At 41.6% G+C, this 57,250-nt stretch carries 58 protein-coding genes (1 of these 58 cut by a window edge); 21 read left to right on the forward strand and 37 right to left on the reverse strand.

The genetic code is table 11. The annotated features are described in order from the left end of the window. Positions 1-148: 148 nt before the first annotated feature. Positions 149-928, reverse strand: a complete 780-nt coding sequence (locus J4E06_RS17340; protein ID WP_349525265.1) for a zinc ribbon domain-containing protein — start codon at positions 926-928, stop codon at positions 149-151. Positions 929-933: 5 nt separating this feature from the next. Beyond that, entirely contained in the window at positions 934-2,028 is a 1,095-nt protein-coding gene (locus J4E06_RS17345; protein ID WP_349525266.1) for a Nif3-like dinuclear metal center hexameric protein, read from the reverse strand. Between the two features lie 48 nt (positions 2,029-2,076). On the opposite strand from J4E06_RS17345, the gene lpxK reads away from it, so the two are divergent. Further along, entirely contained in the window at positions 2,077-3,075 is a 999-nt protein-coding gene (gene lpxK / locus J4E06_RS17350) for a tetraacyldisaccharide 4'-kinase (protein ID WP_349525267.1), read from the forward strand. On the opposite strand, the gene J4E06_RS17355 is transcribed toward lpxK, so the two are convergent. From J4E06_RS17355 to J4E06_RS17395, 9 genes are all read right to left on the reverse strand, one after another. Next, positions 3,072-5,252 (reverse strand): response regulator, encoded by a 2,181-nt coding sequence (locus J4E06_RS17355; RefSeq protein ID WP_502877361.1) that lies wholly within the window; start codon positions 5,250-5,252, stop codon positions 3,072-3,074. The genes lpxK and J4E06_RS17355 overlap by 4 nt on opposite strands. Positions 5,253-5,290: 38 nt before the next feature. After that, complete coding sequence (gene gap, locus J4E06_RS17360) at positions 5,291-6,301, reverse strand: type I glyceraldehyde-3-phosphate dehydrogenase (protein ID WP_349525269.1); 1,011 nt, start codon at positions 6,299-6,301, stop codon at positions 5,291-5,293. Between the two features lie 22 nt (positions 6,302-6,323). Next, positions 6,324-7,199 carry a lipoyl synthase gene (gene lipA / locus J4E06_RS17365; protein ID WP_349525270.1) on the reverse strand — a complete coding sequence of 292 codons (876 nt, stop codon included), beginning with the start codon at positions 7,197-7,199 and terminating at the stop codon, positions 6,324-6,326. Between the two features lie 62 nt (positions 7,200-7,261). Then, the gene (locus J4E06_RS17370) at positions 7,262-7,822 is read right to left on the reverse strand and encodes an RNA polymerase sigma factor (protein WP_349525271.1); all 561 of its coding nucleotides are present in this window, start codon (positions 7,820-7,822) and stop codon (positions 7,262-7,264) included. Positions 7,823-7,853: 31 nt separating this feature from the next. Beyond that, on the reverse strand, positions 7,854-8,063 hold the full coding sequence (locus tag J4E06_RS17375; protein ID WP_349525272.1) for a membrane or secreted protein: 210 nt from the start codon (positions 8,061-8,063) through the stop codon (positions 7,854-7,856). A 76-nt stretch (positions 8,064-8,139) separates the two neighbouring features. Then, the gene (locus tag J4E06_RS17380; protein ID WP_349525273.1) at positions 8,140-8,898 is read right to left on the reverse strand and encodes an anti-sigma factor domain-containing protein; all 759 of its coding nucleotides are present in this window, start codon (positions 8,896-8,898) and stop codon (positions 8,140-8,142) included. After that, the gene (locus J4E06_RS17385) at positions 8,895-9,461 is read right to left on the reverse strand and encodes an RNA polymerase sigma factor (protein WP_349525274.1); all 567 of its coding nucleotides are present in this window, start codon (positions 9,459-9,461) and stop codon (positions 8,895-8,897) included. The genes J4E06_RS17380 and J4E06_RS17385 overlap by 4 nt, the downstream gene beginning before the upstream one ends. 203 nt (positions 9,462-9,664) lie before the next feature. Further along, complete coding sequence (gene murB, locus J4E06_RS17390; RefSeq protein ID WP_349525275.1) at positions 9,665-10,681, reverse strand: UDP-N-acetylmuramate dehydrogenase; 1,017 nt, start codon at positions 10,679-10,681, stop codon at positions 9,665-9,667. Next, positions 10,678-11,871 carry a pyridoxal phosphate-dependent aminotransferase gene (locus J4E06_RS17395; RefSeq protein WP_349525276.1) on the reverse strand — a complete coding sequence of 398 codons (1,194 nt, stop codon included), beginning with the start codon at positions 11,869-11,871 and terminating at the stop codon, positions 10,678-10,680. Before J4E06_RS17395 ends, murB begins: the two co-directional genes overlap by 4 nt. A gap of 147 nt (positions 11,872-12,018) precedes the next feature. Between J4E06_RS17395 and J4E06_RS17400 the strand changes: the two genes are divergently transcribed. Further along, the gene (locus J4E06_RS17400) at positions 12,019-13,362 is read left to right on the forward strand and encodes an aspartyl protease family protein (protein WP_349525277.1); all 1,344 of its coding nucleotides are present in this window, start codon (positions 12,019-12,021) and stop codon (positions 13,360-13,362) included. 64 nt (positions 13,363-13,426) lie between these two features. Here J4E06_RS17400 and J4E06_RS17405 read toward each other — a convergent pair whose 3' ends face one another. Further along, on the reverse strand, positions 13,427-13,813 hold the full coding sequence (locus J4E06_RS17405) for a DUF1573 domain-containing protein (protein ID WP_421811195.1): 387 nt from the start codon (positions 13,811-13,813) through the stop codon (positions 13,427-13,429). Between the two features lie 200 nt (positions 13,814-14,013). Between J4E06_RS17405 and J4E06_RS17410 the strand changes: the two genes are divergently transcribed. From J4E06_RS17410 to J4E06_RS17430, 5 genes are all read left to right on the forward strand, one after another. Then, a complete protein-coding gene (locus tag J4E06_RS17410; protein WP_349525278.1) occupies positions 14,014-16,638 on the forward strand; it encodes a valine--tRNA ligase in 2,625 nt (874 codons plus the stop codon). Positions 16,639-16,853: 215 nt separating this feature from the next. Continuing rightward, positions 16,854-18,242: a Gfo/Idh/MocA family protein gene (locus J4E06_RS17415; RefSeq protein ID WP_349525279.1), complete on the forward strand. Its 1,389-nt coding sequence runs from the start codon at positions 16,854-16,856 to the stop codon at positions 18,240-18,242. 13 nt (positions 18,243-18,255) lie between these two features. Further along, positions 18,256-19,308 carry a GHMP family kinase ATP-binding protein gene (locus J4E06_RS17420; RefSeq protein WP_349525280.1) on the forward strand — a complete coding sequence of 351 codons (1,053 nt, stop codon included), beginning with the start codon at positions 18,256-18,258 and terminating at the stop codon, positions 19,306-19,308. Positions 19,309-19,313: 5 nt separating this feature from the next. Next, positions 19,314-20,147: a sugar phosphate nucleotidyltransferase gene (locus tag J4E06_RS17425; RefSeq protein ID WP_349525281.1), complete on the forward strand. Its 834-nt coding sequence runs from the start codon at positions 19,314-19,316 to the stop codon at positions 20,145-20,147. Between the two features lie 53 nt (positions 20,148-20,200). Then, positions 20,201-21,469: a sterol desaturase family protein gene (locus J4E06_RS17430; protein WP_349525282.1), complete on the forward strand. Its 1,269-nt coding sequence runs from the start codon at positions 20,201-20,203 to the stop codon at positions 21,467-21,469. On the opposite strand, the gene J4E06_RS17435 is transcribed toward J4E06_RS17430, so the two are convergent. The 6 genes from J4E06_RS17435 to rsfS all read right to left on the reverse strand — a co-directional run bounded on the left by J4E06_RS17435 (position 21,466) and on the right by rsfS (position 26,193). Further along, complete coding sequence (locus tag J4E06_RS17435) at positions 21,466-21,729, reverse strand: acyl-CoA-binding protein (protein ID WP_349525283.1); 264 nt, start codon at positions 21,727-21,729, stop codon at positions 21,466-21,468. The two genes, J4E06_RS17430 and J4E06_RS17435, sit on opposite strands and share 4 nt — an antisense overlap. Then, positions 21,722-22,387: a phosphatidylserine decarboxylase family protein gene (locus J4E06_RS17440; RefSeq protein WP_349525284.1), complete on the reverse strand. Its 666-nt coding sequence runs from the start codon at positions 22,385-22,387 to the stop codon at positions 21,722-21,724. The genes J4E06_RS17435 and J4E06_RS17440 overlap by 8 nt, the downstream gene beginning before the upstream one ends. Beyond that, positions 22,377-23,180 (reverse strand): phosphatidate cytidylyltransferase, encoded by an 804-nt coding sequence (locus J4E06_RS17445; RefSeq protein ID WP_349525285.1) that lies wholly within the window; start codon positions 23,178-23,180, stop codon positions 22,377-22,379. The genes J4E06_RS17440 and J4E06_RS17445 overlap by 11 nt, the downstream gene beginning before the upstream one ends. A gap of 4 nt (positions 23,181-23,184) precedes the next feature. After that, a complete protein-coding gene (locus tag J4E06_RS17450; protein ID WP_349525286.1) occupies positions 23,185-23,793 on the reverse strand; it encodes an LUD domain-containing protein in 609 nt (202 codons plus the stop codon). Between the two features lie 66 nt (positions 23,794-23,859). Beyond that, entirely contained in the window at positions 23,860-25,809 is a 1,950-nt protein-coding gene (gene ftsH, locus J4E06_RS17455; RefSeq protein WP_349525287.1) for an ATP-dependent zinc metalloprotease FtsH, read from the reverse strand. Positions 25,810-25,815: 6 nt separating this feature from the next. Beyond that, complete coding sequence (gene rsfS, locus J4E06_RS17460; protein ID WP_014033436.1) at positions 25,816-26,193, reverse strand: ribosome silencing factor; 378 nt, start codon at positions 26,191-26,193, stop codon at positions 25,816-25,818. A gap of 82 nt (positions 26,194-26,275) precedes the next feature. Between rsfS and J4E06_RS17465 the strand changes: the two genes are divergently transcribed. After that, a complete protein-coding gene (locus tag J4E06_RS17465) occupies positions 26,276-27,019 on the forward strand; it encodes a biotin--[acetyl-CoA-carboxylase] ligase (RefSeq protein WP_349525288.1) in 744 nt (247 codons plus the stop codon). Between the two features lie 266 nt (positions 27,020-27,285). Here J4E06_RS17465 and J4E06_RS17470 read toward each other — a convergent pair whose 3' ends face one another. Together J4E06_RS17470 and pyrE are read right to left on the reverse strand one after the other, a co-directional pair. Next, positions 27,286-27,678 (reverse strand): SRPBCC family protein, encoded by a 393-nt coding sequence (locus J4E06_RS17470; protein WP_349525289.1) that lies wholly within the window; start codon positions 27,676-27,678, stop codon positions 27,286-27,288. Between the two features lie 9 nt (positions 27,679-27,687). After that, positions 27,688-28,326: an orotate phosphoribosyltransferase gene (gene pyrE / locus J4E06_RS17475; RefSeq protein WP_349525290.1), complete on the reverse strand. Its 639-nt coding sequence runs from the start codon at positions 28,324-28,326 to the stop codon at positions 27,688-27,690. 7 nt (positions 28,327-28,333) lie between these two features. On the opposite strand from pyrE, the gene J4E06_RS17480 reads away from it, so the two are divergent. Continuing rightward, positions 28,334-28,933 carry an NUDIX hydrolase gene (locus J4E06_RS17480; RefSeq protein ID WP_349525291.1) on the forward strand — a complete coding sequence of 200 codons (600 nt, stop codon included), beginning with the start codon at positions 28,334-28,336 and terminating at the stop codon, positions 28,931-28,933. Here the strand turns inward: J4E06_RS17480 and J4E06_RS17485 are convergent. From J4E06_RS17485 to J4E06_RS17505, 5 genes are all read right to left on the reverse strand, one after another. Next, entirely contained in the window at positions 28,926-30,698 is a 1,773-nt protein-coding gene (locus J4E06_RS17485; RefSeq protein ID WP_349525292.1) for a M14 family metallopeptidase, read from the reverse strand. The two genes, J4E06_RS17480 and J4E06_RS17485, sit on opposite strands and share 8 nt — an antisense overlap. 70 nt (positions 30,699-30,768) lie before the next feature. Next, positions 30,769-31,182 carry a response regulator gene (locus J4E06_RS17490; RefSeq protein ID WP_349525293.1) on the reverse strand — a complete coding sequence of 138 codons (414 nt, stop codon included), beginning with the start codon at positions 31,180-31,182 and terminating at the stop codon, positions 30,769-30,771. Beyond that, positions 31,169-32,995: a PAS domain-containing protein gene (locus J4E06_RS17495; RefSeq protein WP_349525294.1), complete on the reverse strand. Its 1,827-nt coding sequence runs from the start codon at positions 32,993-32,995 to the stop codon at positions 31,169-31,171. The genes J4E06_RS17490 and J4E06_RS17495 overlap by 14 nt, the downstream gene beginning before the upstream one ends. A gap of 184 nt (positions 32,996-33,179) precedes the next feature. Next, positions 33,180-33,635 carry a pantetheine-phosphate adenylyltransferase gene (coaD, locus tag J4E06_RS17500; protein ID WP_349525295.1) on the reverse strand — a complete coding sequence of 152 codons (456 nt, stop codon included), beginning with the start codon at positions 33,633-33,635 and terminating at the stop codon, positions 33,180-33,182. A gap of 34 nt (positions 33,636-33,669) precedes the next feature. Further along, positions 33,670-34,644, reverse strand: coding sequence for a D-alanine--D-alanine ligase (locus J4E06_RS17505; RefSeq protein ID WP_349525296.1), 975 nt, complete (start codon positions 34,642-34,644; stop codon positions 33,670-33,672). A gap of 79 nt (positions 34,645-34,723) precedes the next feature. Here J4E06_RS17505 and J4E06_RS17510 point away from each other — a divergent pair, with 79 nt between their 5' ends. The 5 genes from J4E06_RS17510 to J4E06_RS17530 all read left to right on the forward strand — a co-directional run bounded on the left by J4E06_RS17510 (position 34,724) and on the right by J4E06_RS17530 (position 40,754). Continuing rightward, positions 34,724-35,311, forward strand: coding sequence for a PASTA domain-containing protein (locus J4E06_RS17510; RefSeq protein ID WP_349525297.1), 588 nt, complete (start codon positions 34,724-34,726; stop codon positions 35,309-35,311). Between the two features lie 2 nt (positions 35,312-35,313). Continuing rightward, positions 35,314-36,345 carry an RluA family pseudouridine synthase gene (locus tag J4E06_RS17515; protein ID WP_349525329.1) on the forward strand — a complete coding sequence of 344 codons (1,032 nt, stop codon included), beginning with the start codon at positions 35,314-35,316 and terminating at the stop codon, positions 36,343-36,345. Between the two features lie 88 nt (positions 36,346-36,433). Beyond that, on the forward strand, positions 36,434-37,195 hold the full coding sequence (yaaA, locus tag J4E06_RS17520; protein ID WP_349525298.1) for a peroxide stress protein YaaA: 762 nt from the start codon (positions 36,434-36,436) through the stop codon (positions 37,193-37,195). 173 nt (positions 37,196-37,368) lie between these two features. Continuing rightward, positions 37,369-39,915 (forward strand): phosphoenolpyruvate carboxylase, encoded by a 2,547-nt coding sequence (locus J4E06_RS17525; RefSeq protein WP_293168658.1) that lies wholly within the window; start codon positions 37,369-37,371, stop codon positions 39,913-39,915. A gap of 140 nt (positions 39,916-40,055) precedes the next feature. Further along, a complete protein-coding gene (locus J4E06_RS17530; RefSeq protein ID WP_349525299.1) occupies positions 40,056-40,754 on the forward strand; it encodes a uracil-DNA glycosylase family protein in 699 nt (232 codons plus the stop codon). On the opposite strand, the gene J4E06_RS17535 is transcribed toward J4E06_RS17530, so the two are convergent. From J4E06_RS17535 to J4E06_RS17590, 12 genes are all read right to left on the reverse strand, one after another. Then, positions 40,751-42,247 carry a M20/M25/M40 family metallo-hydrolase gene (locus J4E06_RS17535; RefSeq protein WP_349525300.1) on the reverse strand — a complete coding sequence of 499 codons (1,497 nt, stop codon included), beginning with the start codon at positions 42,245-42,247 and terminating at the stop codon, positions 40,751-40,753. The two genes, J4E06_RS17530 and J4E06_RS17535, sit on opposite strands and share 4 nt — an antisense overlap. A gap of 34 nt (positions 42,248-42,281) precedes the next feature. Further along, positions 42,282-43,043 (reverse strand): tryptophan synthase subunit alpha, encoded by a 762-nt coding sequence (gene trpA / locus J4E06_RS17540; protein WP_349525301.1) that lies wholly within the window; start codon positions 43,041-43,043, stop codon positions 42,282-42,284. 65 nt (positions 43,044-43,108) lie between these two features. Further along, positions 43,109-44,293 carry a tryptophan synthase subunit beta gene (gene trpB / locus J4E06_RS17545; RefSeq protein WP_349525302.1) on the reverse strand — a complete coding sequence of 395 codons (1,185 nt, stop codon included), beginning with the start codon at positions 44,291-44,293 and terminating at the stop codon, positions 43,109-43,111. A gap of 12 nt (positions 44,294-44,305) precedes the next feature. Then, a complete protein-coding gene (locus tag J4E06_RS17550) occupies positions 44,306-45,007 on the reverse strand; it encodes a phosphoribosylanthranilate isomerase (protein WP_349525303.1) in 702 nt (233 codons plus the stop codon). A 105-nt stretch (positions 45,008-45,112) separates the two neighbouring features. Then, the gene (gene trpC / locus J4E06_RS17555; protein WP_349525304.1) at positions 45,113-45,898 is read right to left on the reverse strand and encodes an indole-3-glycerol phosphate synthase TrpC; all 786 of its coding nucleotides are present in this window, start codon (positions 45,896-45,898) and stop codon (positions 45,113-45,115) included. Positions 45,899-45,951: 53 nt separating this feature from the next. Continuing rightward, a complete protein-coding gene (locus J4E06_RS17560) occupies positions 45,952-46,314 on the reverse strand; it encodes a four helix bundle protein (RefSeq protein WP_349525305.1) in 363 nt (120 codons plus the stop codon). 60 nt (positions 46,315-46,374) lie between these two features. Further along, complete coding sequence (trpD, locus tag J4E06_RS17565; RefSeq protein WP_349525306.1) at positions 46,375-47,367, reverse strand: anthranilate phosphoribosyltransferase; 993 nt, start codon at positions 47,365-47,367, stop codon at positions 46,375-46,377. 105 nt (positions 47,368-47,472) lie between these two features. Then, entirely contained in the window at positions 47,473-48,039 is a 567-nt protein-coding gene (locus J4E06_RS17570; RefSeq protein WP_349525307.1) for an anthranilate synthase component II, read from the reverse strand. A 2-nt stretch (positions 48,040-48,041) separates the two neighbouring features. Further along, on the reverse strand, positions 48,042-49,439 hold the full coding sequence (locus J4E06_RS17575; RefSeq protein WP_349525308.1) for an anthranilate synthase component I family protein: 1,398 nt from the start codon (positions 49,437-49,439) through the stop codon (positions 48,042-48,044). A gap of 240 nt (positions 49,440-49,679) precedes the next feature. Further along, positions 49,680-50,252 (reverse strand): YceI family protein, encoded by a 573-nt coding sequence (locus J4E06_RS17580; RefSeq protein ID WP_349525309.1) that lies wholly within the window; start codon positions 50,250-50,252, stop codon positions 49,680-49,682. A 34-nt stretch (positions 50,253-50,286) separates the two neighbouring features. After that, positions 50,287-50,919, reverse strand: coding sequence for an NAD(P)H-dependent oxidoreductase (locus J4E06_RS17585; RefSeq protein WP_349525310.1), 633 nt, complete (start codon positions 50,917-50,919; stop codon positions 50,287-50,289). A gap of 4 nt (positions 50,920-50,923) precedes the next feature. Beyond that, complete coding sequence (locus J4E06_RS17590; RefSeq protein ID WP_349525311.1) at positions 50,924-51,370, reverse strand: MarR family winged helix-turn-helix transcriptional regulator; 447 nt, start codon at positions 51,368-51,370, stop codon at positions 50,924-50,926. Between the two features lie 134 nt (positions 51,371-51,504). Between J4E06_RS17590 and J4E06_RS17595 the strand changes: the two genes are divergently transcribed. The 7 genes from J4E06_RS17595 to J4E06_RS17625 all read left to right on the forward strand — a co-directional run. After that, positions 51,505-52,059, forward strand: a complete 555-nt coding sequence (locus J4E06_RS17595) for a TlpA family protein disulfide reductase (RefSeq protein ID WP_349525312.1) — start codon at positions 51,505-51,507, stop codon at positions 52,057-52,059. A 7-nt stretch (positions 52,060-52,066) separates the two neighbouring features. Further along, complete coding sequence (locus J4E06_RS17600; RefSeq protein WP_349525313.1) at positions 52,067-52,699, forward strand: thioredoxin family protein; 633 nt, start codon at positions 52,067-52,069, stop codon at positions 52,697-52,699. Positions 52,700-52,780: 81 nt separating this feature from the next. Beyond that, positions 52,781-53,092 carry a rhodanese-like domain-containing protein gene (locus J4E06_RS17605; RefSeq protein WP_349525314.1) on the forward strand — a complete coding sequence of 104 codons (312 nt, stop codon included), beginning with the start codon at positions 52,781-52,783 and terminating at the stop codon, positions 53,090-53,092. A gap of 21 nt (positions 53,093-53,113) precedes the next feature. Further along, positions 53,114-54,394, forward strand: coding sequence for a DUF2851 family protein (locus tag J4E06_RS17610; RefSeq protein ID WP_349525315.1), 1,281 nt, complete (start codon positions 53,114-53,116; stop codon positions 54,392-54,394). Positions 54,395-54,402: 8 nt separating this feature from the next. Then, positions 54,403-54,630, forward strand: a complete 228-nt coding sequence (locus J4E06_RS17615) for a PspC domain-containing protein (protein ID WP_349525316.1) — start codon at positions 54,403-54,405, stop codon at positions 54,628-54,630. Positions 54,631-54,632: 2 nt separating this feature from the next. Next, entirely contained in the window at positions 54,633-55,640 is a 1,008-nt protein-coding gene (locus J4E06_RS17620; RefSeq protein WP_349525318.1) for a potassium channel family protein, read from the forward strand. Positions 55,641-55,724: 84 nt separating this feature from the next. After that, positions 55,725-57,250 carry the 5' portion of an amino acid carrier protein gene (locus J4E06_RS17625; RefSeq protein WP_349525319.1) on the forward strand. 538 nt of this gene lie beyond the right edge of the window, so the window shows 1,526 of its 2,064 coding nt (coding positions 1-1,526); the start codon lies at positions 55,725-55,727; the stop codon falls past the right edge of the window.

Below are 57,250 nucleotides of genomic sequence, written 5' to 3' on the forward strand. Positions count from 1 at the left end.
GCTTAGGAATCCTATGGCCCGATTTTTTCCAAGGGAAATAAATCGATAAAACGCAACATTAAGGCAGGCACCCACAAATCACCCCCTAAATAAAAAGACCGCCTAAATGTTTTTAGACGGCCTCTTTAATTTCTTGTTCTAAAGAAGATTAGATTTTGGCAAAAAGCTTTTGCATTCTATCCTGCTCTTCCTCGGCCAAAAGGGGGTCTACCAAAATTCTACCGCTGTGCTCATCTGTAATGATTTTTTTGCGGGAAGCAATCTCTACCTGTACCTGTGGTGGAATGGTGAAGAAAGAACCGCCGGAAGCTCCGCGTTCTACGGGAACCACCGCCAAACCGTTCTTTACATTGTGGCGGATTCTTTTGTAAGCCTTGATCAAACGCTCTTCGATTTTATCTTCGTATTCTTCAGATTTTTTCAAAAGTGCTTTTTCTTCTTTCTCAGTCTCGGCAAGAATAGCATCCAACTCACCCTTTTTGTGCTTTAGGTGGCTTTCGCGCTCGGATAGCTTTTCCTTGGTAGCGGCAATCACTTCTTTTTTCTGTTCAATTTGTGCTTTGAACTCTTTAATGTTCTTTTCGGCCAATTGAATCTCCAACTCTTGGAATTCCACCTCTTTGCTCAATGAATTGAACTCGCGGCTGTTCCTTACATTTTTTTGTTGCTCGCTGTATTTTTTGATAAGCGCTTTGGACTCATCAATAAGATTCTTCTTGGCAGTAATCTCAAAGTTAACGGTTTCAACATCCGTTTTCAGTTTGTCCATTCGCGTTTTAAGACCAAGAACTTCGTCTTCCAAGTCTTGTACTTCCAAAGGCAGTTCGCCTCTAACATTGCGGATTTCATCCACTCTAGAGTCAATAAGCTGTAAATCGTACAATGCTCTCAATTTATCCTCTACAGTGTTTTCTTTCTTGTTCGCCATATATTTTATAAATACTTGATGGGATTCGTTATACTCTCCGATAAAGAGACTGCAAAATTAGGAATTTTTTTCGTAAGATAATCAACCAATAAATCTTTTGTAAACTGCTCAGTTTCAAAGTGCCCAATATCAGCTACGACGAGTTGGTTTTCGGCTTGGTAAAAATCGTGATATTTAAGGTCGGCACTCACATAAATATCTGCTCCAGCGCTCTTTGCAGCACCAATGGCAAATGCCCCGCTTCCCCCTAAAACAGCGACTTTTTTCACCTTTTTATCCAATAATTGGGAATGTCGAACCATGGAAGCATTCATTCGTTGCTTAACCAATAACAGGAACTCTTTTTCACCCATTTCAACATCGAGGTTTCCAATCATTCCCATACCTAAATCCTGATTGGAATTCTCTAAAGTCAATATTTCGTAAGCCACTTCTTCATACGGATGTGCATCAAAAAGGGCACTTAGGATAGCTTTTTCCTTCTCAAAGGAATAAATAACATTGATTTGAGCTTCTTTTTCAAAATGTACTTCTCCTATTGTTCCAACTGTGGGATTGGCGTTATCTCCCGCTTTGAAACTACCAATGCCCTCTAGGCTATAACTGCAGTTGCTGTATTTGCCAATTTCACCGGCACCCGCTTGGAACAGTGCCAGTTTTATACTTTCGGCATCGGCCGTAGGGGCGTAGGTGATCAATTTTTTGATGCTTTTTGCCCTTGGGATCAGGATTTCGGGGTTCTTTAACCCCAAAACCTCGCATATTTTAGCGTTGACGCCCATTTTGCTGTTGTCCAGCGCAGTATGCATACTATAAATGGCAATATTGTTTACGATGGCTTTTAGCACTACACGTTCCACGTAGTTGCTTCCTGTTAATCGTTTTAATCCTTTAAAGATGATGGGGTGAAAGCTTACGATCAGGTTACATTTTTTCTGAATGGCTTCGTCCACAACGTTTTCAAGTGTATCCAAGGTAACCAGCACCCCTTTAACTTCCATATGGGGGTCCCCTACCAATAAACCTACGTTGTCAAAATCTTCGGCGTGTGCCAAAGGCGCCAATTCTTCAAGCACTTTTGCTATCTCGTTAACGGTCATTTTAAAAATGTTAAGTGGGCTAAAGATAAAATATTATATTTTCGTTCAATGCTTCAATTGCTTCGTAAAATAGCTTTCCCCGTTTCGTTGATCTATGCCCTGGTGGTTTATGTTCGAAACTTCTTGTTCGATGTGGGTGTGTTTTCATTAAAATCGTACAAGATTCCGACCATTTGTGTGGGTAACTTGAGCGTTGGTGGAACGGGCAAAACCCCAATGACTGAGTATTTGTTACGGATATTGGACAATCGAAATACTGCAGTTCTAAGCCGGGGATACAAGCGTAGATCCGAAGGCTTTTACTTGGCCAATGCCAAAAGTACGGTGTTGGAATTGGGTGATGAGCCGTATCAAATCCATCAAAAATTTCCTGAAGTAACGGTTGCGGTCGATGCCGATAGACGGAATGGTATCGAAAAATTGGAAAGCTTGGTCAATCCAGATATTATTGTTTTGGATGATGCCTTTCAGCATAGAAGGGTAAAGCCGACTTTTTCTATTTTGCTCACCACCTATCCGAATTTATATGTAAATGATTGGTATTTGCCCACAGGGAGCCTCCGTGATGCCAAAAAAGAATCTAAACGTGCGGATTTGATCATTGTGACCAAATGCCCTGAATCTTTACAGGAAAAGGAAAAGAAGGAAGTGGTGGCAAAACTACGGCCAAAACACTATCAAAAAGTATTGTTTGCATCCTTAAAGTACCACGGCTTTGTTACCGATGGAGGACAGCAAAAAATACCGTTGTCGGAATTGGTCGATAAACAAGTGGCTCTGGTTACGGGCATTGCCTCGCCCGAACCTTTGGTACGGTATTTAAAATCCCAAGAAATTAATTGTACCCATTTTGAGTTTGGTGACCACCATCACTTTACGGATAAGGACATTGAACGATTCAAAGGATATGAAATGGTGTTGACCACCGAAAAGGATTTTGTACGGTTGGATGGAAGGGTGGACAAATTATATTATTTGGAAATTGCCCATAGTTTCTCCGAAACAGATGCAATGGTTCTAAAAAATGCTGTTGATGCGTTGTTCTAAACGGAACCTTCCATTTTGTTCCTAAAAATATTTTCCCCAATTTTCTGATAAAACACTTCGGGCTTAAACGGTTTGGTGACCACATCGTTACAGCCCGCTTCGTAGAAACTGTCCAGGCTGTCGTCCAAAGAAATGGCGGTCAATGCAATAATCGGTATGCTTTGGTCGAACTTACGTATTTGGCGTGTTGCCTCCTCACCACTGATACCGGGCATATGGATGTCCATCAAAATGGCATCGTAGGTATTGTTTTTGGCCATATCAATGGCTTCGTTACCATTGTTGGCAATGTCGCAGGTAATCTCTTTTTTGGTGAGCATTTTTTTGGTGATCACCTGGTTGATCTTGTTGTCCTCCACAACAAGGACGTGCAACCCTTTGAACTGGAATTCCTCAGGGTTTAGTTCAAAAGAGACTTCTTCCCCTTCTTTACTCTCGTAATCCACCTCCATTTCAAAATAGAAAGAACTACCGTGCCCTATTTCACTTTCCAAGTGAATGGTGCTGCCAAATAGGCCCAATAAACTCTTTACTATGGTAAGGCCAAGACCCGTGCCCCCGTATTCCCTATTGATTTGGATGGACCCTTGCTCAAAGCTTTCAAAAATGTTTCTCTGTTGCTCCTCGGAAATACCGATACCATTGTCCCTTACCTCAAAATATAATGTTACTTGGTCTTCTTCTTTCTTCAACATTTTTGCAATGACCTCTACTTTACCGTTTTTGGTAAACTTAAGTGCATTACCGACCAGGTTCATGAATATTTGGGATAGCTTTATGGGGTCTCCCATTAATTTTTTAGGTATAGTGGGATCGTAATCCAATACCAATTTCGTCTTTTTTTCGTGTGCATTTTGTTGTAACGACTCCACTACATCATCCAGTACTTTGTGTAGTTTGAACTCAATGTTGAGCGGTTCAAGTTTATCTGCATCTATTTTGTTGATTTGAAGGATATCGTTGATGAAATTCAACAAATATTCACCGGAAAATTTCAAGGATTTTAAATGTTCTTTCTGATGCTCCGATGGGTCCTCTTCCAATAAAAGGTGTGTGAGTCCGGTTACGGCATACAGGGGCGTCCTGAGTTCGTGGGTAACGGTTGAAAGAAAATTGGTCTTGGCCTCCATTGCAGAGACGGCCGCATCCCTGGCCAGTTCCAATTCTTTGTTTTTGGTATGAAGGAGGTCGTTTGTTTTGAGCTTGATCTGATTGTTTCGGAACAAGGAAACCGCCAAAAGCGAAATTATGGTCAAAAAAGCGGATGTTAAGATGGCCGTGATTTCTGAACGGTTCTTGGATTCGCTCAATTCCTCATTCTTGGCCTGGAGCTTGTTCATCTCGCTCATTTGATGTTCGTTGCGAACCCTGGCACCAACGTCACTATCCAGCTTTGCCTTTTCCACATTGAATATGGAATCTTTGATCATGGCCAAACCTTTTGCATAAACAAGAGACTCTTCGAAGTTTCCGTTGGCCTCATAAATATTGGACAACTGCTCATAGGAGGTTTTGATCTCTTTGGCAAAACCATGTTTTTGTGCCAGTTCCAAAGCAGCCTTGGAATGTATGATACCTTCATCTAGATCGTCCAATGTCACGCTGATATCGGATAGCTGTAGGTTGGCTCTTGTGGCCAAATAGGCCCGCTCCTTGTCATCCGCATTTACAATAAGGGCGTGCAGGTTTTTTATGGCATCATCATACTTCTCAATGTTGGTATAAATACGAGCCTCCAGTAAAAGTATGTTATTGGTAAGGTTCCTGTTATTGCTTACTTTTCTGGATTCTTCCAGTTGTTTCAACGCTTGGAAGTTGTTTCCTTCATTAAATCTTAGGGCCGCGTCCAGGTATAAGTGGAATGCCTCGCCATAGGAATAGGAGGTGTCCCTGAGCAAAATACTTGCCCTATCCCAATAAAATGTTGCAGATTCTTGGTCACCTTCTTCCAAAAATAATCTAGCGTATAGGTGGTAGGTATCCAGTAAAAGTTTGGAGTCTTCGTTGCTCTCGGCAATGTTGGCAGCTTCTTTTAGGGTTTCCAAAGCTTTGTCCACTTTGTTCTCGTGCCTATATTGCCTAAACTGGTTAAAGATGTCCCTAACTTCCGAAGTGGAACTGCCATCACTTTGGGCAAAAGATAGTTGGGTGCATAAGCAGATGCACAAGACAAGCAGCAAATTTTTGCCTTTCCTTTTTTTAACCAAGGTTGAGATCAAACGTAGTTTTTCTTTATCAGTAAAGCTATTAAATCAATAATCCTGGAGCAATATCCAGTTTCGTTATCGTACCACCCAATGATTTTTACCATTTTGCCAATCACGGAGGTCATCAAAGAATCAAACGTACAAGAGTAAGAACTATTGTTTATATCGATAGAAACAATAGGGTCTTCGGTATACTTTAATATGCCTTTAAGGTTGTTGTTCGCTTGCTCCTTAAAGGTAGCATTTATTTCTTCAATGGAGGTTTCTTGGATAACATTGAAGGTAATATCCGTCAACGAGCCATTGGGAACGGGTACCCGTATGCCACATCCGCCGATCACATCCGATAATTCGGGAAAAATACTGGTGAGTGCTTTTGCAGCTCCGGTCGTTGTGGGAATTATGGATTGCCCAGCTGCTCGTGACCTTCGCAAGTCGCGGTGGGGACTATCGTGCAAACTCTGATCGGAGGTGTAGGAGTGTATGGTGGTGATATAGGCTTGTTCAATACCACAGAGTTCGTTGATCACCTTGATCATTGGAGCAGCGTTGTTGGTGGTGCAGGAGGCGTTGGAAATTATGTGATCGTCGTTGTTGTTGATGACCTCGTTAACGCCAAGAACCACCATTTTGATGGATTCATCCAGTGGAGGGACCGAAAGAATCACTTTTTTGGCCCCATTTTTAATATGGAATTCCAAATCTTCCCTTGTTTTGAATTTTCCTGTGGATTCAACTACAATATCAACCTGGTGCGAATGCCAGTCTATTTCTTTGGGGTGAAGGTGGTTGAGAACTGGTATTTCCCTGCCATCAACAATAATTTGATTGCTTTTGTGCGACACATCGGAATTCAATACCCCGTGGATACTGTCATATTTTAATAGATGCGCCAAGGTTTCTGCATTGGCCAAATCGTTTATGGCCACTACTTTGATGTTTGGATGGTTCAGTAAAAGCCTAAAAAGGGTTCTGCCTATGCGGCCGAAGCCATTTATTCCAACGGTTATACTTTTCATAATGGAATCGGGGGAAGTTGGTCTAATGTATGTGTTTGTGCGCTTTATACGATGAGCGTACCAAGGCACCGCTTTCCACATGTCTAAAGCCCATTTCCAAACCTATTTCCTCATATTTTTTAAACTGTTCGGGCAAAATAAATTGCTTTACGGGCAAGTGCTTTTTGGAGGGTTGAAGGTACTGGCCAATGGTAACCACATCAACATCTGCCTTTCTAAGGTCTTCCATGGTGGTGATCACTTCGCTTTCCTCTTCGCCAAGACCGAGCATAATACCGGATTTGGTTCTTTTTGCTCCGTTTTTCTTTAAATAGTCCAGTACTTCGAGGCTTCTTTCATATTTGGCCTGAATCCTTACTTCTCTTGTCAATCTCTTTACGGTTTCCATATTATGGGAGATCACCTCTGGAGCTACTTTGATTATCCTGTCCAAATGGTTGGATATTCCTTGGAAATCCGGGATAAGCGTTTCCATAGTGGTTTCTGGATTCATCCGTCTAACGGCTTTGACGGTCTCTGCCCAGATAATGGATCCCATATCTTTAAGATCGTCACGATCTACGGAGGTGAGCACGGCGTGCTTTATTTGCATGATTTTTATGGAGCGGGCCACTTTTTCGGGTTCTGCCCAGTCAACGGTTTCGGGACGGCCCGTTTTTACGCCGCAAAAGCCACAGGAGCGGGTACAGATGTTACCCAATATCATAAAGGTGGCGGTACCTTCTCCCCAACATTCACCCATGTTTGGGCAACTACCGGAGGTGCAAATGGTATGTAAATCGTACTTGTCCACAAGCCCCCTGAGTTGCGTGTATTTTTTACCCGTTGGAAGCTTGACCCTTAGCCATTTCGGCTTTCCTTTAGGTGGAAGAACATTTTCTGCTACGCTTGTGCTCATACAACTAATTTAGATTTACAAAGGTACAAAACTGGGAAGGAAACTTTATGCTTTTGGGGAGGTCACTTTTTTTTGATGATTTCTGCCAAAAGCTTTTTGGCCCGGAGCAATTTTACTTTCACATTGTTAACGGGCTCGTCGAGTTCCTTGGCGATATCGGCATAACTCAGTTCGTGGAAATAACGCAGGTTAATGACCTTTTGGTAATGGGGCTTTAATTTTTTGATGTCCCTTAGCAGGTTGGCGAGGTTCTGTTCTGTGATCAAACGGTCCTCTGCCGTGGGGGTTTCGTCCAAGACGCGTTTAACCTCGTCGCCACGGGATTCCATTTCGTTCATAAGGCTTCTTTTGCGTTTTCGAAGAAGGTCTACATGAAGATTTTTGGAAATGGTGATGAGCCAAGTTTTAAACTCATAAGTATCATCGTAGGTATCTATTTTGTCAAACGCTCTCGAAAAGGTTCTTATGGTAATGTCTTCGGCATCATTTTCATTTTTGGTCCGGAGTATCTGAAAACCGTAAACATCGTTCCAAAAGGTGTCAACGAGCGTACTGAAGGCAATTTGGTTTCCTTCTTTTGCCTTTTGTATAATTTCCTTGATGGAATCGTCGGTTTTTTCCAAAAAATGGGTATTGCCTAAATAAATTTAAGAATTATTGGGGGTTGGTAACCGTATCTTTTTTGCAATCTTGTTCTTCGGGTAGTTTACCGCAATAGCCACAAGCTTCACCATCCTTATTTAGAAAAGGGCTTTGGCTCGCACAAGTGCCAGCAAATTCTCCGTTCTTTTTCCCCCAGATTTTAATGGCTATTCCTGCAAATGCAAGAGCTAATAATCCAATGGTAACCAATGCTAACTTCATCTCTCAACTTTTGAACAAAGGTACAAAATACCTTGCTAAAGGGTAAATTGTTTAAGGTTTCTTTAAAGTTGCTCCTTTAATATTTGATGTTGGCCACGATATTGTCAACGGACGGAGTGTTGTTTCCGCCTTTGGGTTCAATGGTGATGTAACCTACTGCGTTATCTGCATAGGGAAGTGCCAAAAGCTTGTCTTTTTCGTCAAAATTTTTGATTACGCCCAAATTCACCAACTCTCCGTTCACCTCGGCCCACATCTGGAAGCATTTGTCCTCGGGAAGTTCCGGGACATTGCTTACGTTGATATAAGAAAGTTTTTTGACGGGATTGATATATGCGATGGCCTTGAGTTCCTTGGCTTCGCGCTCACCTTTTACCGTATACTTTTTTGTCGAGGGGTTGTTCAATACAATGAATTGGTTTCTCATGTCAGCCAACTGATCCTTCATATTATTCTCCAAATATTTGATTTGGTTGGTGACCATGGTATTTTTTTCCTGAAGCGTTTGGTTCTCGTTCCAGAAAAAGAGGGAGGAACCGGCAAAAATCATAATGGCGATACTTGCAGCAACGGCATAACGCATAAATCTTTTGCTCACCATTGTCTCCTTTTTTGCGCTGGAAAGTATGGCTTCCTTAAGACCTTCGGGTGTCTTTTTGGCATACATATTGGCAAAGGTTTCCAAGTTTTTTTGAAGAATATCATAAGTTTCCCTTACCTCGGGATACATGGCAATATACCTTTCCGCCTTTTGGGTTTCTTCTTTGGTAGTATCTCCCAAAAGGTATTTTTCCAAAATGTCGGATTCTAAAAATATTTTCACTTTTTCCTTCATGGCAATAAATTTAATAAGAAGAGCAAAGACATGGTTGTACCGTAAATCTTTCCAAGTTCCCTAAGTCCAATTTTTAAACGGGACTTTATGGTTCCCAAAGGAATATCCAATTCATCACTTGCCTCCTGCTGTGTCATTCCTTCAAAAAACAGGGCTTCAAGAACAATTCTGTACTTATCTTCAATCTTATCCAAGTTTTCTTGGATGTCCAGATGTTCCGGGTTTATACTCTTTACTCCAATATTATATACGTCCGAAACGTCGATTTGGATTTCCTTGTCGGATTTATTGTTAACACTTCTTAACTTATCTATGGACGTATTCCGAACAATTCGGAATAGCCAGGTAAAAAGTTTGGCTTTGGAAGCATCGTAAGAATCTGCCTTTTTCCAGATTTTGATAAAGCTTTCTTGGAGCACATCTTGTGCTAAGGCTTCATCTTTTACCACCTTATAAGCAACGCCAAAGAGTGTATCACCATAATTTTCATAGAGTAGGGAAATAGCCTTATCGTCTTTTTCCGCAAGGAGTGAAACAATATGTCTCTCGATCAATGTGCTCATTTATGATGCTTTTGGTAAAATTTTTAGTGGGACCAAAATCTAAAATAGGATTTATCTCGTATATAAAACAAAGCTAAGGCACAAAAAGCTTTTTGCCTTGGTTCATTTTTAAAAGTGATAAAGGGTGTTACAACCCTGACAACATACATAAGTTTGGTTAGTTTGGTTTGGTATAACCCTCGTTATTGGTTTCAATGCGAGGGTTATTTTATTATGTTCACCTCGGACTGTATTTTAATTTTAAAGGTTTTGTATACCGTTTCCTGAATTTTTTGGGCCAATTCCAAAATCTCCTTGCCCGTGGCGTTCCCATAATTGACCAACACTAAGGCTTGTCTCTCATGCACTCCTGCGTCTCCAAAACGTTTTCCTTTTAATCCACATTGCTCAATGAGCCAGCCCGCAGGAATTTTATATTGGTTGTCATCCATTTCATAAAAAGGAGCTTCCGGGTGCTTTTTTGAAAACTTATCAAAAGCTTTTTTTGAAACAATCGGATTCTTAAAAAAACTACCACTATTTCCAATTTCCTTGGGGTCCGGCAATTTGCTTCTTCGAATCGCGATTACCGCATCAGAAATATCTTTTATGGTAGGATGTACGATACCATTGTTTTTGAGCTCGTTCTCAATGGAACCATAACCGGTGTGAAGCACATGGTTCTTTTTTGTTAGTTTTAGGACCACAGAGGTAATAATGTATTTGTCCTTGGCTTCATTTTTAAAAATGGAGTCCCTGTATCCGAATTGGCAAGCCTCGTTGTCAAACCCAACCAGTTCCCCGGTTTTTACCTCCATCGCGGCGCAACTCACAAAAACATCCTTGAGCTCTACGCCGTAGGCCCCAATATTCTGAATGGGGGCAGTCCCAACATTCCCTGGGATCAAGGAAAGGTTTTCCAGTCCGCCGTAGCCTTGTTCCAAACTCCACATTACCAATTCATGCCAATTTTCACCGGCCATTACCTTGACTTCCACACTATTCTCATCTTCTTCGACAACGGTGACCCCCTTAAGGTTAATGTACATCACCAGCGCATCAATATCTTTGGTGAGCAACATGTTGCTTCCGCCACTGATAATGAATTTTTTGGGATACGCTTTAAGTTCCAGCGCTTTTTGGAGTTGGACGAGTCCGGTAATCTCTACGAAAAACCGTGCCTTTACATCAATACCAAAGGTATTGTAGCTTTTTAAGGATATGTTTTCCTGTATGTTCACTGTTTGTTATACTCGGTTAAGGCCTTGCCCAAAATCTGGACGGCCTTTACAAGTTGCTCTTTTTCTAGCACATAGGCAATTCTTATCTGATTTTTTCCCAGTCCTGGTGTTGCATAAAACCCTGCTGCTGGCGCAACCATCACGGTTTTTCCATCAACCTCAAAACTTTCCAGTAACCATTGGGCAAAGTGGTCGGCATCCTCAATAGGGAGTTCTGCCACACAGTAAAAAGCACCCTGTGGAGTGGCCACTTTTACGCCTTCCAGCTTGTTGAGCTCGGTCAACAACAGATTCCTTCGGGAAACATACTCCTCGATCACATCATCAAAATATTCTTGTGGGGTCTCCAATGCCGCTTCGCTGGCAATCTGGGCAAAGGTTGGAGGCGACAAGCGAGCCTGGGCAAATTTCATGGCAGTGGCGATTACTTGGGTGTTTTTGGAAATCAAACAACCGATTCGAGCTCCGCACATGCTGTATCGTTTGGAAACGGAGTCCACAACAATAACGTTTTCTTCCAGCCCTTCCTCTTGTAAAATGGAATAGTGATCCCTACCATCGTAGGTGAATTCCCGATACACTTCATCTGCTACCAAAAAAAGGTTGTGTTTTTTGACCAAAGCAGCCAATTGCTTTATCTCTTCTTTACTGTAAAGGTACCCCGTGGGATTCCCAGGGTTACAAATAAGAATAGCCTTTGTTTTTGGAGTAATGAGCTCTTCAAACTTGGCAATGGGAGGGAGGGCAAAATTATTTTCGATGGATGATGCAATTGGTTTTACATTAACTCCAGCGGCGGTGGCAAAACCATTATAGTTGGCATAAAAGGGTTCTGGTATGATAATCTCGTCGTCATTGTCCATAATGGTCCCCATCGCAAAGGCAAGTGCCTCTGACCCGCCCGTGGTCACTATGATATCTTCCGCATCAACAAAAATATCGCGTTTTGCATAGTACGCGGCAATTTTTTGACGGTATTCCTCGGAACCTTGCGTCATACTATACTCAAGAACTTCGATATTGTGGTTCCTCACGGCATCCAAAGCCACTTTTGGTGTTTTAATATCAGGCTGTCCAATGTTGAGGTGGATTACATGGGTTCCTCGTTTTTTGGCAGCTTCCGCGTAGGGTACCAATTTACGTATGGGCGATGCGGGCATTTGTGTCCCTTTCTTCGAAATACTTGGCATGTGCTAAAGTTTTGGCAAAAATGAGAAAACCAACTATCGAAAACAACAACTTTAAGGAATAATTCCTTGCCTAGTGAAATGTTAAATTAAGATGAAGTATGCGCCTTAATTTGTATATTTAATAAGTATGACCAGTTGATATTAAGTATGTTGAGGAAGAACATCATCTTTTTTGCACTTCTTTTATTTGTACCCTTGTTTATTTGGGCGCAGGGATATCGATTGCCCGAAGGTGAAAAATTCCAAAAGATAAAGTTTGAGCTCATCAACAACCTTATCATAATTCCTGTAGAGGTTAATGGTACGGAGCTCACTTTTATTTTGGATTCCGGGGTAAGTAAGCCCATACTTTTTAATCTTTCCGAGTCAGATTCCATTCCGATAAATAATGTTTCCGAAGTCACCATTCGTGGCCTTGGCGGTGGAGAGCCGATGAAGGCCCTAAGTTCCAAAAACAATGCTTTTAAACTTGGTGAGGCTAGAAATTACTCCCAAGACCTTTATGTGGTTTTGGATCGGGGAATCAATTTTTCAACATCCCTTGGGATTCCCGTGCATGGAATTATGGGGTACGATCTTTTCAGGGACTTTATTGTTGAAGTAAAATATAATTCCAAAAAGATAAAATTGCACAATCCAGAATTGTACCGATATAAGGATAGAAGAAAAACGCAGACCCTTCCGCTTACCGTAGAAAAAAGAAAAGCTTATGTGGAAGGCACGGTGCTAATGAAGGATACTGCAAATGTACCGGTTAAATTACTGGTGGATACAGGAAGTAGTGATGCTTTGTGGCTTTTTCCAGAACCCGAAAAAGGATTGGAGATTCCGGAAAAGAACTACGAAGACCACCTCGGAAGAGGACTGAGCGGTGATATTTTCGGAAAACGAAGTAAAATCAATGGGGTTCGGATAGGCGACTTTGAGCTTGAAGAAGCCAAAGTAGCATTTCCTTACCTTGAATCTTTTCAGGGATTGGAAAGTATGGGCGATCGTAATGGCAGTTTGGGGGGTGAAGTTCTCAAGCGTTTCAATATCGTTTTCGATTATGCCCGGGGCCTGGTTACTTTAAAGAAAAATGGAAACTTCAAAGACCCCTTCCAATATAATTTGGCAGGAATAGACTTGCAGCACAACGGTTTGCGTTATATAGCAGAAAGTATCGCCGATGTGAATGGAATTGTGAAAGAGGATGATGCGGATACTTTTGGGAATGTCCAAATTTTATTGGAAAACAAGACCCGTTTAAGTCTTGTTCCCGAAATAGTAGTATCAGGTATTCGTGCGGGAAGCCCTGCTGCAGAGGCAGGATTACGTGAGGGTGACGTGATTTTAGCCGTAAACGGAAAAAGAGTCCATAAGTACAAGCTTCAGGAAATCCTTAAAATGATCAACGAAAGAGAAGGAAAGCGGATAAAAGTATTGATCGAACGATACAACAGGGATTTGCTGTTCACCTTTGTCCTTAAAAAGATGTTTGACGACGACTAATTAAGAAACGAAAAGCCCCAAAACCAATTGGTTTTGGGGCTTTTAAAATATATTTTCTTTTTCCTTATTTCGCTCCAGGATTTTTAACGGTACCCTTTATTTTCAAAACTTTTGTGGGCGTATCCGCATTGGAGGTCACAGTAATGGCCTTTCTAATAGGACCAACTCTGTTGGTGTCATATTTCACTTCAATTTTACCAACTTTTCCAGGCATAATGGGCTCTTCGGGCTTTTTAGGGATTGTGCATCCGCAGCTGGACCTAACATTGCTGATCACCAAAGGAGCATCTCCGGTATTGGTAAATTCAAATACACGAACACCATCGCTTCCTCTCTCGATTTCTCCGTAATCAATGGTCTCGCTTTTAAATTCGATTTTAGCGGTCTCTTGAGCGTAAACCCCTAAGGATAAAAGCCCTACAAACAGCATGAGTACAGTTTTTTTCATCATTTTTGGTTTTTGGGTGAACTTCAAATGTAGATGTTTTGATACCTGCATCCAAAATTCTTTTGTTATAGAATAACGTTACTTATTTTTGTTTCGTATTTCTGGATTGGCTATCATCCGAAGAATAGCGTAAAATTAACATTTGGCTTTCCCTTCAAAAACAACCAATCGCAGTCCAAATTAAACAAAAACTGTACCGAAAAATGGAGATTCCATCAAAATATGACCCAAAAAGGGTTGAAGAGCACTGGTATGCCTACTGGTCCGAGCATAAATATTTCAGCTCCAAACCGGATGAAAGGGAGCCGTATACCATAGTAATCCCGCCACCAAACGTGACCGGGGTACTTCATATGGGGCATATGCTCAACAATACCATACAAGATGTTCTTATCCGAAGAGCCAGACTCCTGGGGAAAAATGCCTGTTGGGTGCCAGGAATGGACCATGCCTCCATCGCCACCGAGGCCAAAGTGGTCGCGAAGCTCAAGGCCGATGGCATCGACAAATCAAAATTGTCCCGTGATGAGTTTTTAAAACATGCTTGGGATTGGACCAACGAATATGGAGGGGTAATTCTCCAACAATTGAAAAAACTGGGCTGCTCCTGTGATTGGGACCGCACCAAGTTTACTATGGATGACGATATGTCAGCCTCGGTAATCAAGGTTTTTGTGGATCTTTATAACAAAGGACTGATTTACAGGGGATATCGAATGGTGAATTGGGATCCTGAAGCGAAGACCACGCTTTCTGATGAGGAGGTGATTTATGAAGAAAGACAGGGTAGTCTTTATTATTTATCCTATGCCATTGAAGGCTCGGACGAAAAAGTGACCATTGCCACCACCCGTCCGGAGACCATTTTGGGCGATACCGCAATCTGTATCAACCCAAATGATGAAAGATATCGTCATTTAAAAGGCAAAAAGGCCATTGTTCCCATCTGTGATAGGGTAATTCCTATTATTGAAGATGAATACGTGGATGTTGAATTTGGTACGGGATGCTTAAAAGTGACTCCTGCACACGACGAGAACGATAAAAACCTTGGAGATAAACACAATTTGGATGTAGTGGATATCTTTAATGAAGATGCCACTTTGAATTCTTTCGGACTTCACTACGAAGGGAAAGACCGTTTTGTGGTGCGTAAAGAAATTTCCAAGGAATTGGAAGAGAAAGGCTATTTGATAAAAACCGAGCAGCACACCAACAAAGTCGGTACATCTGAGAGGACGAAAGCCGTTATCGAGCCACGATTGTCCGATCAGTGGTTCCTTAAAATGGAAAACCTGGCAAAACCGGCTATTGAAGGCGTTTTGGAGACCAAAGATGTGAAGTTGTACCCTTCCAAGTTTGATAATACCTATCGCCATTGGATGGAAAACATTCGTGATTGGAACATTTCACGTCAGCTTTGGTGGGGTCAGCAAATTCCAGCCTATTATTATGGAGATGGAAAAGAGGATTATGTAGTTGCGGAAACTTACAAAGAAGCATTGGAATTGGCAAAAGCCAAGAATCCAAGCATTCAAGCTTCCGACTTACGCCAAGATCCCGATGTTTTGGATACCTGGTTCTCATCGTGGTTGTGGCCCATAAGTGTTTTTGGTGGCATTTTGGAGCCGGACAATGAAGAGGTGAATTACTATTACCCGACCAGTGATCTGGTTACGGGACCTGATATTTTGTTCTTTTGGGTAGCCAGAATGATTATGGCAGGGTATGAGTACAGAGGGGAACGACCTTTTGAAAATGTATACCTTACAGGACTGGTTCGCGACAAGCAGCGTAGAAAAATGTCCAAGTCCTTAGGGAACTCGCCCGATGCCCTACAGCTAATATCCGATTTTGGTGCCGATGGTGTTCGTGTAGGACTTTTGTTGAGTTCTGCCGCAGGAAACGATTTGTTGTTCGACGAAGCCCTTTGCCAGCAAGGCGCCAACTTTGCCAATAAAATTTGGAACGCCTTCCGATTGGTGAAAGGTTGGGAAGTAGCGGATATTCCACAGCCCGAGGCCGCACAAAAAGGAATTGAATGGTACAAGGCAAAGTTCAATCAGACTTTAGTGGAAATTGAAGACCACTTTTCTAAATACCGCATTTCCGATGCCTTGATGGCCACGTACAAATTGGTCTGGGACGATTTCTGTTCTTGGTTGTTGGAAATTGTTAAACCTGAATATCAAAAGCCGATTGACCAGAAAACGTATAATGAGGTATTGGGTCTTTTTGAGGAAAACCTAAAATTGTTGCATCCGTTTATGCCCTTTTTGACGGAGGAAGTTTGGCAACATATTGCCGAGCGTACTCCTGAAGATGCGTTGATTATAGCCCAATGGCCAGAAGTAAAAGAAGTGAATGCTGACTTAATTACTGATTTTGAATTTGCCTCAGAGGTAATTTCAGGGGTTAGAACCATCAGAAAAGAGAAAAACATTCCGCAAAAAGATACTTTGGAGCTCTTTATGTTGAATGGTGAAAAAGTGGGCAATCAAATGGATGCCATCATCCTAAAATTGGGAAATCTGTCAAAAATGGAGGCGGTGGATACCAGTTTGGAGGGTGCTTTGACCTTTAGGGTAAAGAGTAACGAGTACTTTATTCCAATAAGTGGTGCCATCGATGTGGAGGCTGAAATTGCTAAGATTACGGAGGAGCTGAATTACACCAAAGGATTTTTAAAATCCGTTGAAAAAAAGTTGGGCAACGAACGCTTCGTGAACAACGCTCCCGAGCAAGTGGTGGCCATGGAACGCAAAAAGGCAGCCGATGCCGAAGCCAAGATCGAGACTTTGGAAAAGAGCCTTTCCAGTTTAAAATAAGCTTTGGGTATACAGTGATAAGATTTTGAAGAGGCCGTCTAAAAAATCTTCATAACTTGATTTGTCAGGTTGATCGCAGTCGAAACCCATTGATTATCAATATATTTTAGGTTCTCGACTGCGCTCGAACTGACAGATAACAAGCTTTTAGAGTTCCTCTTTTCTCATTATTTTTCATACTTTGGAAAAGATTAGAACCAATAACGCAATTATCAATGAAAAACCTCAATAGAAGAAGCTTTATCCAGAAAACTTCATTGACAACAGCGGCAGTTGCCATAGTGCCGAGCTATTTAAAAGCCAATTCAGAAAGACCCTTATCATCAACATATATGGGCGGGTTTGCCGCGCCCAAATTAGAAAGGGTGCGTGCTGCTTTTATTGGGGTTGGAGCCAGGGGGGGAACCCACGCCAAGTTTTTTGCGGCCTTGGAGGGTACCGAAGTGGTTGCCATCTGCGATTTGTATGAGGATTTGGTAAAAGAAAAGACCCAATGGGTAAAGGAAGCTGCCGGAGAGGACAGACACAAAAATATTGCCCAGTATTGGGGTGATGAGGACAAGTGGCGTACCATGCTCAAAGAGGTGAGGCCCGATATAGTGTTTATTGCCACGAACTGGGTAAATCACGCACCTATGGCCATTGGGGCCATGGAAAACGGGGCACACGCATTCGTTGAGGTGCCAATCGCTACCACCATTCAAGATATGTGGGATATTGTGGATGCCAGTGAACGTACTCAAAAACATTGCATGATGCTGGAAAATGTTAATTACAGCCGTGATGAGTTGATGTTCCTCAATATGTGCAGGCAAGGTGTGGTTGGTGAAATTTTGCACGGCGAAGCAGGCTACATTCACGAACTGCGCTGGCAGATGGAAGAGCAGGAACGGGGCACAGGTTCTTGGAGAACGCCACACTATGCCCAGCGAAATGGAAATTTATACCCTACGCATGGTTTGGGGCCTGTTGCCCAATATATGAACTTGGCAAGACGAGATGATACTTTTGGTAGTTTGGTCTCATTCTCAACACCATCAAGAGGACGTGAACTATATGCGGAAAAAAACTATCCAGCCGACCATAAATGGAACCAACTCGATTTTAAAGGTGGAGATTTGAACACATCCATCATCAAAACTGCAATGGGAAAAACCATTATGGTACAGTGGGACGAAACCAGCCCACGACCTTACTCCCGGTTGAATCTGGTACAAGGAACCAAAGGTATTTTGGCAGGGTTTCCAACTCGCGTAGCGCTGGAAGGTGGCGTGGAAGGACTCACGGAAGACCATCACTCTTGGGTGCAAGGAGAACAACTCCAGAAATTATATGAAAAATATGACCATCCGCTCTACAAACGATTGAACGAAGCGGCCAAAGGTAGTGGGCATGGCGGAATGGACGGCATTATGGTATATCGAATTGTAGAATGCCTACAAAAAGGACTTCCATTGGACCAAAATGTATACGAAGGGTGTTTATGGAGCGTAGTTGCGCCATTAAGCGAACGGTCAGTAGCAAGTGGTGGTGCGCCACAGCCTTTCCCGGACTTTACTAGAGGCAATTGGAAAGAGACCGAACCATTGGATGTTATAAGTTAAGCAGTAAAGATCAATGACTGAAATAAAAGTTCCGGCCCGAATCTGTTTTTACGGGGACCATCAAGATTATTTGGGACTGCCGGTAATAGCAGGAACCATTGACCGGTATATTAACTTAAAGGCAACCCCAAATTCCGATAGAAAATTCCATATAAAGTTGTTGGACTTGAAGGAGGTAACATCTATTTCAGTGGATGACGATTTAAAGCATATTGGATCCGATGACTATTTTAGGTCTGTAATGATGGTTTTGAAAAGGCAGGGCTTTCATTTTGATCAAGGTTATGATATCGAGATTTCAGGAAACATTCCACTTAATGCAGGATTGTCCAGTTCATCCGCTTTGGTGGTGGCCTGGATTCGATTTTTGGTAGCAATACAGGGGAAATCGGAAGAAATAAGCGATTTCCAAATTGGAAGATGGGCCTATGAGGCGGAAGTGTTGTTTTTTGATCAGCCCGGAGGTTTGATGGATCAGTATACCATTGCCCAAAAGGGACTCATTTATATTGATACGCAAACAGGGGAAAGTACAAGATTGAAGGCCGATTTGGGAAAATTGCTTGTGGCGGAATCCGGAGTGCCCAAAAAAACCTTGGAAGTACTTAAAAATGCTAGAGTGTATTCACAAAATGCGGTGGATGTGGTTAAAAATGCCAACCCTGAGTTTGAATTGAAGCATGCAACATTGGAGGACTATGAAAAGTATATCGAATTGGTTCCGGAGGAGCTTCAGGGGTATTGGTATGCCACGATTTCCAACTATCATATCACTTTAGAGGCAAAAAAAGAGCTGTTGAAGCCAAATCCAAATATTACAGCTTTGGGGGATTTAATGAATCAGCACCAAATCATTCTTCAAAACAACATCAAGAACACCCCGTTGGAAATGATAGAGATGATGGATGACGCCCGTGAGATGGGCGCATTGGGAGCAAAAATAATCGGTTCGGGAGGTGGAGGATGTATGGTGGCCATGGTAACTGATGCTACCGAGGAACAGGTAAAACAGGCGTTTTTGAACAGAGGGGCAAAAGCGGTGTATGCGGTGGAATTAACAAGTTAATGGAAATGGAGAATAAGAGTTTGATCATAATGGTAGGTGGCGCTTCTTCCCGAATGAAGCGGAGTTTAAAGGCCAATGATGGTCAAAAAAGGATTATGGACAACATTCCCCATAAGAGTTTGATTCCCGTAGGTAAACAGGGTAGGCCATTCTTGTATTATTTGGTGAACAATGCCGTGGAAGCAGGTTATACCAAATTGTATTTGATTACCAGCCCGGAAAACCACGCTTTTCAAAAATTGAAGGAGGATAGAGGTCTTCCCGCTGGGTTAGAAGTGTTTTTGGCAGTCCAAACGGTGCCAGAAGGGAGAAAAAAACCATTGGGAACCGCAGATGCACTCCAACAATGTTTGGATCAGTACCCTGAATTAAAACAGACCATCTTTACCGTTTGCAATGGGGATAACCTATACTCCGTTGGGGCTTTAAAGGATTTAAGGAAAGAGAGAAAAGCTCCCCATGCCTTGATCAGTTACGGAAGTTCAGGATTTGATTATTCGGAAGAGCGTATCGCTAAGTTTGCGGTAATGGATATTTCTTCGGATGGATTTCTACAGCAGATCATAGAAAAACCAAATGTAGGTGATGTTCCCAAATATAAAGATGCTTTGGGTGAACTTCGGGTAAGCATGAACATTTTTAGTTTTTCGGGAGCGGAAATTTATCCATATTTAAAGAATTGTCCTATGGACCCGGTTCGCGATGAAAAAGAATTGCCCAAAGCTGTTGGAATGTTGGTGGCCGAACAACCAGAAAGTGTTCTATGTATCCCCCGTTCCGAACATATTCCCGATCTCACCGATGCCAGCGATATTCAATTATTTAAAAATTTAGAGTAACTTAATAGCGTATAATCCCATTCTTGCATCGAGCAAAGCTTTAAATTTTTGAAATGGAATCGTATGCAACGGCATTGTTATATGCTACACCGTTTTTTATTGGCCTGGTACTTATTGAAATACTCTACGGCCGTTTTGTAAAAGATCAAAAACACAACCTCATGGATACCGTGAGCAGTCTTAGCTCCGGTTTAACCAATGTGGTTAAAGATTCTTTGGGGCTTGTGCTTATTTTGGTGAGTTACCCCTTTTTATTGGAACATCTTGCATTGATCGAAATCAGGTCAACTTGGTTGGTTTGGGTGGTGGCTTTCATAGTCCTGGATTTTGCAGGCTATTGGAACCATAGGTTGAGCCACCATATCAACTTTTTTTGGAACCAGCATGTAATTCATCATAGTAGTGAAGAGTTTAATTTGGCTTGTGCGCTTCGCCAGCCTATTTCCAATTTATTGGGGTATTATGCCCTTTTGTTGATCCCCGCTGCCCTATTGGGCGTTCCCAACCAAGTTATCGCCGTACTGGCACCTATTCATCTTTTTGCTCAGTTTTGGTACCATACCCAGCACATTGGTAAGCTGGGTTTTTTGGAATATGTAATTGTTACGCCCTCGCAGCATCGAGTGCATCACGCTATAAACAAAGAATATATCGACAAAAATCTTGGGCAGATTTTTTGTGTTTGGGACAGAATGTTCGGAACATTTCAAGAGGAATTGGATGAGGTGTCGCCGCAATACGGAGTGCTGAAACCTGCAAATACCTGGAATCCCATCATTATTAACTTTCAACATTTATGGCGATTGATGCAGGATGCGTGGCGAACCAAAAACTATTGGGATAAGTTACGAATCTGGTTTATGCCGACAGGATGGCGTCCATCTGATGTTAAGGAAAAATATCCAGTTACCATTATTGAGAATGTGTATAATTTTAGAAAATATCAGCCGGAAACTTCGAATTCCCTAAAGGGGTATGCACTCTTTCAATTAGTTGCTACTACCTTTTTGATGCTCTTTATGTTCTATAACTACTCCGAAATTGGTTTTGAGGGACTTTTGTTGTTCGGTGCTTTTATTTTTGTTGGAATTTATGGATACACCACATTGATGGACCGTAAAAACTATGCAGTTTGGATTGAAGTGATTCGAGGCATGGGGGGAATGGTCTTGATTTATCTCACCAACGATTGGTTCGGACTCAATGAGTACCTTTCAATAGGCAGTTATATTGTGGCTCTCTATTTCCTGATTACCATTTTTGGTGGAGTTTACTTTATCTTTTTTGAGAAGTCGTTCGCAACATCGGATTTTGCAGCTTAGAGCGATTTTAATTCCTTGTCCACCAATTCCACGTATTTTTCCATGGCCTCCGCTACACTTATTCTTTTGGCTTGAAAAAGGGCGTTTGCTTTAAATGCGTTGATGAGGGGTGTTCTGCTGCCAGGGTTGTCAAAGTTTTTGTTGGCAATCTTAAAATAGGCGTACAACTTTAATAATAGATCCGCAGGCAAAGGGTCTGTGTAGTCGTTAACAAAGTTAACGGCATCGTTGAATCTTTTATGTAAGTCTTCACTAATCATCCAATGGTCTTACGGAAGCGATGCAGGTGCGTGCCCCCACTACTTTTTGATTCAGTTTAACGGCGATGTCGCAATCCAAGGGCAATAAGAGGTCCACACGGGAGCCAAATTTTATAAAGCCTGCATCTTCACCTTGGGTAACCTGCTCGCCTTCTTCGGCATAATTTACGATTCTTCTTGCCATGGCCCCGGCAATCTGCCTGTATCCTATTTCACCAAATTTCGGGGTGTGCAGTATTATGGTGGTTCGTTCGTTGTCGGTACTGGATTTTGGGTGCCAGGCCACCAAATATTTACCGGGATGATATTTGGAATAGGTTACCGTTCCACTGGCGGGGTATCGGGTCACGTGCACGTTGGTGGGCGACATAAAAATGGATACCTGTTTTCTTTTATCCTTAAAATACTCCGGCTCGTCAACTTCTTCGATTACAACGACCTTGCCATCAACAGGTGCCAATATTTCATCAAAATTTGGGGTGACCAATCTTTTCGGGTTTCTAAAAAACTGCAAAATAGCTATCAAAAACAACAATGCGGAAATCTGAACGGTAAAACGAATCCATTCCACATCAATATAGTACTGTGCGGCCAAAACGGTGGCTACCACCAAGAAAAAGGTGGTTATTACAATTTTTTGACCCTCTTTATGAAACATAGGAAAATATATTTAAAATCAGATATGCGAAAGGTGCAGCAAATACCAAGCTATCCAATCGGTCCCAAATTCCGCCATGTCCGGGTAAAATAGCACCGCTATCCTTTACCCCTGCCATCCGCTTAAATTTTGATTCCAATAAATCGCCCAAACTTCCTGCGACCACTATTAAACAGGCCATTGCCATCCACTCTGTTACCGAAAGTCTTGTTTCGTACCAAGATAAAAAGTATGCGGCCAGCAATGCAAAAATAAGACCTCCTACAGAACCTTCAATAGTTTTTTTTGGTGAAACTGCAGGAAATAGTTTTGTACGGCCCAAAGTTCTTCCTACCAAGTAGGCAAAAGTGTCATTGACCCATATTAAAATAAAGATGCCCATAATCAAAAACTGGGCAAATTCGTCAATCTTGTAAGGTATCATGGTCAAAAAAATACAACCACCACCAATATAAAAGAGTCCAATAAAAAACTTTTGAAAGTTGCTAAAGACCTTTGGTTTTTTAGAGAACAGGAACCTTAACAATGCGATATCCACTGTAATGGTGCACAGCATGAGTAAGTTTATGACGTTTGCATCGTTGGTCAGATAAATAAAGGTCCACCACAAGGCCAAGTAGGCCATAAATATATAGTATCCCTTTAACCGAACAATACGTTTGAATTCATACAGGCACCCCAAGCCAAATGCCATAAATAAAAAGTCGAAGGCATCCGTGCTCAAAAATACCGCACCTAGCAGAAGTACCACATAAATTACCCCTGTGATGGAGCGTCTTAAAAGTTCTCTCATGTATTTAGAAATCTTCTAGGAGTAAAAGATATACATTTTTTGAGGCACTTCCGTAGGATAGAAAGTCATCTTTGTTTTCTGGGGTCTGTTGAAAGTGCTTTAGCGTGGTAATATTGTTGGGTATATTTTTTTGATAGCGTTCCTTGATCAGTTTAAGGGCTTCACTAATGGAATCCACCAACTGGCTCGTAGTGGCGAATACGACCAAGTTGGATGGGAGCTCGTTCAGCTTTTTTTCCTTGATCTGATTGGAACATACCAAAATGGAACCATTGTGCGCAACCAGATGTTCACAGGTGGTAAAGAAAATTTCACTTTCGTTACGGTTATTGGTAAAATCGATGTTCTCCGAAGCAAAACGGGTCTCCAATCTTGGATCCATGGAATAGAAAAGATGGTTTTGCCAATCGTTTTCCGATACAATATTTTTGAGTGCTTCGGAAACCTCGGCAAAATCTTCGCAGTAAATGAACTTCCCGCCATTTTTTTTGAAGTAGATGGTGAATTTCTCATCTACGGGAATCTTTAAATCGGGCATATGGTCGCCACGGGTTTCCGCAGTTTCCTTGGAAACTTTTTTTCCTCCTCCGAAAAGTTTTTTAAAAACTCCCATTTATGGCATTGTGTTCTTTTCTACTGAATCAATATAATTCTTTTGATTAAATTTTATTCTATGAACTTATTCGGCAGGTTCAAGTTTTTCTTCCTCTTTTTCAAAAGGGCGTTGACCGAATATTTTTTCCAAATCGTCCTTAAATATAACTTCTTTATCCAAAAGTCTATCAGCAAGTTCGGTAAGCTTGTCCTTGTTTTCATCCAACAATTTAATAGCTCTTTGATATTGCTTTTCTATCATTTTGGATATTTCTTGGTCAATTTTCTGGGCCGTTTCCTCACTATACGGCTTAGTGAATCCGTACTCGTTCTGACCTGATGAATCGTAATAGGTAATGTTCCCCAACTCTTCGTTAAGTCCATAAATGGTGACCATGGCGCGAGCTTGTTTGGTTACTTTTTCCAAATCACTCAATGCACCGGTGGATATTTTATTGAACATTACTTTTTCGGCGGCCCTACCTCCCATGGTGGCGCACATTTCATCCAACATTTGTTCTGGACGGACTATTAAACGCTCTTCAGGCAGGTACCAAGCGGCGCCCAAAGATTGCCCTCTCGGTACAATGGTTACTTTAACCAAGGGTGCTGCGTGCTCCAACATCCAGCTTACCGTGGCATGGCCCGCTTCGTGGTAGGCAATGGTTTTCTTTTCATCAGGGGTGATGATTTTATTTTTCTTTTCAAGACCACCGACAATTCTATCTACAGCATCCAAGAAATCCTGCTTGTTTACCGCTTTTTTCTCTTTTCTGGCTGCGATAAGGGCCGCTTCGTTGCACACGTTGGCAATGTCAGCTCCCGAGAAACCTGGTGTTTGTTTGGCCAAAAAGTCCAAATCTAAAGTTTCGGCAGTTTTTATAGGGCGAAGGTGTACTTCAAAAATTTCTTTTCTTTCGTTAAGGTCGGGAAGGTCAACATAAATTTGACGGTCAAAACGTCCTGCTCGCATCAATGCTTTGTCCAATACATCGGCACGGTTGGTCGCGGCAAGCACGATCACGTTGGTGTTGGTACCAAAACCATCCATCTCGGTCAACAATTGGTTCAAGGTATTTTCCCGCTCGTCATTGGAGCCGGTAAAGTTGTTTTTGCCCCTTGCCCGTCCAATCGCATCAATTTCATCAATGAATATAATGGCTGGGGATTTATCCTTTGCTTGTTTGAACAAATCACGTACCCTTGATGCTCCTACGCCCACGAACATTTCAACAAAGTCTGAACCTGATAGCGAGAAAAAAGGAACCTGGGCTTCGCCAGCCACGGCTTTTGCCAGTAGGGTTTTACCTGTTCCTGGAGGGCCTACCAATAAGGCTCCCTTAGGTATTTTACCTCCAAGCGAGGTGTACTTGTCCGGGTTTTTAAGGAATTCTACAATTTCCTGGACTTCTTCTTTGGCTCCTTCCAGACCGGCAACATCTTTAAAAGAGGTGCGGGTATCTGTTTTTTCATCGAACAATTTGGCCTTTGACTTCCCGATGTTGAAAATCTGTCCACCGGCACCTCCTCCAGCACCACCTGACATTCTTCGCATCAGGTAGATCCAAATACCGATAATAAGGGCGAATGGTAGGAGCGTCAAAAATATTTCACCGATTACGTTCGATTCCGTATCAAACTCCACAATGGTATCAAGATTGTTCTCCTTTTTGATTTCAGTGATTTCGTTTTGGAAAATCTGCAAATCACCATAGTCCAACACATATTGGGGAACCAGTCCGGTTGATGGCAGCAAAGGTTTTTCGGCCACACCTTTATGGACGTCTTTGCTCAGGGCTTCATCGGTAAGAAAAACTTTCGCTTGACGTGTATTTGTAATGATGACAATTTTAGAAATGTCGCCATTGCGTAAAAATTCCTGTAATTCGGATGTTGTTGTTTTTTCTGTACTTGAAAAACTGCTTCCTCCAAAAAATTGGAAGCCGATGATCAAGGCGATTACCACACCATATATCCACCACGAACTAAAACGTGGTTTTTTTGGGGGGGTATTGGGGTTGTTTTCTTTTGCCATTTTTTCTTAAGAATTGTAACTGCTTTCCACCATAGTAACTTTGGCATCTCCCCAAAGTCCTTCAATGTCATAAAATTCCCTAATGTGTTTTTGAAATACATGTACCACAACGTTAACATAGTCCATCAGCACCCATTCTGCGTTCTCAGAGCCTTCGACATGCCATGGCTTGTCGTGTATGGCTTTGCTTACTTTTTTCTGGACGGATGAAACGATTGCGTTTACATGTGTGTTGGAAGTACCGTTACAGATGATAAAGTAGTCGCAAACTGTATTTTCGATTTCCCTAAGGTCCAGTAGATTTATATCAACTCCTTTAACGTCTTCTATTCCCTCTAGGATTAAGGCAATCAATTCATCTGCGCTAGCTTTCGTTTTCTGCATTCAAAAATTTTAGTTTTTACAAAGTTATGTTTTTTTTGTTTTCTTAGCCCTAGTTTTTAACAAATCATAAAGGCTTATCACCTTGGGCAAACAATTTCAAATACTCAAACTTGATGCCACGGACTCTACAAATTTATATTTAAAGAATCTGTTGCGCTCGGAAAATCCATCGGATTACACCGTTGTTGTTGCAAAAAATCAGCGTAAGGGAAGAGGTCAGATGGGCACTTTTTGGCAATCGGAAGGAGATAAAAATCTAACGTTCAGTGTGTTGAATAAGTTTGACGGCTTGCTTGTGCAGCATCAATTTGTGTTGAACATTACGGTTTCTTTGGCGGTTTGCGATGCATTGAACGAATTTTCCGTACCCAATATCAAGGTTAAATGGCCAAACGACATTATGTCAGGTTCCATGAAAATTTGTGGTATTTTGATTGAAAATGTATTGAAGGGCGACAAGGTAGCGCATTCAATTATCGGAATTGGACTAAATGTGAACCAAACGGATTTTATGGAATTGGCCAAGGCTTCCTCCTTGAAACTAATCACAGGCCGGGATTTTGATCTGGATGAGCTTCTTCACAAAATTTTGGAACGTATCAGCTTTTATATGGACGGGGTCGAGGCGAAAACAGTCAATCAATTGGCACCAGCTTATGGGAAAATGCTTTTTCGGAAAGATAGACCTTCAACTTTTAGCGATCACCAAGGGAAGATGTTCATGGGATACATCCGTAGCATATCTCCATCGGGAAAATTGGTGCTCGAATTGGAGGGTAGGGTATTTAAAGAATTTGATTTGAAAGAGGTAAGCCTGCTTTACTAATCTATAGCGCGGGTGGAATTTGGTGCTTGTTATTTGATATTTTACTGCCTACTGGGTCATTGGTTGCTCGATGCCCGAAGTCGGAAGTGGTTTCTGGTTTCTTTGCTCTTGAAACTTGGCACTCGGAACTTTTTGTGAAGATTCGCGGAATTTGTGTCAAAAACAGGGAATAGGAACATAAAAATCAGCACAAAGATACACCCTTAAGGTCCCTCACAAGGGGACAGTTGCTCTTGCTGGTCATCAACCAAACTTTCTGGTCTCAATTATATTTTATCCAGATTATTGGACAAAGTTCCCATAAAATTGGTAATCGGGGCCTTGATCATCATGGCCATCATGGCATTGAACTCTCCTTCAAAATTTAATGCTACCTCGCTTTCATTTTCTCCTAAAGATTCAATGTCCGCAGTTAATGTAAAAGGCAGTTTATCGCTGGCAGCGCCCAAAATGACTTTGTCATAAGGGTTTTGTTCTTTTAATCTAAGTACGATTTCTGGCATACCCTTCAATGCGAATTTGAATGTGTTTTCGTCCAATACTTCAAATTTGTCAATATTGTCGGGCATTAGGGTTTCAAAGTTTTTGATGTCCGTCAAGAACTCAAATACTTCTTTGTCGCTTTTCGCTACTTTCTTTTTTGAGGCTTCAATATGCATGGTAAAATATTATTTCCATTCTTGTGGATTGGATTTCCACTCCAATAATGTTTGTAGTTGTGTTTCTTGAATATAGTTGGTGTCGGAGGCTTGCTCTATGAGGTTTTCGTAATCGGAGAGGGTATGGAGTTCCACGCCTTCCTTTTCAAAATTTTCTATGGATACCGGAAAACCATAGGTAAAAATGGCAATCATCCCCTTAATATCTGCCTTTTGTTCCTTGAGCGCTTTTACGGCATTAAGGCTACTGTTGCCGGTGCTGATCAAATCTTCGATAACAACTACACTTTGTCCGGGTTCAAAATAACCCTCAATCTGGTTTTGTCTACCGTGTTCCTTAGGTTTTGGTCTTACGTAAACAAAAGGAAGGCCAAGTGCCTCGGCGACCAAAATACCGACTCCGATGGCCCCTGTGGCCACTCCTGCGATTACATCGGGCTTTCCGTAAAGCTGTTCCACTTGCTTTGCAATTTCTTCCCTGACAAAATTCCTTACCTTGGGGTAAGAGAGCATGATCCTATTATCGCAATAAATAGGAGATTTCCAACCTGAAGCCCATGTAAAAGGATTTTCAGGTTCCAACTTAATTGCATTAATTTGTAATAACAGCTCGGCTGTTTTTTTTGCGATTCCCTTATCTAAAACCATTGCGCAAATGTATGAAGTTTTTGTTAATGAGGCTCCACTGATTTTAACAAACGAGCGCCCCCAAGATTCCAATGGTAATTTATTTTCGTTGGACGGTGATTCCATTGTTGAGGCTATTCGACTTTTGTCCAAAAAGAAGTTGAAAAAAGCCTATCTCTACCATCCTGATGACAAGAAAATACTCAAACTTTTTATGCTCAAAATACCGGTGGTTGTTGCCGGTGGTGGTTTTGTGATCAATAAAAAAGGTAAGGTCCTGTTTATTTTCCGAAATGGCAAGTGGGACTTGCCCAAGGGGAAAGTGGATAAAGGGGAATCCATAGAAAGTGCTGCCGTTAGGGAAGTAGAGGAAGAAACGGGAGTGAAAAACCTGGAGATCGAAAGGTTTCTACATACCACATTTCACATCTTTAAAAGAAACGGAGAGTACCGATTGAAACAGACGCATTGGTTTATCATGTCCACCGATTACACGGGTAAATTGGTCCCGGAAAAATCCGAGGGTATTAAAAAAGTGAAATGGAAAGGCGCCAGAAAGACCAAAAAGGCTTTAAAAAATTCTTACCATAACATTAAGGTGCTGTTTGAGGATTGGCCTTTTAATTAGGAAGCAATCCTGATGCATCGCTGTTTTTTGCCACTCTGTAAATAGGGTAGGAGAGGTAGGCTTCTTCAAAATGTTCGGAACGTTCAAAAATCCAATTTAATTGCGCGTACCAATTGTTGGCAAAATTTAAATCACCTTCTTTTTTTGTATTAAACTCCTGCAACAACAAAGAATCCTTTTGCAACATTTCCAACGCGACATCTTCAAAAACATAGGGTGAAAATCCTTCTTTTCGCTGCAATACGGTATCAAAAAAGTTCCAGTTGAAGAATGAATCGGCTCCTTGTGGTTCCAAGGTCTCCAAAATATATCTGATACCGGGTTGGCGTGTCGGTATCAATAGGTCCCCTTCCCTAAACTGCACTGTCTTGGTACTTTTTCCCACTCGGGTGTTGTAATGCAAATAGTGACCTTCGTAGGGTGCGTTTCGGGTATCGTAATCCACGATGTGGTATGCCTCTATTGTAAGCGTGGTGTCCTTTTTTAAAGGGGAATATTGAATTTTATTGGCATCCAACCGTTCTATTACTTGTTTCCAACTTTTCTTTACAATATAGGCGTCAGGAACGTGAACGGTGTCAGCGGGATAAAAATAATCTTGATAGATGGTCTCTTTGGTAAACGGTTTGTCCCTGTTGTATTTTAATCTGGGAAGTCCGGTTACCTCACTGGTCAATTGTTCGGCTTCGTACCCCTTAAAATTAAGTTTGGAACTTTGTGTGGTATCCACCTGCCAGTTGAAGTAATATTCGGAAAGGTTCATGTTGCTTTCCAAGGTCTCCTTGCGAAGCGATTTTATGTTCTCGTGTTCTGCCTCGACCACCTCAATCAAGCTTTGCATCAGAGCATATGTTCCTTCGACCCGTTGTTTGTATGGTTTTAACATATGTGTCTCCACCATTAGGCCCAAAGTACTCCAAAGGGTTGTGTAGCCCGTGGAATATCTGGGGTGGTCCATAAATTGGCTGAAACCCATTTCTGGCGGAACATTAAAAACATTGACGTAAGGCGTGATGTCCCATTCTTTTTCGGCCAAGGAATTTTCAAGATTAGGCATCAGGCTATCGTGCAGGTATTCTCCCATTTTACCGCCCAATTTATTATGTTGGGTAAAAAGATGGGTCAGAGTATATTGGTAATCCGCCCCATTGCTCACATGGTTATCGATAAAAACATCAGGTTTTACCCTGTGGAATATTTGAGCAAAGGTCTTGGAGTTTTGGGTATCCATTTTGATAAAATCCCGATTGAGGTCGTAATTACGGGCATTTCCTCTAAAACCATATTCGGCAGGTCCATTTTGGTTGGTCCTTGTGGTGGAATTCCGGTTTAGGGACCCACCTACGTTATAAATGGGGATGGTGACCAATACCGTGTTCTTTGGCATTTCCAATCGACCTGTGGCCAAGTCCCTGTAGAGCATCATGGTGGCGTCAATGCCATCGCTTTCCCCAGGGTGTATACCATTGTTGATCAAAATAATGGATTTTTCCTTGCGTATGTTTTCATAATTAAAATCCCCATCAGGATTAAAGGTCACTGTATGCAGCGGATAGCCACTGTCCGTACTGCCAGTGGTATGAATGTTTATCTCGGGAAATTCGCGGGCAAGCGCAATATAATAATCAATAGTCTGTTGATAGGTCGCGGTTTCTTTTCCATCCGATGATTCAAAATGAGTTGGATACGAGGATTTCTCATCCTGCGTTTCAGATTCGCAGGAAGTCAAAAGAAAAAGGGCCGTTAAAAAAAATATATACTTCAAAATATTACGGGAACTTTGGTTCGCACAAAAACCTGTGCTTGGCAGCCCCAAAAATACAGAATATAATAATTTAAGAAGCTATGTCCATAAAACCAAGATCGTTGGCTTCAATTTTAAAAATGGGCTTGTTCTTAAAGCTGAGTAGATGCGGGCACCGCTCCTTAACGCAGTTCCATTTTTCGTAATCCAGCGGGTCTATGGAAGAAGTAATCATGTTGATGATGATCTGTTCCTTTACATCTAGTGCGATCAATTCATCCAAAAAATCCCAACCGTCCATAATGGGCATGTTGATATCCAAGAAAATTACTTCGGGAATAGCTTTCCCATTTGCCTGTCTATATTTTATGGCCTCGAAGGCTTCATAGCCATTTTGAAAAATTTGTAGATCATTGCAACTAACTACGGATTTCAACATTTTTTTGATACCAAATACGGTAATGGGGTCATCGTCCACAATAAAAATACAACTAACTTTCTTCATTAAAATACATATTAAATGTAGTGCCTTTGTCAATTACGCTCTGCACTGTTATACTTCCGCCCATAGCTTCAATTTGGTTCTTTATCAAGTAAAGACCAAAGCCTTTGGCATCTTTTCTGTTGTGGAATGTTTTGTACATTCCAAAAATTTTGTCACCGTATCTGTCCAAATCTATTCCCAACCCATTATCGGAAATACTTAACAATACACCCTCGTTGGATTTTACGGCATTTATTGTAATCAAAGGTAATCTGTCGGGACTTTTGTATTTGACCGCATTGGAAATTAGGTTTAAAATAATACTGTCCAAATAGGCCGGGGCACAGTTCACCTCAATAGTATCTGCTACGTTGTTGACGATTTGGGCATCATTCTTCTCCAGAACAGCGGAAAGGTCTTGCAATACCCTAACAATATTGTTCTTTAGGTTAAGCGGTTTTTTGGTTTCAGACTCCTTGGTATTGATGTCAACCACTTGGTTAAGGTTTTCCAAGGTTTCCAATTGGTTGTCCGAGGCCTGCCTAAGCATTTTTATGATGCGTTCCCGTTCGTTCTGGTCTTTCTCTGAATTCAAAAAACCTAAAAGCATGGAAAAATTGGCAGAATGGGATCGTAAATTGTGTGAAACGATATGTGCAAAACTGATAAGCTTTTGGTTTTGACTAGAGGTTATTTTAATCAAGTTGCAGAGTTCCCTTTGTTTGTTTTTCATGGCCGATATGTCCAAACTCATACCAATCAGGCCACTAACCTTGCCGTCCAAATCAAAATATGGGATTTTGGAGGTCAAAAAATGTGTGGTCTTGCCATTAAGGGTTATGGAGGTCTCTTTGCCTATTATGGGAGTAAGGTGCTTCATGACTTGCAAATCCTCTTCTCTGGAAACTTTGGCCATTTCCTCATCGTATAGGTCGAAGTCGCTTTTACCTATAATCTGATCCTCACTTTTGTTGAGATAATTGCACTCCCCTTTATTTACCAACACTTTTTTGGATTCCAAATCTTTTACATAAACATTCAAGGGAAGACTGTCGACCAAGGTTGTGAGCAGTTGTTGGTTCTCCTTTATTTTGGTCTCGGCCATTTCCTGGTCGTGAATGTCTTTTATGGTTCCAAAGATCTTTACGGCTTTCCCATTGCATATGATTGGTCTTCCTGTTATTCTAACCCATCGTTCGTCACCATTAAAGGTCACGATGATTATTTTAACATCATAGGGTTGATGGTTTGCTATTGCTTTGTGGAAAACCATCGCAACTTTATTTCGGCTATGTCCGTTCTTGTAAAACTCAATCGCCTCTATTGCGGTAGGTTCGTAAAAATGGGGAACTTGGTGTATTCTTTTGGTTTCTTTACACCAAGTAAGTTTTTCCGTTTCAACTTCATATTCCCACCAACCGGTTTTGGAGGCTTCGGCTTTGGTGTCGAGAATGTTTTTTAACCAACTTAGCTCATGCTCCTTTTCGATTTGAGTGGTAATATCATCGGTTTGGATGATGGTTCCGATTACGTTTTCTTTTTCATCGAACCAAGGGGCAAAATAACTTTTTAAATGGCGGGTATCATTGTTGTGGGTTACCTTATGTTGTAAATTGAAAGATTTATTTTCTTCGAGCTTTTGTTGAAGATTCCCAGCCTCTGGGAGCAAGTTGAAGATTTTTATGCTTTGCTTCTTGTTTATATGAGGTAAACAGAAAATTTCCAACCAAGAACAGGAAGCATCCAAAAGAACGCCTTCCTTGTCGAGAAGGGCCGTTGCCTTGGGCAATTGTTTCAATAAATAAAATTGGTCTACTCTCTCAATTGCTTTCAAATCTTGGGGGATCTTTAAAAACGTTCTACCTCTAAGAAATTTCTGACCAAAGTAAGATTATTCAATATATTAAAGGATTTATTGTTGTGAAAACACGTGTTAATGTGGTATTTGGTCGATTAAGCTACATTTGGCGCAAAATGTAAATGAAAGAAATTACTTACACTTTAATTTTCCGAAGATTTTATTTTACCACAACGGTCTCCGGTACCAAACCGGTATAGTCACCGCCATTTCTAATTACATCCCGGACAATGGAAGAACTAATGTAAGATTTACCAGAGGATGTCAATAGAAAAACAGTTTCAATTTCTGAAAGTTTTCTGTTGGTATGGGCAATGGCTTTTTCAAACTCGAAATCCGCTGGATTGCGCAATCCCCTCAAAATAAAAGTGGCCTCAATTTTTTTGCAGAAGTCAACCGTCATTCCTTGGTAAGTAGTCACCTTGATTTTCGGTTCGTCTTTAAACGCTTCCTCAATAAATTTAACGCGTTCTTCCAACGAAAACATATATGTTTTGTCCGCATTGATTCCGATGGCAATCACCAACTCATCAAAAAGGGTGACCCCTCTTTTAATAATATCGTAATGTCCTAAAGTGAGTGGATCAAAGGAACCGGGGAACAATGCGCGTCTCATGTTGTGGAATAAAAGTTTTTTAAAAATACGGTTTCTATCGCAAAGCTTCAACTATCGCACTATCAAAAAGTGCCTCTAGGGAAATTCCTGCCGTTCTGGCCTGTTGCGGCAGAAGGCTTTCCTCGGTAAGCCCCGGGGTAGTATTGATCTCTAGTAGATGGGGTTCATCCCCAATGAAAATAAATTCACTTCGTGTATAGCCTTTCAAACCTAGGGTTTTGTAAATAAACTCAGCCAATTGCCTTACATTGGATTCTTGCTTTTCAGAAATCCTGGCTGGGGTAACCTCTTCTGATTTACCCATGTATTTGGCCTCAAAGTCAAAAAAATCGTTTTCCGATATAATCTCGGTCGCTGGGAGCACAGTTACTTCATTTTGATAGGTGATCACACCCACAGAAACTTCAGTGCCGTCCAAAAAGGACTCGATAATAATTTGCGTGTCTTCCTTAAAAGCACTTTCAATGGCGCTGCCCAAATCTTCTTTTTTGTGTACCTTGGAAACGCCGTAGCTACTGCCAGCTCTATTTGCTTTTACAAAACACGGAAGGCCAACTTTGTTGATAATCGCATCTTCTTCAACTTTTTGTCCCTTGTTTAAATAATAAGAAGTTGCGCAAGGAATCCCATAAGGTTTTAAGGTGCTCAATAAGTCCCGTTTATTAAAGGTGAGCGCAGCTTCGTAATGGTTACAGGAGGTTTGTGGAATGCCCAATAACTCAAAGTAGGCCTGCATCAGTCCATCTTCTCCGGGGGTTCCGTGGATGGCATTGAAAACACAGTCAAATTGTACCTGGTCACCATCAATGGTAAGGCTAAAGTCGGATTTTTCCAAGGGATGCTCATTCCCGGTTTCATCCAAATAAACCCAGCGGTCCTTGGTAATTATAATTCGGTACGGATTGTATTTGCCCCTGTCCAGATACTTGTGAACCACATTTCCGCTTTTTATGGAAATATGGTACTCGCTGGAATAGCCCCCCATTATTATGGCAATGTTCTTTTTCATTGACTTGTAAAATATCGTAAAGCCAAAATAAAGAAAAAAGGGTTGGCTTTCCTATCTTTGTTCCGATAAGGTGAACTACATGAAAAATTTTTTCAACTTTTTAAAAAGCAAGACTTTTTTAATTCAGCTTGGTTTGGCTGCTGCTGCAGTTTTGATTTTGGTGTTTCTTTCCCTGCAATGGCTCAAGAGTACGACCAACCATGGTGAATTTGTAGAAGTACCCGATTTTTCCAAAATGTCGGTAATGGAGATGCGCGAAGCAGTGGAGGAAGCAGGCTTGAGATACCAAGTGTTGGACTCTTCAGACTTTAATCCGGACTATCCACGATTTTCTATATTGGACCAAAATCCGCCAGCAGGCAACAAAGTCAAATCCAACCGTAAAATTTATTTTACGGTAAACCCATCAGGATACAAAAAGGTAAGCGTACCGGATATTATTCAGGTAACCCAACGGAATGCCACTTCTATGTTGAGGGCCGTAGGATTGGATGTGGAACGCGTTACCTATATTGATGAGTTGGGCAAGGATATGGTCTACAATATGAAATATAAAGGGAAATACTTGAGTCCCGGTGACCGATTGCCCAAAACTTCCAAAGTGGAGCTGATATGCGGCAACGGTACCATTCCCGGTAGCGCTAGGGTTCAGGCTGACTCTAACTAATGATGGATACTCCCGATAATCAGGACGAACTTTCACAGGATGACCTCTATGAGCATCACGGTTTTGTGGCATCCAAGGGCCAGGATCCATTGCGCGTGGACAAATTCCTGATGAACTTTATCGAGAACGCTACGCGGAACAAAATTCAGCAAGCCGCCAAAAAAGGCCATATTTGGGTGAACGGTTCCATTGTTAAACAAAATTACAAAGTAAAGGCAGGGGATGAGGTAAAAGTGATGTTCGAGCATCCACCTTACGAATTTTTGTTGACCCCCGAGAACATTCCCCTGGATATTGTTTATGAAGATGATGTGCTTTTGGTGGTGAACAAACCTGCAGGTATGGTCGTGCATCCCGGTCATGGAAATTATTCAGGCACTTTGATCAATGCCTTGGTCTATCATTTTGAAAACTTGCCCAACAATAGTTCGGACAGGCCTGGACTGGTGCACCGAATTGATAAAGACACTTCGGGCTTATTGGTGATTGCCAAAACAGAATCTGCAATGACCCATTTGGCCAAACAATTTTTTGACAAGACCAGTGAGCGCGAATACGTAGCCTTGGTTTGGGGCAATGTGGAAGAAGACGAAGGGACCGTGGAAGGGCATATTGCCCGAAACCCTAAAAATCGTCTGCAAATGATGGTGTTTCCTGAAGGTGACGAGGGCAAAGAAGCAGTAACCCATTACAAGGTGTTGGAACGTTTTGGCTATGTTACCTTGGTTTCCTGTAAACTGGAAACGGGCAGAACGCATCAAATTAGGGTACACATGAAATTTATTGGCCATACGCTGTTCAACGACGAACGTTATGGGGGCGACAAAATTTTAAAGGGTACCACATTTACCAAGTACAAACAATTCGTGGATAATACTTTTAAGGTATTGCCCAGACAAGCATTGCACGCCAAAACCCTTGGTTTTGAACACCCCGTAACGGGCGAGTTTATGCGTTTTGATTCCGAACTGCCCGAGGATATGGTGAATGGAATAGAAAAGTGGCGGGGCTACTCTAGGCATCACGAATCATAGTTTTCTTCAATCTTAAGATTGAAAACACCATTGGAATACCCTTCCAAATAAGTAAAATCATCGTTATTTTTACAAAAATTAGAACAAGATGAAAATTGTGATATCTCCAGCAAAGTCATTGGATTACGATACGACTTTGCCTACATCGAAATATAGCGAACCCCAATTTTTGGAGCAAGCGGAAAAACTGAATTCCGTACTAAAAAAGAAAAAGCCCAAAGCTTTATCTGAATTGATGTCCATTTCCGATAAGCTGGCCGATTTAAATTGGGAGCGTAACCAAAAGTTTGAACTTCCCTTTACCATGGACAATGCGAGGCCTGCCGTTTATGCATTCAATGGTGATGTGTACCAAGGTTTGGATGCCTATACTATCCCCGAAGATAAGTTGGACCGCTTGCAGGATACCTTGCGAATTTTGTCAGGCCTTTACGGGGTGCTGAAACCCTTGGATTTGATGCAGCCCTACCGATTGGAAATGGGAACACAATTGAAAGTGGGTCGTAAAAAGAACTTGTACGAATTTTGGCAGGACCAAATCACAGAATCCTTGAACAAAGAACTTAAGGATGATGAATTGTTCGTGAACTTGGCGAGCAACGAATACTTCAGCGCGGTGGACGATAAAAACCTGAAGGTTCCGGTAATCGCACCGGTCTTTAAAGATTGGAAAAACGACAAGTTGAAAGTCATCAGTTTCTACGCCAAAAAAGCGCGTGGTTCCATGGTTCGTTACATCTTGGATTCAGATGCGGAAACTTTGGATGACATCAAGAATTTTGACTACGATGGTTATCTCTATAGCGAAGAGCACACGGTGAATAAAAACGAACCAGTGTTCATCCGATAAAAAACTTTGGTAAAATCCAGAGTAATCTTTAAGTTATAGACGACAAGGTATGTTGTTACGCTAGGTGTGCGCATACCTTAAATTGTGATACGCTTAAATTTAACCCAGAGGTTACACATTATTCACGACCTTTGAGTGTTTGTCTATTTTTAACACTAACATAAAACATATTTATGCAGCAGACTAAACGGTTAGAAGAGTTTAAAAAATCGGTAACCAATAAGTTCAATATCTATAACAGCCTTTTTCTTAGCTTGCCCTACAAGAATGTGGAAAATGTGGGGATTCTCATCCCACTTTTGCTCGATCAATGCGAGAAAGGACTAAAGGCAGGCAAGGAGCCGCAGGAGATTTTGGAGGTCTTCTTTTCCAACTTTGTGGATATTCAGGACGAACGGGAGCGATTGGATTTTATGTTCAGAATAGTGCAATATGTGGAGCGCCAAGTGGTACTTTACGATAGTGTGGAAGATTCCGCGTTCCCAAAATTGCAAGAGTACAGTAGTTCGTTGACCATAAAGGATTATTTTGAATTGGTAAACCGCACCAAAAATTGGGACAAGGTTTCCAAAAAGCTTTCCACCTTTAGTGCACGCATTGTTTTAACGGCCCACCCTACACAGTTCTATACACCTGCCGTTTTGGATATCATCGCAGAACTACGTTCGTTGATTGATGAAGATAGAATCCATGATATTGATGTAACCTTGCAACAATTGGGATTGACCTCTTTGATCAATGCAAAAAAACCTACGCCCTTGGATGAGGCGAAAAACATCATCTACATTCTTCGAAACACCTATTATGATGCCGTTGGAGAGCTTTATCAATATGTAAAAAGTAATATCAAGGACGAAAAGTTCGAGAACTACAACTTGATGAAGCTTGGATTTTGGCCTGGAGGTGACCGAGATGGAAACCCATTTGTAACTGCCGACATCACCAAACAAGTGGCCGACGAACTCAGGCTTACCTTGATGAAATGCTACTACAACGAATTGAAGGACCTTCGCAAAAAATTGACTTTTAAAGGAATGCAGGGACACCTCAATGAGTTGAGCGGTAAAATGTACCAGGCCATGTTTAATCCTGATGCACCTATTTCCTACGAGGGAATTATTGAACATTTAGGTGCCGTTAGAGAAGAGTTGATCGAACATTATCACGGCTTATATTTGGATGAGTTGGATCAGTTTATAGATAAGGTCCACATCTTTAAAACACATTTTGCAACCTTGGATATCCGTCAAGATCACAGCAAACATAAATTGGTGGTGGAAACCGTGCTGAAAAAGCAAGGGGCCATCAAAACAAGTTTGGATGAGCTCAAGGAAAAGGAGTTGGTGGATTTGTTGCTCAAGAAGGACTTTAAGCTCAATCCAAAAGATTTTGACGATGACATTGTAAAAGATACCATTGTGAACATTCAAAATTTAAAAGCAATCCAAGACAAAAACGGTGAAGATGGATGCAACCGGTACATCATCAGTAATTCCGAAGATATTTTTTCCGTGTTGTTCGTGTTTGGATTGTTCAGATGGTGCGGTTGGGACGAGAAAGAAATCACTTTTGATATTGTTCCATTGTTCGAGACTATGAATGGTATGGATGCTTCCGAGGAAGTGATGCAAACCTTGTTCGATATTCCACAATATAGACAGCACCTGGAACGAAGAAGAGATATCCATACAATCATGCTCGGCTTTTCCGATGGTACCAAAGATGGAGGGTATTTAAAAGCCAACTGGTCCATTTTAAAGACCAAGGAAACCTTGAGCAAAGTCTGTAAGAAAAACGGAATCAGTGCCATTTTCTTTGATGGTAGGGGAGGACCACCGGCAAGGGGTGGAGGTAAGACCCACAGGTTCTACGCCGCCCAGACCAAGGATGTGGCCAATCATGAGATTCAGCTTACCATTCAAGGGCAGACCATTACCAGTACCTACGGGACTAAGGAGCAGTTTATTCACAATTCCGAACAAATGCTCACCGCTGGCTTGAGCAATAATCTTTTTGGCAAGGAGCATACCATTTCTGCTGCGCAACGTAAATTGATTGAAGAACTTTCCGAACTAAGTTTTGAAAAGTATGATGCGTTGAAGCAGCACGAGAAATTCATTCCTTATTTGGAAAACAGGAGTACCCTAAAATATTACACCAAGGCCAATATTGGTAGTAGACCGGGTAAACGTGGCAACAAAAAACAGTTAACGCTTTCCGACCTTCGAGCCATTTCGTTTGTAGGTTCTTGGAGCCAGTTAAAACAGAATGTTCCTGGTTACTTTGGTTTGGGTTCTGCCATTATGCAGTTAAAGGAAGAGGGGCGATTGAACGAGGTGAAAAAACTCTACAAAGAAGTTCCATTCTTTAAGGCATTAATGCTGAACAGTATGATGTCCTTGGCCAAATCCAACTTTGATTTGACCAGTTATATGAAGGATGACCCTGAGTTTGGTGATTTCTGGAACATTTTGCACGATGAATTCCAGTTGTCCAAAAAGATGTTATTGCAGATTTCTGGACTTAAGATTTTGATGGAGGATGAAGCCGTTTCGAGGGAATCAGTAAAAATCAGGGAAAAAATTGTATTGCCATTGTTGGTGATTCAGCAAAATGCCTTGTACCACATCACCCAAAATTCCAAGTATAAAGAACTATACGAAAAGATAGTGACCCGTTCACTCTACGGAAACATTAATGCGAGTAGGAACTCCGCTTAATCTCGGATTAATACTGCCGTCACTCTGAGCTTGTCTCAGGGTCTCACAAACTTTTATATTCAATCAGTGTAATGCTTATAATTTAGTATTACGCTGATTATTTATAGGTGCTCAGATAAGAAAACTTAAAACTTGAAGCTTTGAGTTCAAAACTCTTTAAGCATACCCATCCATACGAACCTTTTTTGTTGCCCGAGGCCACTAAATTGATTGTGGGTACTTTGCCGCCACCTCGTTTTACCACGGGAGAACTAAAGCCACAAGACGTGGATTTCTGTTATGGCAGTTGCAATGGACAATTGTGGCCCATTTTGGATAAAATCTTTGACTTGGGATTAAAGTACGAAACCACAAATAAAGCTGTTGAGCAACGCAAGCGTTTTCTGATTGAAAATAAAATTGGGGTCTGCGATATTGTGGAGAGTGCCGAACGTGAAAAAATAGATGCTTCCGATTTGGGGATGCAGAACGTAGTGCTCCGGGATTTGGTGGGGTACTTACAGAAATACCCGAACATTAGGACACTTTTGTTCACCGGAGGAAATAGTAAAAACGGACCAGAATATTTCTTTCGTAAACAGTTAAAAGAGTATGATCTGAAACTAAAGGTCATTTCCAACGAAGTACCTCGAATACATCATTTGGAGTTGCCTCTTGATTCAAGCTCTATGTCAGTTCGAGCGCAGTCGAGAACGGTTAAAACCGTCTCATTAACCGCCCCTTCAGGCGCCGCTAACCGTGCTGTTGGGAGTTTACAAGTCTATAAAGATTTAAAAAACAAAAACCCTGATTTCAATACTCTTGACTTCAGGGTAATGCAGTACCGGGAGTTTTTTTAATTCATTTCCGAGGAAAGAATTCCATAAAACGCTTTAATCCCATAGGCCAACTGACCTATTTTTATATTTTCGTTAGGGCTATGTTGGTTGTTATCAGGATTGACCACCGGTACAATAAAGGCAGGAATCTTTAATTCGTTGATAAAAGGGGAAATAGGAACGGTTCCGCCCATGGTACGTATCTGAATCACCTCTTCTCCAAAGCTCATGTTTAACGTGTTTACGATAAACTTGCCATAAGGATTGTCCAATTCGGTTCGGAAAGCATCGGTAACGCTACCTTCTTCCACGGTAACAATTTTATCAAACTGCATACGCTCCTCTTTGGAAGGTATATGGTCCAATACTTTGTATCCCTGTTTAGTGATATGGTCCTTTACTAAGTTTTTAAGACGATCTCCATCACTTTCTACTACCAACCTCAAATCCAGTTCCGCAGTTGCACTTTCGGGAACAATGGTCCGTGCTTTCTCACCGACCCATCCCGAACCCAAACCACGAATGTTCAAGGATGGGTATTGTAAAGCCTCTTGATAATAACCACCCACTTTTTCGGCAGTTTTAAACTGAAGCTTTTCAGCAATCGCCTTGTCGCTATCAGGAACACTTTTTAGTATGGAATCGGTTTTTTCATTGATGGAAATGCCGTCGTAATACCCTGGAATGATCACTCTACCTTCGGTATCTTTCATTCCTGCCAGCAATTGTGCCAGTTGAAATCCTGGGTTTGGAGCATAATTGCCGTAATGTCCGCTATGTTGCGGTTTAATGGGGCCGTAGGTGGTAAGTGTCAAGGTGGTGATGCCACGACAACCATAAACGACAGTTGGTTTTTCCGAAGCATGAACAGGTCCGTCCACTATCATCAAAAAATCGGATTCCAACAGTTCTCGATATTGTTTTACAGCGGCGGGCAAAGGCTTACTGCTCTTTTCCTCTTCGCCATCCAAAATCACCTTCACATTGAAAGGGATTTCCTTGCCATCTTTCTTCAACAAATCCATAGCATTCAAGAGCATCACAATAGGTGATTTATCATCAGAAGTGGACCTTCCGAACAAACGCCAATCATAGTTGATGTCATCCCCCAGTGCATCAAAGGAAACGGTTTCAAAACCATTTTCATTGGGCTTTTTTAAAACCACTTGATAGGGGTTGGGCTGATTCCATTGGGTTGGGTCAACGGATTGCCCATCAAAATGCATATAAATAAGCACCGTAGGTTTTTCTCCGCTCACCGGGGTAGCTGCAAAAAACAAAGGAAGCCCTTCGGTATCCAAAACGGCAGTGTTAAACCCCCTTTCTCCGAACTTTCGTTTTAGCCACATAATGTTTCGGTCAATATCAGCGGCATCCAGCGCATCGTTGGGAATGGCTATAAATTCACGAATCTCGTTGATGGCATGTGCGACCTGTGATTTTACGGCAACATCATCCTGCGCCGAAAGAGAAATACACAGGATAAGTGATAAGAGGGATAGTGTTTTTTTCATGTAACAAATCAATATTGATTTTTAAAACTGAAATTTAGCGAATTTGCTCCACAAAGTCACCAATACCTTCCACTCCATTTGCTGTTAAATGTTTGATGAAGGCGGAACCAATGATAGCGCCTTTGGCTTGTTTGGTTGCTTGCTTAAATGTTTCGGCATTGCTGATGCCAAATCCAACAATTTGAGGATTTTTCAACTGCATGTTGGTAATGCGGTCAAAATAATCTGACTGTTCCGCTCCAAAACCTTGTTTGGCCCCCGTTGTGCTCGCCGAACTCACCATATAAATAAACCCTTCGGAAGCATCGTCAATGGCTTGGATGCGTTCATCACTGGTTTGTGGGGTGATCAAAAAGACGTTGATCAATCCGTGTTTTTTGAAAATGGCTTCGTATTCTTTGGTATAAACATCCAACGGCAGGTCGGGTAGAATGAGTCCGTCAATACCAACTTGTTCACATTTGGCGCAAAATTCTTCCACTCCATATTGAAGTACAGGGTTAAAATAGCCCATCAAAATAAGAGGAATGGAAACTGATTTGCGGATATCTTTCAATTGCTCAAAGAGCAAGGCCGTGTTCATCCCATTTTTAAGGGCCGCCGTGGAACTCTCCTGAATCGTGGGGCCATCGGCCAAAGGATCACTGAAAGGGAGTCCTATTTCGATGAGGTCCACCCCGTTTTTTTCCAAATCTTCGATGATTTTTACCGTATCGTCCAAATTGGGGTATCCTGCTGAAAAGTATATGGAAAGGATTTTTTTGTCCTCCTGTAATTTTTGTTTGATTCTGTTCATAAATCAAGATTTGAGATGTGAGACATGAGAATTGAGACTGAGGTCTTATCTCTGATATCTGGCATCTATAATTTAAAATAATCAATATAGTTCTGTAAATCTTTGTCACCGCGTCCCGATAGGTTGACCACCACCACATCATCCAGGTTGAATTTCCTTTCCTCAAAAATGGCAAGGGCGTGGGAGGTCTCAATGGCAGGGATAATGCCTTCCAATTTAGACAGTTCCAACCCGGCTTGCATCGCATCGTCATCCGTTATGGAAATAAACTCCCCTCGACCTGAAGCATATAAATGCGCATGCATGGGGCCAACACCAGGGTAATCCAGTCCTGCTGATATGGAGTAGGGTTCGGTAATTTGTCCATCCTGTGTCTGCATCAACATGGTCTTGCTACCGTGAATGATGCCCACTTTTCCTAAAGCAGAGGTGGCTGCACTTTCCCCGGAGTGAATGCCTTTTCCCGCAGCTTCCACTGCAATGATGCCCACTTCGGGAACATCCAAATAATGATAGTATGCTCCTGCAGCATTACTTCCGCCGCCCACACAGGCCACAACGTAATCTGGGTTTTCACGGCCTTCTTTTTCTTGAAGCTGATTTTTGATTTCCTCCGAGATTACGGATTGAAAACGGGCCACCATATCCGGGTAGGGGTGGGGGCCAACAACAGAACCAATAATGTAATGTGTGTCCACTGGATTGTTGATCCAGTCTCGAATTGCCTCGTTTGTGGCATCTTTCAATGTTTTACTGCCCGATTTGGCCGGTCTTACCTCTGCACCCAGCATTTTCATGCGAGCTACGTTTGGGGCTTGGCGTGCAATGTCAATTTCGCCCATGTACACGATGCACTCAATTCCCATTAACGCACAAACGGTTGCTGTGGCCACTCCGTGCTGACCTGCACCTGTTTCTGCAATGATTCGGTTCTTGCCCAATTTTTTGGCCATCAAAATCTGTCCGATGGTATTATTGACCTTATGAGCACCGGTATGGCACAAATCTTCCCGTTTGAGATAGATTTTTGTATTATATTTTTCTGATAAACGGTTCGCGAAATAAAGGGGCGTAGGTCTACCAACGTAATCCTTCAGCAATTGATGGAACTCTTCTTTGAACGAAGGTTCTTCCATAATACTGAGATAGTTTTGCCTTAGCTCTTCGCAATTGGGATACAGCATTTCCGGGATAAATGCCCCGCCGAACTCACCATAATACCCGCGTTCATCTGCATGATAGCTCTTCATAGATTTCTTTTTTTAGTTGTGACCGCTCTCTAGCGATTCGATGAATATTTTTAAGTCTTCAATATTTTTTAATCCAGGTGCTGTTTCAAATTTACTGTTCACATCTATGGCAAAACAGTTTTTGGAAGCGGGACTGTTTAAAAATTCTTTTAATTTCTCTTCGGAGTCCAATCCAATGCCGCCACTTAAAAAGTAGGGCTTGTTGGATGGATACTTTTTCAAAACATCCCAATCAAAAGTATAGCCGTTGCCACCTGGCAATTTTCCTTTCGTGTCAAAAAGAAAATAATCACAGACTTCTTCATAATCTTTCAGGACATCAAAATCAAAATCATCTTTGATGGAGAATACTTTGATGATGTCAAGCTTTGTCAGGTCGAGCGTAGTCGAGACCTCTTTTTGGTTAAAATTTCCCTGATTTCTCGACTGCGCTCGAAATGACAGAAAGCCTTCCTTTAATGCTTTGCAATACTCAGCACTTTCCTTTCCGTGGAGTTGAACCGCGTTTAATTGATATTGCTCGACTTTTTCCAAAACTTCTTCCAAAGGTGCATCCACAAAAACACCCACTTTTTTGATAGAACTGGACAATTTGGGCATATCTCCCAAAAAATATCTGGAAGAAGGCTCCCAAAAAATAAACCCTAGATAATCCGGTTGCAATTGGGCAACTTCGGTAGGGTTATGGTTCATACCGCAGATTTTTAGTTTCATAGTTTGTTTTTTGTCAAGTCGAGTGTTTTGAAAATTGTTTCAAAACGTATCAAGACCACTTATTTCTCGATATAATTTTCCTTCGGTAAATCACTCGAAATGACGTTATGCGATTATCTTATTAATAAACTCTTTTGCACTTTTACCGGGTTCGTCCGTCTTCATAAAATTTTCCCCGATCAAAAACCCTTGATAGTCAAACTCCTTTAATTCGCGAATGGCTTCCACGGAACTAATGCCGCTTTCGGATACCTTCACAAAATCATCGGGTATTTTTTTGGATAGCGACTTGCTGATTTCCAAATCTACTTTAAAGGATTTAAGGTTTCGATTGTTCACCCCTAGCATATCCAAACTGGGCATTAGGGATTTTTCGAGTTCTTCTTCATTATGAACCTCCAACAATACATCCAATCCAAGTCCTTTGGCCAATTCGGACAAAGTTTTGATTTCTTCTTTGGATAAAATGGCGGCAATCAATAAAATGACATCGGCACCGTAAGCCTTGGCTTCCACAATTTGATATTCATCTATGATGAATTCCTTTCGCAAAATAGGAATGTTGGTGGATGCCCTTGCAAGTACCAAATCGTCCAACGAGCCTCCAAAATATTTGCCATCGGTGAGGACGGACATACCGCATGCACCAGCATCGGTATACCCTTTGGCCACATCTTGTATGCCCAAACTTTGATTGATCACGGATTTGGATGGCGAACGTCGCTTGTGCTCCGCGATAATGCCAGAGTTGCTTTTACGCAATACTTCCGCTAAAGAAACGGAGGTGCGCTCCATCATCACGGAAGCTTCCAGTTGAGACTGGGTGATGAGCGATTTTTTTAAATCGACTTCTTTGCGTTTATCGGCTACTATTTTGTCTAGTATGTTCATATTTAATTTGAAAGCCCGAAGTCGGTAGTCCGAAGTCGGTAGTTTTTTTATAATTATTTGATGTTTTTTCTAAAAGCGACCAGCATGTTCATTAAATTGAAAGCTTCATTATAAAGCTCATCAAATGTTTCGCTTGGAATATAATTTCTTCTATTCGCTTTGTGTAAGCAGGTAACAACTTCGCTTAAAGACCTAATTGCATAACCAATGAATTTTTTAAATTCAGGATTTGTCTGTCCGGTAGAGCCTTCTGAAATGTTTAATGCTATTGAATCCACGGCTCGTCTTATTTGTGAGCTGAGATTGTAGGCCTCGTTTTTTGGGAAGTGTTTCGTTATGTTATTTATGGCTTCTCCAAAATCCATGGCCCTTTGCCAGACAATTATCTTTTCAAACTTGAATTTTGACGTTATCATCACTGTTGATTTATTTATAGTCTCATTAAACTTCGGACTTCAGACTTTAGACTCCTGACTTTAGTTGGATAAAGATTGCAATTTTTTGAGTGATGCCAACCCTTTTCCGCCAAACAACGACTCTTTTGCTTTTTCAAAACCTTCCTTGGGGGTGATGCCTTCTACTGTGGCTATGGCGATACCTGCGTTGGCACAGACGACATTGTTTTGTGCATCGGTCCCTTTTCCTTGTAAAATATTCATAAATATTTGGGCTGATGCTGCTACGTCCTCGCCGCCAACGATTTCTTGCTGTGAAACTTTTTCTACGCCAAAGTCGGCAGGCCGTAATATAGTTTCGGTAGTATTGGAAATGGTTTTGGTGTCACCCGTCAACGAAATCTCGTCATACCCATCCAACGCATTTAAAATAGTGAATTTCTTATCGGTATTCTGATACAGATAGCCATACATTCTGGCCAATTCCAAATTGAAAACCCCCACCATTTGGTTCTTCGGAAACGCTGGATTTACCATGGGCCCCAACATATTGAAAAATGTTTTTACCGCCAATTCCCTTCTAATGGGGGCCACATTTTTCATCGCAGGGTGAAACAAAGGTGCGTGCAGCACACAAATACCGGCTTCCTCGATAGTTTTCTTTAGAAAATCTGCATCATTACTGAATTTGATGCCCAAAAACTCCATCACATTACTACTCCCACATTTGGAAGAAACTCCATAGTTTCCGTGTTTGGTCACGTGGATTCCCGCACCAGCCGTTACAAAAGAAGCCAAAGTGGAAATGTTAAAGGTATCTTTACCGTCTCCGCCCGTTCCGCAAAGGTCAATCGGGTCATATTCGGCAAGGTCAACGGCCAAGCAAAGTTCCAAAAGGGCATCCCTGAATCCTTCCAGTTCTTCAAGGGTCACGCTGCGCATCATGTAAACGGTTAAAAAAGCAGCTATTTGTGAGGTATTGTATTCTCCATTGGCAATGTTTACCAAAACTTGCTTAGCTTCTTCCTTGGGAAGTATTTCGTGATTGATCAGTTTATTTAAGGTCTCTTTCATTGTTCTTCTTTGTCATTCCTGCACTTCGGCTATGCTCAGCTTAATCTCCAGCAGGAATCTGTTTGTTATTGTTTTCGATTCCTGCCTTCGCAGGAATGACATTTTCTAGCTTTCCAACCAATTTTTCAACATTTGTTTGCCTTCTGGTGTCAAAACTGATTCTGGGTGAAACTGTACTGCCGTAACATCATATTCTTTATGTCGCAGTGACATCACTTGTCCGTTTTCATCTACTGCAGTAGTTTTCAATACCTCTGGCAAATTGGGATCTACTACCCATGAGTGATACCTTCCTACTTGAAGGGTTTTGGGCATATCCTTGTAAATAGGATCTTCTTTGGTGATGGTTATGGTGGTGTCCACTCCGTGGTATACTTGGTCCAAATTGATCAAGGTGCCTCCAAATACTTCTCCAATGGCTTGCAGCCCCAAGCACACTCCAAAAATACGTTTGGTCGATGCATATTTTTTGATGATGTCTTTTAAAAGTCCGGCTTCATCGGGAATTCCTGGTCCAGGCGATAAAACTATATGTTCAAAGGGTTCTACTTCTTCCAAAGAGAGTTGGTCGTTCCGTTTTACGGTAACCTCGCAATCCAAATCCTCCAGATAGTGCACCAAGTTGTAGGTAAAACTATCGTAGTTATCGATCATTAAAATCTTTCGTCCCATGCTTAGATTGTTTCTGCAATTTCTAGCGCTTTGTTCAATGCACCCAATTTGTTGTAGGTCTCTTGGAGTTCGTCATCCGGGTCGGAGGCAGCCACCAAACCTGCACCAGCTTGGTAGTACAATTCATGGTCCTTGCTCAAGAATGTTCGGATCATAATGGCGTGGTTAAAATTGCCTTCAAAATCCATAAACCCGATGGCCCCACCATAATAAGAACGACTCGTTTTTTCGTATTTTTCAATGAGCTGCATGGCCATATGTTTTGGCGCTCCACTCAAGGTCCCGGCCGGGAAGGTGTCGGCGACCACCTTCATGGTGGTGCTGTCCTTTTTCTTTTGCCCGGTTACTTTGGACACCAAATGAATCACGTGCGAGAAATATTGCACTTCCCGATAGGTTTCTACATTTACGGTATTTCCGTTGCGGCTCAAATCGTTTCGGGCAAGGTCGACCAACATTACGTGCTCGCTGTTCTCTTTTTCGTCCTCTGCCAATTTTTTCGCCAGTTCGGCATCTTTTTCATCGTTACCGGTACGTTTATAGGTGCCGGCTATGGGATGTATCTCGGCTTTTCCTTCTTTTACAATAAGCTGGGCTTCGGGAGAGCTTCCGAATATTTTAAAGTCACCATAATCAAAATAGAAAAGGTAAGGGGAGGGGTTTATGGAGCGAAGCGCCCGGTACACATTGAATTCATCCCCTTTGAATTTTTGTTTGAACCTTCTGGAGAGCACCAACTGAAACACATCACCTCGTTGACAATGCTTTTTGGCCAATTCTACTTGTTCCTTGTAATCTTCATCCTTAAGGTTGGATTCTGGTTTTCCTTCCTTGTTGAAATTGTAGGATGAAAAGGTACGTACATTGAAAAGCTGTTCCATTTCCTCCACATTGCTTTCGGTATCGTAACAATGTGCAAACAAATAAGCTTCGTTCTTAAAATGATTGATGGCAATGATGTTCTGGTACACCGCATAATAGATGTCGGGAATATCGGCGGAATCATCCTTTTTCGATATCGCTACGTCCTCAAAATAGCGAACGGCATCGTAGGCCATGTACCCGAACAGGCCGTTGTAAATAAATTTAAAACCGTTTTGCGATGTTTTGAATTGCTTGCTAAAGTTGTGAATTGCCTCGGTGACATCTGTTTCAGGTTTGATTTCCGTGACTTCTTTGGTGCCATCGGGGAACTTTCGTGTAATGGTCTCGTCAGCTACCTTTATGGATGCAATGGGATTGCAGCAGATGTACGAAAAGCTGTTGTCATTGGCGTGGTAATCGCTACTTTCCAAAAGAATACTATTGGGAAACTTATCCCTGATCTTCAGGTAGACGCTCACGGGCGTAATAGTGTCCGCAAGTATTTTTTTGTAATGTGTCTGTAATTCGTATTTCATATTAGTCCTAAAAATGAAAAAGGCTTGTCGTGATGACAAGCCTTTTATATGGTTATAATGGGGACTTAGCTCACGACGTTTTTCGTAAGTTATTCCACCACCAGTTATTTGCTATTCTGTTAATCATTGCATCAAATATAGGGATGAAATTTTAACGGCACAACATTGTTTTGTTTAAAATTAAAAATCGCGTCCGAGAATTTATCGGACGCGATTTTTTACACACTAAACAGGTGTTGATTACATCTGTAGATCAACTACCAAATCAAACTCGTCATAGATTAATTTATCCTTGGCCGTACCAATAATTCCCGAACCATATTTTACATCGTATTTGGTTCGGTCTACTTTTAAAGAGGCCGTTGCCTTATCGCCGTACACGGACAAATCAAAGGTGATAGGCTCCGTTGTCCCTTTTATGGTAAGGTCCCCTTGAACTTCATATGAGTTTTTCCCGGTTGATTTTACTTTGGTGAAAACCAATTTGGCTGTTGGGTGATCGACGGTTCCAAAAAAATCGTCGGACTTAAGGTGTCCATCCAATTTATCTTTGTATTCACCTTCTAAATCAGTGGCGCTGATACTGCTCATGTTAACCACAAACTCACCGCCAACCAATTTTTCGCCATCAAATTCCAAAGCACCAGATTCAAGACTGATAGTTCCTGTGTGTGAGCCTCCAACTTTGTAACCTTTCCAGGTAACAGTACTTTCGGATGTTTTTACTTCTTTGGTATCTTTCTCGATTGGGTTCGCCATAGCTGATGATCCAAAAAGTGTGACCAGTGATAAACTTAAAATTGTCTTTTTCATGATTGTCTTAATTTCTATTGTTAATTGTTAAGGGTTATATAATGGTAAATAATTCTTCTTTTGATTTTCTCACTTTTGGCAAATGCTGTGTTTCGTCCTCTTCGGAACGGTAGCCCACGGCCAAAACAACGGCTGCGTTGAGGTTTTTACCGTTCAGACCCAATATATCATTGTATTTATCAGATTCGAAACCTTCCATAGGGCAAGTGTCAATCTTTAATTCTGCTGCAGCTTGCATCAAATTGCCAAAAGCGATGTAGGCCTGTCTTGCCGTCCAATTGCTTTTCGTCTCCGCAGGGAGGTCCATAAGCTTCGATTTCATAAAATCAGAATATCCTTTAAGGCCGTCCACAGGTATGTTTCTGGTGGTACTGACGTTTTCAAGGAAATCATCCACTAATTCTTCACCAAAATCAGTAGCGTTGGCAAATACGATAATATGCGATGCATCCGTAATTTGTGACTGCCCCCAAGACGCAGGCTTCAGCTGCTCTTTTACCTTTGGGTCGGAAATTACAAGTACATGATAAGGTTGCAGACCATAAGAGGAAGCACTTAATCGTGTTGCCTCTAATAAGGTTTGCAAATTTTCATCCGAAACACTTTTGGCAGGGTCGAATTTTTTGGTGGCATAGCGCCATGTTCTATGTTCTAAAACGTTGCTCATTATTTTAAAATTTATCTAATAGTTGATTTAATTGTTTCAATTCTTCTGTGTTGAAATTTTTTAAGAGGATGTCGTGTGCTTTCTCCAAGGCTGAGTCCATTTGGGATAGCGCCTCCAATCCTGAGTCGGTTATAACAATTTCTACCTTACGTCTGTTTGATGGGCACACACAACGATGCACATAGCCCTTTGCTATGAGTTTGTCTACCAAACGGGTCGTGTTGCTCATTTTGGTCACCATTCTTTCGTTGATGGTGGACAGGTTTGCCGGCTTGCCCTGTTGTCCTCTTAAAATGCGCAGTACATTGAATTGCTGCATGGAAACTTCAAAGGGCTTCAAAGCGCCAGTCATAATCTCATTGATTCTGGTATGAACCAATTCCATGTGAATCAGCGTCCTGGGCTTTAAAGGAATTTCTTTGGAAGTTTTTATAGTCTCTTCAACATTCATGTACAAACAATATTTGTATATACAAATGTAAGTTTAATTTTGTCACCTCTCCAAATATTGTACCGATAAATTTTTGTTAAAGAGTAGAAAAAAGCATTTTCAGTATGTAAATTAGGTGATGTAAAAATCAGATAATGAATAGGTTATTAATATTTGTACTAGTAGTTACCATTTTTTTTAGTTGTTCCGAAAAGAAGAAGGAAAACAAAAAGGTTACAGAAACGACTGATAAAGAAGTGATTGCGAAGGAAGATAACACCACAGCAGATGTCAAGTTTCCTGTTTATGATTTTGAAGGTCTTGAGCCTATGCTCCACAAAAAAGATGACAAAACCTATATCGTTAATTTTTGGGCCACTTGGTGCAGGCCATGTATTGAAGAGATGCCCTATTTTGAGAGAGTTAATACCGAACAAAAGGACAACAATGTTGAAGTGATATTTGTGAGCTTGGATATGCCCAATATGTGGAAGACCCGATTGGAGCCTTATGTGGAAAACAAAGGAATCCAATCCGAAGTAGTGATATTGGATGACCCAAAACAAAATGATTGGATTCCAAAAGTTTCCGAAGAGTGGGGTGGAGGTATTCCTGCAACCTTAATATATAATAAGGACAAACGAAATTTTTACGAGCGTGGTTTTACGTACGAGGAATTAAACGAAGAATTGGAAAAATTCATAAAATAACGGAACTATGAAAAAAACAAAGGTTTTAGGATGGTCAGCTTTGTTGTTGCTTTTTGTGGCAGCCTTTACTATGGGGTTCAAAGTGGCAAAAGAACATAATTTGGATGATGGTTACAAAGTTGGCGATATGGCCACCGACTTTTCATTAAAAAATGTGGACGGCAGTATGGTTTCATTATCAGATTTTGATAACGCCAAAGGCTTCTTGATTATTTTTACATGCAATACCTGCCCATATGCACAGGCTTATGAGGATAGAATAATCGCCTTGGATGCCAAGTACAAATCACAAGGCGTGCCCGTAATCGCCATTATGCCAAACAATCCCAGTGCTAAGCCCGGCGACAGTTTTGCCAAAATGAAAGAGCGAGCAGCAGAAAAAGGCTTCACTTTTCCTTATTTGCTGGATGAAGGCCAGAAAGTGTACCCTGAATATGGTGCAACACGCACACCGCACGTGTTCTTGCTGGAAAAAACAGCATCAGGCAATATGGTAAAATATATAGGTGCCATCGACGATAACTACCAAGATGCATCACAGGTGGAGGAAACCTTTGTGGAAAATGCCGTAGATGCGATGTTGGCAGGTAATGAAATCAATCCGAAAACAACAAAAGCCATTGGCTGCGGCATAAAATAAGTCCACGATCAAAATAAAACAACTAGAAATCCGGAGTAACGCTTCGGATTTTTATTTTTGTAACAATCTAAATTGAAAAAAATGTCAGATCTATCACAAGAGGAATGGGCGGAGCAACTGGAAAATGATGACAACGCCTTTATTTTGGATGTACGTACCCCTGAGGAAGTGGAAGAAGGATACATTCCCGGAGCTACTAACATCGATATTTATTTGGGACAGGAGTTTGTGGACAAAATTGAAAAACTCGATAAGTCCAAAAATTTTTATGTCTATTGCCGATCAGGAAACCGTAGTGGTCAAGCGTGTGCCATTATGAACAGTATCGGTTTTGAAAATGCTTATAATCTGGAAGGTGGCTTTATGGAGTGGGAAGGTGAAGTAACAGAGTAGACCTCCATTTATCCCAAATCAATGCGAGAAGACCTACTTTATTTTATTTGGAGGCATAACAAGCTTCCAACAGAACAATTATGCACGGGTAACGGTGAAACCATTGAAATTAGGGCTCCGGGAACCCAAAACAGGTTTGCAGGTCCCGATTTTTTCAACGCCCAAGTTGAAATCGATGGACAGCTATGGGCCGGCAATGTGGAGATGCACCTTAAATCTTCGGATTGGTATGTGCATCATCACCAAACTGATGAAAATTACGACAATGTCATTCTCCATGTAGTTTGGGAGGATGACATTGCTGTTTTTAGGAGGGACGGTTCCCAAATACCGACCTTGGAAGTGAGGCAGTATGTTTCAGATCAGCTTTTGAACGGCTATCAAAACTTGATGAACAATTCACGGACAAGTTTTATTAATTGTGAAAAGGATTTAAGGGACGTGGACTCCTTTGTCGTGGAAAACTGGTTGCACCGATTGTTCATTGAGCGTTTGGAAAACAAGTCCAGATTGATTTTGGACTTGTTGGAGGAGTCCAAGAATGATTGGGAGGCCGTTCTTTTTATGTTGCTTGCCAAGAATTTTGGTTCCAAGGTCAATGGAACCTATTTTTTGGAGCGGGCAAAACAGTTGGATTTTTCCGTAGTTCGAAAAACAACCAACGAATCTATGCAATTGGAAGCTTTGCTTTTTGGTCATTTTGGTCTTTTGCAAGTTGATGATTGTTCGGACTCCTATTATCTCCAACTCAAAAAAGAATATAAATACTTGAGCAGTAAGTTTGGTTTGACCGAGAATCTATCAAAACCTGAGTTTTTTGGCTTGCGGCCATTGAATTTTCCCACCATTCGGATTTCGCAATTGGTAAATCTGTACGCAGGGAATCACAATATATTTTCCAAGTTAATGGAGGTCAACAGCCTGCAAAATATCTATAAAGCTTTTGAAATTAGCACCGGACCGTATTGGGAAGACCACTATACCTTTGGTAAGCTTTCAAAAAAGCGGGTGAAGAAATTATCCAAAAAATTTGTGGATTTGGTTATCATCAACACCTTGGTGCCGCTCAAGTTTTGTTATGCAAAGTATTTAGGCGGAGATTGGAACGAGGATTTGATTGCATTGGTTTCAGACTTGGGCAAAGAGGACAATTCCATAATCAAAAACTTTGAGCAAATAGGGATGAAAACCCAAAATGCATTGGAAAGTCAAGCTAAATTGGAACTCTATACCAATTATTGTACAAAAAATAAATGCATGCAATGCACCATTGGCACACAATTATTGAACAGAAATACATAATTTTAACCATGTCTTTATTTTACGATATTCTTTATTATTTTCAGAAAAGAGGCTTTGAGGTCTGCAGGCGCATTGCGGAACGGCTTGGTATTCGTGCCCGTGTGGTACGGACCAGCTTTATTTATTTGACCTTCGTTACTCTTGGCTTCGGGTTTGCCCTGTACCTGTTTATAGCCTTCTGGCTTCGAATCAAAGACCTTATATATACCAAAAGAACTTCTGTATTTGACCTATAGTTATGATCAGACTCATGCGCTCCAAAATAGTATTGGCCCTTTCCCTTATGGTTGTGGTGCTTTTGTTTGGGGTGGTTGGTTATAAAATGCTATCCGACTTTACTTGGATAGAGGCTATTTATATGACCATAATCACAGTGACTACGGTCGGGTTTTCGGAGGTAAGGCCATTGGACGCCAATGCAAAGATTTTTACCGTATTTTTAATCGTCACCAGTGTTTTTATATTCGGTTTTGCCATTTCGGTGGTCTCCGAATATATTTTAGGGAGAAATTCACTGGAACTGCTAAAAAAGAAAAAAGTGAAAAAGCAAATAGACAGTCTTTCAAACCACGTTGTGGTCTGCGGTTTTGGTAGAAATGGTATGCAGGCCGCCGAAAAATTGATAGCGTATAAAAAGCCTTTTGTGGTCATTGAAAGGGATAAGGAAATTATAGAGCGCCACGAAGAAGAAATTTTGTTTGTTGATGGCGATGCCAACGAAGATGAGGTGTTGCTACAAGCAGGGATAGATCGCGCCCAATATTTGATAACTGCCGTGCCCGATGATGCTGCCAATCTATTTATTGTACTTTCGGCGAGACAGCTCAATAAAAACCTGTTCATTATAAGTAGGGCTTCGCAAATCACCTCTGTAAAAAAACTGCAGTTTGCTGGGGCAGATAAGGTGATTATGCCCGATAAGATAGGAGGAGATCATATGGCCTCCTTGGTGGTGATGCCAGATTTGATTACTTTTTTGGACCAACTCTCCGTGGAAGGGGAACATACCACCAACTTGGAAGAGGTGAGTATCGAGGATTTTACCGATCAAATGGATTGCAATTCTTTACGGGATTTGGACCTTCGCAGAAAAACAGGTTGTACCATAATTGGATATATTGATCCAGACGGAAATTATATCATCAACCCAGAGGCCGATATGGAGCTGCAACCCAACAGCAAGGTTATTGTTTTGGGCAGACCGGAACAAATCAGGAAGCTGAACCAAATGTTTCAGATAGGCTAGTTTAACACCCTTTAATTTTTTTGCAAGCATTTTTTTTAGGATATTGCTGCCTTTACCATACCAAAAACTAACTAATTTCAATATATGAAGTATTTTCTTTCTCTATTGTCTTTTTTTGCAATTACCGCGGTTTTTTCACAGGAATTGACCGTTGTTGGCAAAACCTTTAATGTTTCAGATGATATCAATAATGGGGTCATAGAACTTGAAGTTAGTGGAGGGGTGGAGCCCTACACCTACAAGTGGAGCAATCAAGAAACTCCCCTGACCTCAAAATCGGCCCAAGGGCTGGTAGAGGGAATACCCTACAGCGTAGTGGTTACCGATGCCGCCGGTAATTCCGTGACCAAGGAATTCGAGGTGGAGACCCAATCCATAACAGAAGTATTCAATGGAACCATGACCCCGGCCGTTAGTGCTCTAGGGTCTGTTTTGTTTTGGGACCCTTTTGCGGCGATAGGTATTTATGACCCAGTGGCCTATGCGGATGTAAAATTGATAGGTATCCCGGATTGGAGCAATGAAACTTTGGACAAATTCGTCTTAAAGGAATGGCTAAAAGACGATAAGGCTAGTGTTGCAAAAGGCGAAGATATTGCCATTATTGCCAGTGACAAGCGTGGTGATATAACCATTAAGGCCAATGCCAAAGGAAAGCTTTTGCAAAAAGTGAAGCAGGGAGGGGTAATTTACAACTCCGAAAACCCCGAGCATGTTATAGAACAGGGAGCTCATTATTTTGCGGAAATCGAGTATGACGAACCCATTGCTATGTTGCATCCCAATGGGGACCCAATAGAAAAAGGGATTCCTTTTATTGTGATTTGGTTGGTGTTCGGCGCATTGTTCTTTACCCTTAGAATGGGATTCATCAACATTCGTGGTTTTAAGCATTCCCTTGATTTGGCCAAAGGAAAATATGACGATCCGGATGCTCCGGGACAGGTAACCCACTTTCAGGCATTGGCAACTGCAGTTTCCGGTACCGTAGGTCTTGGGAACATTGCCGGGGTGGCCGTTGCGGTATCCCTTGGGGGCGCAGGTGCTACTTTTTGGATGATCATCTGTGGTTTGCTGGGGATGTCTTCCAAATTTGTGGAATGTACCCTTGGTGTGAAATATCGTGATATACTACCTGATGGACGTGTTTTTGGCGGCCCTATGAACTACTTGCGATATGGACTTGAAAAAAGAAATCTGAAAGGATTTGGAAAAGTTTTAGCAGGAGTGTTTGCACTGCTTGCCGTAGGTGCTTCCTTTGGTGGTGGAAATATGTTCCAGGCCAACCAGTCCTTCGAGCAGTTGGCAGGACAATTCCCGGTTTTGGCAGGCAACGGGTTTTGGTTTGGTGTGGTTACCGCAATTTTGGTCGGTGTGGTCATCATTGGTGGAATCAGCAGTATTGCCAGGGTAACAGGTAAGATTGTGCCGGTCATGGCCTCTGTATATATTGTGGCGGCCTTGGCGGTAATTATAATGAATATACAAAATATTGGCCCTGCATTTTCTGCCATTTTTGAAGGAGCATTGAATCCTTCAGCTTTAAAAGGTGGTATTGTCGGTGTGTTGATCGTTGGATTCCAGCGAGCAGCCTTCTCCAATGAGGCTGG

The sequence above is a fragment of the Allomuricauda sp. NFXS6 genome, assembly GCF_040148835.1.
Classification (GTDB): Bacteria; Bacteroidota; Bacteroidia; order Flavobacteriales; family Flavobacteriaceae; genus Flagellimonas.

Excerpts from the sequence above, each read along its gene's own strand:
- J4E06_RS17580 (WP_349525309.1), bottom strand. The coding sequence starts at position 50,252 with ATGAAAAAGACAATTTTAAGTTTATCACTGGTCACACTTTTTGGATCA.
- J4E06_RS17560 (WP_349525305.1), bottom strand. The coding sequence starts at position 46,314 with ATGATAACGTCAAAATTCAAGTTTGAAAAGATAATTGTCTGGCAAAGG.
- gap (WP_349525269.1), bottom strand. The coding sequence starts at position 6,301 with ATGAAAAGTATAACCGTTGGAATAAATGGCTTCGGCCGCATAGGCAGA.
- J4E06_RS17480 (WP_349525291.1), top strand. The coding sequence starts at position 28,334 with ATGTATGAAGTTTTTGTTAATGAGGCTCCACTGATTTTAACAAACGAG.
- J4E06_RS17405 (WP_421811195.1), bottom strand. The coding sequence starts at position 13,813 with ATGATGAAAAAAACTGTACTCATGCTGTTTGTAGGGCTTTTATCCTTA.
- J4E06_RS17600 (WP_349525313.1), top strand. The coding sequence starts at position 52,067 with ATGAAAAAAACAAAGGTTTTAGGATGGTCAGCTTTGTTGTTGCTTTTT.
- J4E06_RS17430 (WP_349525282.1), top strand. The coding sequence starts at position 20,201 with ATGGAATCGTATGCAACGGCATTGTTATATGCTACACCGTTTTTTATT.
- J4E06_RS17425 (WP_349525281.1), top strand. The coding sequence starts at position 19,314 with ATGGAGAATAAGAGTTTGATCATAATGGTAGGTGGCGCTTCTTCCCGA.
- J4E06_RS17585 (WP_349525310.1), bottom strand. The coding sequence starts at position 50,919 with ATGAGCAACGTTTTAGAACATAGAACATGGCGCTATGCCACCAAAAAA.
- J4E06_RS17450 (WP_349525286.1), bottom strand. The coding sequence starts at position 23,793 with ATGGGAGTTTTTAAAAAACTTTTCGGAGGAGGAAAAAAAGTTTCCAAG.
- J4E06_RS17550 (WP_349525303.1), bottom strand. The coding sequence starts at position 45,007 with ATGAAACTAAAAATCTGCGGTATGAACCATAACCCTACCGAAGTTGCC.
- trpD (WP_349525306.1), bottom strand. The coding sequence starts at position 47,367 with ATGAAAGAGACCTTAAATAAACTGATCAATCACGAAATACTTCCCAAG.
- J4E06_RS17605 (WP_349525314.1), top strand. The coding sequence starts at position 52,781 with ATGTCAGATCTATCACAAGAGGAATGGGCGGAGCAACTGGAAAATGAT.
- J4E06_RS17590 (WP_349525311.1), bottom strand. The coding sequence starts at position 51,370 with ATGAATGTTGAAGAGACTATAAAAACTTCCAAAGAAATTCCTTTAAAG.
- J4E06_RS17615 (WP_349525316.1), top strand. The coding sequence starts at position 54,403 with ATGTCTTTATTTTACGATATTCTTTATTATTTTCAGAAAAGAGGCTTT.
- J4E06_RS17445 (WP_349525285.1), bottom strand. The coding sequence starts at position 23,180 with ATGAGAGAACTTTTAAGACGCTCCATCACAGGGGTAATTTATGTGGTA.
- J4E06_RS17415 (WP_349525279.1), top strand. The coding sequence starts at position 16,854 with ATGAAAAACCTCAATAGAAGAAGCTTTATCCAGAAAACTTCATTGACA.
- J4E06_RS17340 (WP_349525265.1), bottom strand. The coding sequence starts at position 928 with ATGGCGAACAAGAAAGAAAACACTGTAGAGGATAAATTGAGAGCATTG.
- trpB (WP_349525302.1), bottom strand. The coding sequence starts at position 44,293 with ATGAAGAGCTATCATGCAGATGAACGCGGGTATTATGGTGAGTTCGGC.
- coaD (WP_349525295.1), bottom strand. The coding sequence starts at position 33,635 with ATGAGACGCGCATTGTTCCCCGGTTCCTTTGATCCACTCACTTTAGGA.
- ftsH (WP_349525287.1), bottom strand. The coding sequence starts at position 25,809 with ATGGCAAAAGAAAACAACCCCAATACCCCCCCAAAAAAACCACGTTTT.
- J4E06_RS17395 (WP_349525276.1), bottom strand. The coding sequence starts at position 11,871 with ATGCCAAGTATTTCGAAGAAAGGGACACAAATGCCCGCATCGCCCATA.
- J4E06_RS17570 (WP_349525307.1), bottom strand. The coding sequence starts at position 48,039 with ATGGGACGAAAGATTTTAATGATCGATAACTACGATAGTTTTACCTAC.
- J4E06_RS17410 (WP_349525278.1), top strand. The coding sequence starts at position 14,014 with ATGGAGATTCCATCAAAATATGACCCAAAAAGGGTTGAAGAGCACTGG.
- J4E06_RS17490 (WP_349525293.1), bottom strand. The coding sequence starts at position 31,182 with ATGAAGAAAGTTAGTTGTATTTTTATTGTGGACGATGACCCCATTACC.
- J4E06_RS17470 (WP_349525289.1), bottom strand. The coding sequence starts at position 27,678 with ATGCATATTGAAGCCTCAAAAAAGAAAGTAGCGAAAAGCGACAAAGAA.
- J4E06_RS17385 (WP_349525274.1), bottom strand. The coding sequence starts at position 9,461 with ATGAGCACATTGATCGAGAGACATATTGTTTCACTCCTTGCGGAAAAA.
- J4E06_RS17380 (WP_349525273.1), bottom strand. The coding sequence starts at position 8,898 with ATGAAGGAAAAAGTGAAAATATTTTTAGAATCCGACATTTTGGAAAAA.
- J4E06_RS17375 (WP_349525272.1), bottom strand. The coding sequence starts at position 8,063 with ATGAAGTTAGCATTGGTTACCATTGGATTATTAGCTCTTGCATTTGCA.
- J4E06_RS17510 (WP_349525297.1), top strand. The coding sequence starts at position 34,724 with ATGAAAAATTTTTTCAACTTTTTAAAAAGCAAGACTTTTTTAATTCAG.
- J4E06_RS17515 (WP_349525329.1), top strand. The coding sequence starts at position 35,314 with ATGGATACTCCCGATAATCAGGACGAACTTTCACAGGATGACCTCTAT.
- lipA (WP_349525270.1), bottom strand. The coding sequence starts at position 7,199 with ATGAGCACAAGCGTAGCAGAAAATGTTCTTCCACCTAAAGGAAAGCCG.
- J4E06_RS17420 (WP_349525280.1), top strand. The coding sequence starts at position 18,256 with ATGACTGAAATAAAAGTTCCGGCCCGAATCTGTTTTTACGGGGACCAT.
- J4E06_RS17345 (WP_349525266.1), bottom strand. The coding sequence starts at position 2,028 with ATGACCGTTAACGAGATAGCAAAAGTGCTTGAAGAATTGGCGCCTTTG.
- J4E06_RS17620 (WP_349525318.1), top strand. The coding sequence starts at position 54,633 with ATGATCAGACTCATGCGCTCCAAAATAGTATTGGCCCTTTCCCTTATG.
- pyrE (WP_349525290.1), bottom strand. The coding sequence starts at position 28,326 with ATGGTTTTAGATAAGGGAATCGCAAAAAAAACAGCCGAGCTGTTATTA.
- J4E06_RS17610 (WP_349525315.1), top strand. The coding sequence starts at position 53,114 with ATGCGAGAAGACCTACTTTATTTTATTTGGAGGCATAACAAGCTTCCA.
- J4E06_RS17575 (WP_349525308.1), bottom strand. The coding sequence starts at position 49,439 with ATGAAATACGAATTACAGACACATTACAAAAAAATACTTGCGGACACT.
- J4E06_RS17505 (WP_349525296.1), bottom strand. The coding sequence starts at position 34,644 with ATGAAAAAGAACATTGCCATAATAATGGGGGGCTATTCCAGCGAGTAC.
- yaaA (WP_349525298.1), top strand. The coding sequence starts at position 36,434 with ATGAAAATTGTGATATCTCCAGCAAAGTCATTGGATTACGATACGACT.
- J4E06_RS17435 (WP_349525283.1), bottom strand. The coding sequence starts at position 21,729 with ATGATTAGTGAAGACTTACATAAAAGATTCAACGATGCCGTTAACTTT.
- J4E06_RS17525 (WP_293168658.1), top strand. The coding sequence starts at position 37,369 with ATGCAGCAGACTAAACGGTTAGAAGAGTTTAAAAAATCGGTAACCAAT.
- J4E06_RS17400 (WP_349525277.1), top strand. The coding sequence starts at position 12,019 with ATGTTGAGGAAGAACATCATCTTTTTTGCACTTCTTTTATTTGTACCC.
- J4E06_RS17440 (WP_349525284.1), bottom strand. The coding sequence starts at position 22,387 with ATGTTTCATAAAGAGGGTCAAAAAATTGTAATAACCACCTTTTTCTTG.
- J4E06_RS17535 (WP_349525300.1), bottom strand. The coding sequence starts at position 42,247 with ATGAAAAAAACACTATCCCTCTTATCACTTATCCTGTGTATTTCTCTT.
- rsfS (WP_014033436.1), bottom strand. The coding sequence starts at position 26,193 with ATGCAGAAAACGAAAGCTAGCGCAGATGAATTGATTGCCTTAATCCTA.
- trpC (WP_349525304.1), bottom strand. The coding sequence starts at position 45,898 with ATGAACATACTAGACAAAATAGTAGCCGATAAACGCAAAGAAGTCGAT.
- trpA (WP_349525301.1), bottom strand. The coding sequence starts at position 43,043 with ATGAACAGAATCAAACAAAAATTACAGGAGGACAAAAAAATCCTTTCC.
- J4E06_RS17595 (WP_349525312.1), top strand. The coding sequence starts at position 51,505 with ATGAATAGGTTATTAATATTTGTACTAGTAGTTACCATTTTTTTTAGT.
- lpxK (WP_349525267.1), top strand. The coding sequence starts at position 2,077 with ATGCTTCAATTGCTTCGTAAAATAGCTTTCCCCGTTTCGTTGATCTAT.